The 55,822-nt window shown below is 65.5% G+C and carries 56 protein-coding genes (2 of these 56 cut by a window edge); 36 read left to right on the forward strand and 20 right to left on the reverse strand.

Annotated features, from left to right (window positions below; all coding sequences use genetic code 11):
* From EYB42_RS08480 to EYB42_RS08490, 3 genes are all read left to right on the forward strand, one after another.
* A protein-coding gene (locus EYB42_RS08480) for a purine-nucleoside phosphorylase (RefSeq protein ID WP_135449609.1) crosses the window boundary here: on the forward strand, positions 1-802 show its 3' portion. 2 nt of this gene lie to the left of the window's left edge; the window shows 802 of its 804 coding nt (coding positions 3-804); the start codon is cut by the window's left edge — 1 of its three bases falls inside, at position 1; it ends in the stop codon at positions 800-802.
* Between the two features lie 84 nt (positions 803-886).
* Complete coding sequence (locus EYB42_RS08485; RefSeq protein ID WP_135449611.1) at positions 887-1,807, forward strand: sulfite exporter TauE/SafE family protein; 921 nt, start codon at positions 887-889, stop codon at positions 1,805-1,807.
* Complete coding sequence (locus EYB42_RS08490) at positions 1,804-2,568, forward strand: TIGR02186 family protein (protein ID WP_135449613.1); 765 nt, start codon at positions 1,804-1,806, stop codon at positions 2,566-2,568. Before EYB42_RS08485 ends, EYB42_RS08490 begins: the two co-directional genes overlap by 4 nt.
* A 71-nt stretch (positions 2,569-2,639) precedes the next feature.
* Here EYB42_RS08490 and EYB42_RS08495 read toward each other — a convergent pair whose 3' ends face one another.
* Entirely contained in the window at positions 2,640-2,918 is a 279-nt protein-coding gene (locus EYB42_RS08495) for an accessory factor UbiK family protein (protein WP_135449615.1), read from the reverse strand.
* A gap of 137 nt (positions 2,919-3,055) precedes the next feature.
* On the opposite strand from EYB42_RS08495, the gene lgt reads away from it, so the two are divergent.
* From lgt to EYB42_RS08515, 4 genes are all read left to right on the forward strand, one after another.
* Positions 3,056-3,925 (forward strand): prolipoprotein diacylglyceryl transferase, encoded by an 870-nt coding sequence (gene lgt, locus EYB42_RS08500; RefSeq protein WP_135449616.1) that lies wholly within the window; start codon positions 3,056-3,058, stop codon positions 3,923-3,925.
* Positions 3,922-4,983 carry a class I SAM-dependent methyltransferase gene (locus EYB42_RS08505; RefSeq protein ID WP_135449618.1) on the forward strand — a complete coding sequence of 354 codons (1,062 nt, stop codon included), beginning with the start codon at positions 3,922-3,924 and terminating at the stop codon, positions 4,981-4,983. The genes lgt and EYB42_RS08505 overlap by 4 nt, the downstream gene beginning before the upstream one ends.
* 8 nt (positions 4,984-4,991) lie before the next feature.
* Complete coding sequence (gene pgeF, locus EYB42_RS08510; protein ID WP_135449720.1) at positions 4,992-5,741, forward strand: peptidoglycan editing factor PgeF; 750 nt, start codon at positions 4,992-4,994, stop codon at positions 5,739-5,741.
* Between the two features lie 112 nt (positions 5,742-5,853).
* On the forward strand, positions 5,854-6,048 hold the full coding sequence (locus EYB42_RS08515) for a hypothetical protein (protein ID WP_135449620.1): 195 nt from the start codon (positions 5,854-5,856) through the stop codon (positions 6,046-6,048).
* Between the two features lie 10 nt (positions 6,049-6,058).
* On the opposite strand, the gene EYB42_RS08520 is transcribed toward EYB42_RS08515, so the two are convergent.
* A complete protein-coding gene (locus tag EYB42_RS08520; RefSeq protein ID WP_135449622.1) occupies positions 6,059-6,559 on the reverse strand; it encodes an Lrp/AsnC family transcriptional regulator in 501 nt (166 codons plus the stop codon).
* A gap of 177 nt (positions 6,560-6,736) precedes the next feature.
* On the opposite strand from EYB42_RS08520, the gene trxB reads away from it, so the two are divergent.
* Positions 6,737-7,675 (forward strand): thioredoxin-disulfide reductase, encoded by a 939-nt coding sequence (gene trxB, locus EYB42_RS08525; protein WP_135449624.1) that lies wholly within the window; start codon positions 6,737-6,739, stop codon positions 7,673-7,675.
* 89 nt (positions 7,676-7,764) lie between these two features.
* Here trxB and EYB42_RS08530 read toward each other — a convergent pair whose 3' ends face one another.
* Both EYB42_RS08530 and EYB42_RS08535 read right to left on the reverse strand, forming a co-directional pair.
* Positions 7,765-8,817 (reverse strand): ABC transporter ATP-binding protein, encoded by a 1,053-nt coding sequence (locus tag EYB42_RS08530; protein ID WP_135449626.1) that lies wholly within the window; start codon positions 8,815-8,817, stop codon positions 7,765-7,767.
* A gap of 13 nt (positions 8,818-8,830) precedes the next feature.
* Complete coding sequence (locus EYB42_RS08535) at positions 8,831-9,616, reverse strand: IclR family transcriptional regulator (RefSeq protein WP_135449628.1); 786 nt, start codon at positions 9,614-9,616, stop codon at positions 8,831-8,833.
* 104 nt (positions 9,617-9,720) lie between these two features.
* On the opposite strand from EYB42_RS08535, the gene EYB42_RS08540 reads away from it, so the two are divergent.
* From EYB42_RS08540 to EYB42_RS08580, 9 genes are all read left to right on the forward strand, one after another.
* Positions 9,721-10,974, forward strand: a complete 1,254-nt coding sequence (locus EYB42_RS08540; protein WP_135449630.1) for an ABC transporter substrate-binding protein — start codon at positions 9,721-9,723, stop codon at positions 10,972-10,974.
* A 62-nt stretch (positions 10,975-11,036) separates the two neighbouring features.
* On the forward strand, positions 11,037-11,972 hold the full coding sequence (locus tag EYB42_RS08545) for a carbohydrate ABC transporter permease (protein ID WP_135449632.1): 936 nt from the start codon (positions 11,037-11,039) through the stop codon (positions 11,970-11,972).
* Between the two features lie 12 nt (positions 11,973-11,984).
* On the forward strand, positions 11,985-12,830 hold the full coding sequence (locus tag EYB42_RS08550) for a carbohydrate ABC transporter permease (RefSeq protein WP_135449634.1): 846 nt from the start codon (positions 11,985-11,987) through the stop codon (positions 12,828-12,830).
* On the forward strand, positions 12,827-14,893 hold the full coding sequence (locus EYB42_RS08555) for an alpha-galactosidase (protein ID WP_135449636.1): 2,067 nt from the start codon (positions 12,827-12,829) through the stop codon (positions 14,891-14,893). Before EYB42_RS08550 ends, EYB42_RS08555 begins: the two co-directional genes overlap by 4 nt.
* Positions 14,890-15,654 (forward strand): SDR family NAD(P)-dependent oxidoreductase, encoded by a 765-nt coding sequence (locus EYB42_RS08560; protein WP_135449638.1) that lies wholly within the window; start codon positions 14,890-14,892, stop codon positions 15,652-15,654. The genes EYB42_RS08555 and EYB42_RS08560 overlap by 4 nt, the downstream gene beginning before the upstream one ends.
* On the forward strand, positions 15,651-16,559 hold the full coding sequence (locus EYB42_RS08565; RefSeq protein ID WP_135449640.1) for a 2-dehydro-3-deoxygalactonokinase: 909 nt from the start codon (positions 15,651-15,653) through the stop codon (positions 16,557-16,559). Before EYB42_RS08560 ends, EYB42_RS08565 begins: the two co-directional genes overlap by 4 nt.
* On the forward strand, positions 16,556-17,161 hold the full coding sequence (locus EYB42_RS08570) for a 2-dehydro-3-deoxy-6-phosphogalactonate aldolase (RefSeq protein WP_135449642.1): 606 nt from the start codon (positions 16,556-16,558) through the stop codon (positions 17,159-17,161). Before EYB42_RS08565 ends, EYB42_RS08570 begins: the two co-directional genes overlap by 4 nt.
* Positions 17,158-17,994 carry an SMP-30/gluconolactonase/LRE family protein gene (locus tag EYB42_RS08575; RefSeq protein ID WP_135449644.1) on the forward strand — a complete coding sequence of 279 codons (837 nt, stop codon included), beginning with the start codon at positions 17,158-17,160 and terminating at the stop codon, positions 17,992-17,994. The genes EYB42_RS08570 and EYB42_RS08575 overlap by 4 nt, the downstream gene beginning before the upstream one ends.
* Entirely contained in the window at positions 17,991-19,892 is a 1,902-nt protein-coding gene (locus tag EYB42_RS08580) for a beta-galactosidase (RefSeq protein ID WP_135449646.1), read from the forward strand. The genes EYB42_RS08575 and EYB42_RS08580 overlap by 4 nt, the downstream gene beginning before the upstream one ends.
* Before the next feature lie 103 nt (positions 19,893-19,995).
* Here the strand turns inward: EYB42_RS08580 and EYB42_RS08585 are convergent, their stop codons facing one another.
* Positions 19,996-21,606 carry an alpha-amylase family glycosyl hydrolase gene (locus EYB42_RS08585; RefSeq protein ID WP_135449648.1) on the reverse strand — a complete coding sequence of 537 codons (1,611 nt, stop codon included), beginning with the start codon at positions 21,604-21,606 and terminating at the stop codon, positions 19,996-19,998.
* 250 nt (positions 21,607-21,856) lie between these two features.
* Here EYB42_RS08585 and EYB42_RS08590 point away from each other — a divergent pair, with 250 nt between their 5' ends.
* On the forward strand, positions 21,857-23,092 hold the full coding sequence (locus tag EYB42_RS08590; protein ID WP_135449650.1) for an MFS transporter: 1,236 nt from the start codon (positions 21,857-21,859) through the stop codon (positions 23,090-23,092).
* Between the two features lie 241 nt (positions 23,093-23,333).
* Here the strand turns inward: EYB42_RS08590 and EYB42_RS17710 are convergent, their stop codons facing one another.
* From EYB42_RS17710 to EYB42_RS08615, 6 genes are all read right to left on the reverse strand, one after another.
* Positions 23,334-23,465, reverse strand: coding sequence for a hypothetical protein (locus EYB42_RS17710; protein WP_276605854.1), 132 nt, complete (start codon positions 23,463-23,465; stop codon positions 23,334-23,336).
* Positions 23,466-23,550: 85 nt separating this feature from the next.
* A complete protein-coding gene (locus EYB42_RS08595) occupies positions 23,551-24,573 on the reverse strand; it encodes an aspartate-semialdehyde dehydrogenase (RefSeq protein WP_135449652.1) in 1,023 nt (340 codons plus the stop codon).
* A 99-nt stretch (positions 24,574-24,672) separates the two neighbouring features.
* Entirely contained in the window at positions 24,673-25,863 is a 1,191-nt protein-coding gene (locus EYB42_RS08600) for an MFS transporter (RefSeq protein WP_135449654.1), read from the reverse strand.
* Between the two features lie 80 nt (positions 25,864-25,943).
* On the reverse strand, positions 25,944-26,621 hold the full coding sequence (locus EYB42_RS08605; RefSeq protein WP_240784042.1) for a fumarylacetoacetate hydrolase family protein: 678 nt from the start codon (positions 26,619-26,621) through the stop codon (positions 25,944-25,946).
* A 1-nt stretch (position 26,622) separates the two neighbouring features.
* Positions 26,623-28,581 carry a serine hydrolase gene (locus EYB42_RS17600; protein WP_240784043.1) on the reverse strand — a complete coding sequence of 653 codons (1,959 nt, stop codon included), beginning with the start codon at positions 28,579-28,581 and terminating at the stop codon, positions 26,623-26,625.
* A gap of 192 nt (positions 28,582-28,773) precedes the next feature.
* Entirely contained in the window at positions 28,774-29,481 is a 708-nt protein-coding gene (locus tag EYB42_RS08615) for an HAD family hydrolase (RefSeq protein ID WP_135449655.1), read from the reverse strand.
* A gap of 111 nt (positions 29,482-29,592) precedes the next feature.
* Here EYB42_RS08615 and clpS point away from each other — a divergent pair, with 111 nt between their 5' ends.
* From clpS to EYB42_RS08630, 3 genes are read left to right on the forward strand one after another with little or no spacing between them, the layout of a single operon-like run.
* Entirely contained in the window at positions 29,593-29,928 is a 336-nt protein-coding gene (clpS, locus tag EYB42_RS08620) for an ATP-dependent Clp protease adapter ClpS (RefSeq protein ID WP_167850969.1), read from the forward strand.
* Between the two features lie 45 nt (positions 29,929-29,973).
* A complete protein-coding gene (locus EYB42_RS08625; RefSeq protein WP_135449659.1) occupies positions 29,974-30,954 on the forward strand; it encodes a class I SAM-dependent methyltransferase in 981 nt (326 codons plus the stop codon).
* 9 nt (positions 30,955-30,963) lie between these two features.
* On the forward strand, positions 30,964-31,776 hold the full coding sequence (locus EYB42_RS08630; protein ID WP_135449661.1) for an SDR family NAD(P)-dependent oxidoreductase: 813 nt from the start codon (positions 30,964-30,966) through the stop codon (positions 31,774-31,776).
* Between the two features lie 266 nt (positions 31,777-32,042).
* Here EYB42_RS08630 and EYB42_RS08635 read toward each other — a convergent pair whose 3' ends face one another.
* Positions 32,043-32,435 (reverse strand): hypothetical protein, encoded by a 393-nt coding sequence (locus EYB42_RS08635; protein ID WP_135449663.1) that lies wholly within the window; start codon positions 32,433-32,435, stop codon positions 32,043-32,045.
* 76 nt (positions 32,436-32,511) lie between these two features.
* Here EYB42_RS08635 and hemF point away from each other — a divergent pair, with 76 nt between their 5' ends.
* Both hemF and EYB42_RS08645 read left to right on the forward strand, forming a co-directional pair.
* Positions 32,512-33,378 carry an oxygen-dependent coproporphyrinogen oxidase gene (gene hemF / locus EYB42_RS08640; RefSeq protein WP_135449665.1) on the forward strand — a complete coding sequence of 289 codons (867 nt, stop codon included), beginning with the start codon at positions 32,512-32,514 and terminating at the stop codon, positions 33,376-33,378.
* A gap of 2 nt (positions 33,379-33,380) precedes the next feature.
* Positions 33,381-33,740, forward strand: coding sequence for a hypothetical protein (locus tag EYB42_RS08645; protein WP_135449667.1), 360 nt, complete (start codon positions 33,381-33,383; stop codon positions 33,738-33,740).
* Positions 33,741-33,762: 22 nt separating this feature from the next.
* Here the strand turns inward: EYB42_RS08645 and EYB42_RS08650 are convergent, their stop codons facing one another.
* Positions 33,763-34,320: an NADPH-dependent FMN reductase gene (locus EYB42_RS08650; RefSeq protein WP_135449668.1), complete on the reverse strand. Its 558-nt coding sequence runs from the start codon at positions 34,318-34,320 to the stop codon at positions 33,763-33,765.
* Between the two features lie 509 nt (positions 34,321-34,829).
* On the opposite strand from EYB42_RS08650, the gene smc reads away from it, so the two are divergent.
* From smc to EYB42_RS08680, 6 genes are all read left to right on the forward strand, one after another.
* Positions 34,830-38,285 (forward strand): chromosome segregation protein SMC, encoded by a 3,456-nt coding sequence (gene smc / locus EYB42_RS08655; RefSeq protein WP_135449670.1) that lies wholly within the window; start codon positions 34,830-34,832, stop codon positions 38,283-38,285.
* Between the two features lie 243 nt (positions 38,286-38,528).
* A complete protein-coding gene (locus EYB42_RS08660; protein ID WP_135449672.1) occupies positions 38,529-39,779 on the forward strand; it encodes a sarcosine oxidase subunit beta family protein in 1,251 nt (416 codons plus the stop codon).
* 12 nt (positions 39,780-39,791) lie between these two features.
* On the forward strand, positions 39,792-40,076 hold the full coding sequence (locus EYB42_RS08665; protein WP_135449674.1) for a sarcosine oxidase subunit delta: 285 nt from the start codon (positions 39,792-39,794) through the stop codon (positions 40,074-40,076).
* Positions 40,073-43,012, forward strand: a complete 2,940-nt coding sequence (locus EYB42_RS08670; protein ID WP_135449676.1) for a sarcosine oxidase subunit alpha family protein — start codon at positions 40,073-40,075, stop codon at positions 43,010-43,012. The genes EYB42_RS08665 and EYB42_RS08670 overlap by 4 nt, the downstream gene beginning before the upstream one ends.
* Positions 43,005-43,559 carry a sarcosine oxidase subunit gamma gene (locus EYB42_RS08675; protein WP_135449678.1) on the forward strand — a complete coding sequence of 185 codons (555 nt, stop codon included), beginning with the start codon at positions 43,005-43,007 and terminating at the stop codon, positions 43,557-43,559. The genes EYB42_RS08670 and EYB42_RS08675 overlap by 8 nt, the downstream gene beginning before the upstream one ends.
* A 71-nt stretch (positions 43,560-43,630) precedes the next feature.
* Positions 43,631-44,290, forward strand: coding sequence for a helix-turn-helix domain-containing protein (locus EYB42_RS08680; protein ID WP_135449680.1), 660 nt, complete (start codon positions 43,631-43,633; stop codon positions 44,288-44,290).
* A 131-nt stretch (positions 44,291-44,421) separates the two neighbouring features.
* Here EYB42_RS08680 and EYB42_RS08685 read toward each other — a convergent pair whose 3' ends face one another.
* From EYB42_RS08685 to EYB42_RS08710, 6 genes are read right to left on the reverse strand one after another with little or no spacing between them, the layout of a single operon-like run.
* On the reverse strand, positions 44,422-44,697 hold the full coding sequence (locus EYB42_RS08685; RefSeq protein ID WP_135449682.1) for a hypothetical protein: 276 nt from the start codon (positions 44,695-44,697) through the stop codon (positions 44,422-44,424).
* Positions 44,694-45,368: a hypothetical protein gene (locus EYB42_RS08690; protein ID WP_135449684.1), complete on the reverse strand. Its 675-nt coding sequence runs from the start codon at positions 45,366-45,368 to the stop codon at positions 44,694-44,696. The genes EYB42_RS08685 and EYB42_RS08690 overlap by 4 nt, the downstream gene beginning before the upstream one ends.
* Before the next feature lie 37 nt (positions 45,369-45,405).
* Positions 45,406-46,842 (reverse strand): APC family permease, encoded by a 1,437-nt coding sequence (locus tag EYB42_RS08695; protein WP_240784044.1) that lies wholly within the window; start codon positions 46,840-46,842, stop codon positions 45,406-45,408.
* Positions 46,835-47,020, reverse strand: coding sequence for a hypothetical protein (locus tag EYB42_RS08700; protein ID WP_135449686.1), 186 nt, complete (start codon positions 47,018-47,020; stop codon positions 46,835-46,837). The genes EYB42_RS08695 and EYB42_RS08700 overlap by 8 nt, the downstream gene beginning before the upstream one ends.
* Before the next feature lie 6 nt (positions 47,021-47,026).
* Entirely contained in the window at positions 47,027-47,404 is a 378-nt protein-coding gene (locus EYB42_RS08705; RefSeq protein WP_135449687.1) for a hypothetical protein, read from the reverse strand.
* Between the two features lie 2 nt (positions 47,405-47,406).
* Positions 47,407-47,694, reverse strand: a complete 288-nt coding sequence (locus tag EYB42_RS08710; protein WP_240784045.1) for a hypothetical protein — start codon at positions 47,692-47,694, stop codon at positions 47,407-47,409.
* Positions 47,695-47,933: 239 nt separating this feature from the next.
* On the opposite strand from EYB42_RS08710, the gene EYB42_RS08715 reads away from it, so the two are divergent.
* Genes EYB42_RS08715 through glnT form a run of 4 tightly spaced genes read left to right on the forward strand, consistent with a single transcriptional unit; the run spans position 47,934 to position 52,219 of the window.
* Positions 47,934-48,830, forward strand: a complete 897-nt coding sequence (locus tag EYB42_RS08715) for a class II glutamine amidotransferase (protein ID WP_135449689.1) — start codon at positions 47,934-47,936, stop codon at positions 48,828-48,830.
* Positions 48,831-48,834: 4 nt separating this feature from the next.
* On the forward strand, positions 48,835-49,524 hold the full coding sequence (locus EYB42_RS08720; RefSeq protein WP_135449691.1) for a GltB/FmdC/FwdC-like GXGXG domain-containing protein: 690 nt from the start codon (positions 48,835-48,837) through the stop codon (positions 49,522-49,524).
* A gap of 9 nt (positions 49,525-49,533) precedes the next feature.
* Positions 49,534-50,862, forward strand: a complete 1,329-nt coding sequence (locus EYB42_RS08725; RefSeq protein ID WP_135449692.1) for an FMN-binding glutamate synthase family protein — start codon at positions 49,534-49,536, stop codon at positions 50,860-50,862.
* A 49-nt stretch (positions 50,863-50,911) separates the two neighbouring features.
* Entirely contained in the window at positions 50,912-52,219 is a 1,308-nt protein-coding gene (glnT, locus tag EYB42_RS08730) for a type III glutamate--ammonia ligase (protein WP_135449694.1), read from the forward strand.
* Between the two features lie 50 nt (positions 52,220-52,269).
* On the opposite strand, the gene EYB42_RS08735 is transcribed toward glnT, so the two are convergent.
* On the reverse strand, positions 52,270-52,632 hold the full coding sequence (locus tag EYB42_RS08735; protein WP_135449696.1) for a cupin domain-containing protein: 363 nt from the start codon (positions 52,630-52,632) through the stop codon (positions 52,270-52,272).
* Between the two features lie 113 nt (positions 52,633-52,745).
* Here EYB42_RS08735 and EYB42_RS08740 point away from each other — a divergent pair, with 113 nt between their 5' ends.
* The 3 genes from EYB42_RS08740 to EYB42_RS08750 form a co-directional block, all read left to right on the forward strand.
* Complete coding sequence (locus tag EYB42_RS08740) at positions 52,746-53,159, forward strand: universal stress protein (RefSeq protein ID WP_135449698.1); 414 nt, start codon at positions 52,746-52,748, stop codon at positions 53,157-53,159.
* Between the two features lie 183 nt (positions 53,160-53,342).
* Positions 53,343-54,686 carry an NAD(P)-binding domain-containing protein gene (locus tag EYB42_RS08745; RefSeq protein ID WP_135449700.1) on the forward strand — a complete coding sequence of 448 codons (1,344 nt, stop codon included), beginning with the start codon at positions 53,343-53,345 and terminating at the stop codon, positions 54,684-54,686.
* 258 nt (positions 54,687-54,944) lie between these two features.
* Positions 54,945-55,822, forward strand: partial view of an ammonium transporter gene (locus EYB42_RS08750; RefSeq protein WP_135449702.1) — the 5' portion only. 379 nt of this gene lie beyond the right edge of the window; the window shows 878 of its 1,257 coding nt (coding positions 1-878); the start codon lies at positions 54,945-54,947; its stop codon lies off the right edge, out of view.

The following is a 55,822-nucleotide window of genomic DNA, read 5'->3' on the forward strand; positions in this document are numbered from 1 at the left end:
GACCGATGCAGAAACGCTCGCCAGCATGATCCGTGCCCGTGCCGGATCCGATCCTGTGCGACTGGGCCTGATCCTGGGCTCCGGGCTGGGCCACATCGCGCGTCAGGTGCGGGGCGTGGCGATCCCCTATGCCGATCTGCCTGGCTTTCCGCATGTCGGCGTCTCGGGCCACAACCCGAACCTGCATGTCGGTGATCTGGAAGGGGTTCGGGTGGCGGTCTTCGGGGCACGAGAGCACTATTATGAAAATGGCAATCCCCGGGCGATGCTGCTGCCGTTGCAGGTGCTCAGGGCACTGGGGGGCGGGGAGCTGATCCTGACCAACGCGGCCGGGTCGCTGCGCCCGGACATCGCCCCGGGGGACCTGATGCTGCTTTCTGACCACATAAACTACAACGGTCTGAACCCCCTGATCGGTGAAAAGACCGATGCGCGGTTCGTGCCGATGACGGATGCACATGACCCTGGCTTGCGGGCGGCCCTGAAGGCCGCAGCGGCGCAGCAGGGCCTGGTGCTGTCCGAGGGCGTCTATTGCTGGTATTCCGGCCCTTCCTTCGAGACACCGGCCGAGATCCGCATGCTGAAGCTTCTGGGTGGCGATGCTGTGGGCATGTCCACCGTGCCCGAGGTGATCCTGGCGCGTTTTCTTGGTCTGAGGGTCGCGGCGATATCCACCATCACGAACATGGCCGCGGGGCTGTCCGACGAACAGATCAGCCACGAACACACCAAGGCCATGGCCCCGCTTGGTGCGGCAAAACTGGAACGGATCCTGCGGGAATTCCTGCGCGGCCTCCGATGAGGCCAAAGCTGATTTGACTTCGCCGGCAAAGGCGCGCAAGCCTTTGATGATTCCGTCGCTTTCTGCCCCCAAGGGGCCGCCCCGATGCAGCTCTACCTTCCGATTGCCGAGGTTTCGGTCAACGCCTTCCTGATCCTGGGGCTGGGCGGGGTCGTGGGGTTCCTGTCGGGCATGTTCGGGGTGGGCGGCGGCTTTCTGATCACGCCACTGCTGTTCTTCATAGGTGTACCGCCGGCCGTGGCTGTGGCTACCGGGGCCAATCAGGTCGTCGCCTCATCGGTCTCGGGCGTGATGGCGCAGCTGAAGCGAAAGGGTGTCGATTTCACCATGGGCTGGGTTCTGCTGGCCGGGGGGATCGCGGGGTCTGCCCTGGGCGTCTGGGTCTTCCGGCTGATGACGCGGGCCGGGCAGGTCGATCTTTTCGTGCAGCTGTCCTACGTCGTGTTCCTGGGGCTGATCGGCGCCATGATGTTCCAGGAAAGCCTGCGCAGCCTGCTGCGCGCCCGCAAGCCCGGTGCCCCCGTGCGCCGCGCCCATGTCCATTCCTGGGTGCATGGCCTGCCCTTCAAGATGAAGTTCCGCGCCTCGGGCCTGTATATCAGCGTGATTCCCCCCCTGCTGGTCGGCGCGCTGGTCGGTTTTCTTGCCGCGATTATGGGGGTCGGCGGCGGATTCATCATGGTGCCGGCGATGATCTATCTGCTGGGCATGCCCACAAAGGTCGTGATCGGCACCTCGCTGTTCCAGATCATCTTCGTCACCGCCTTCACCACGGTCATGCATGCAGTGACCAGCCAGACGGTAGACATGATGCTGGCGCTTCTGCTGATCCTTGGCGGCGTGGTCGGTGCGCAGATCGGCAGTCGTGTCGGCATGCGGCTGAAGGCGGAGCAGCTGCGCATACTGTTGTCGCTGCTTGTGCTGGCGGTTTCCGTCCGCATTGCGGCCGACCTGCTGCTGGAGCCTTCCGAACTCTACTCTGTCACTGCGGGTTTGCTGCCATGATCCGCGCCCTGGCCCTGCTGCTGCTGCTTGCCCTGCCGGCTGCGGCGCAGCAAGAGCAGATCGTCGCCGGGATGAGCCAGAACCGCGTCTCGATCACCGCCGATTTCGACGGGTCGGAAATCCTGATCTACGGTGCGGTCAAGCGCGACGCACCGCGCCCGGAGGGTGTTGGCCCCCTTGAGGTCATCGTGACGGTCGAAGGACCGTCCACCCCGGTCACCGTGCGGCGCAAGGACCGGGTGGCAGGGATCTGGGTCAACAACGCCGCCGTCCGGGTGGACCGCGCGCCCAGCTTCTACGCGGTGGCGACCACCGGACCGCTGAATCACATCCTGTCCGACACCGACAACCTGCGCTACGCCATCACCATCGAACGTGCGATCCGTGCCGTGGGTATTACTGCCGAGGCCGACCGCGCGGGCGAGTTTCTGCTGGCCCTTCAGCGCGTTCGTACGAACGAAGGCCGTTACCGGCTTTTGCAGGGCAGGGTGGAGTTGACGGAAGAGACGCTGTTCCGCACCGATGTCGTCCTGCCTTCGAACCTGACCGAAGGGGAATACAAGGTTCGCCTTTTCCTGCTGCGCGACAGGCGGGTAATCGCCACCCAGGAACGGGTCATCGGAGTCAGGAAAGAGGGGCTGGAACGCTGGATCTACAACCTCGCGCAGGACCAGCCGCTGATCTATGGCCTTCTGTCGCTGGTCCTGGCACTGGTGGCGGGTTGGGGCGCCTCGGCCGCCTTCCGGCTGGTCCGGGCCTGACAGGCTGCCTCTCGTGCGACTGCGTCCCGGCCCAAGGGGTACAGGAAGTGCTGCGAAGTATGGCCCCTGGGTCAGCCCTTCTTCTTGGCCGGTGCCGCCTCCAGTGCGGCGATGCGATCTTCCAGTGCAGCGATTCGCGCCTCGAGTGCCGCGTTTTCCTCGCGCGCCTTCTGGGCCATCGCGCGGGCAGCGTCGAACTCTTCCCGCGTCACGAAATCGCGGTCGGCCAGCCAACGGTCGATGAAGCTGCGCATCGCCGTCTCTGCCTCGGCCTTCGCCCCCTGAGCCACGCCCATCGCGTTCGTCATAAGCTGGCTCATGTCGTCCAGGAACTTGTTGCGGCTCTGCATGGGTGTCTCCATAGGGCTTTGGCCCATATATGGCCCAGCGGTGCGGGGACACAAGCATGTCAGATGGCGACGGATCGCCGCCGGTTGACTCCGCCCCCCCGCCCCGCGACAAGCGGCTGAAGCCACCGGATGCACAGATGATCCCCGTTCCCGACCTTTCGCCCACCCTGTTCGAGATCGAGGTCTTCGGTTTCACCTTCGCGCTGCGCTGGTATGCGCTGGCCTATATTGCGGGCATCCTGTTCGGCTGGTGGATCATCCTGCGCGCGGTGCGAACGCCGCGGCTGTGGGCCGGTGACCCGCCGCTGACGCCGGAGCAGGTGGAACGCTTCCTGACCTGGGCGGTCGTGGGGATCATCCTGGGCGGGCGGATCGGCTATGTCGTCTTCTACGACCCCGCCACCTACATCGCCGAGCCCTGGAAGATCCCCCAGGTCTGGGAAGGCGGGATGGCCTTTCATGGCGGCTTTGCCGGGGTGGTGATCGCCGGCCTGTGGTTCTGCCGGCGGGAACGGATTCCGATGCTGTCGATGGGCGATCTGCTGGCATTGGCGGTGCCGGTGGGGCTGGGCCTTGGCCGGCTGGCGAACTTCGTCAATGCCGAGCTCTGGGGCAGGCCTACCACGTTGCCCTGGGGTGTGATCTTCCCTGGAGAGGCCGCGCAGACCTGCGAAGGCGTCATCGGCGTTTGCGCCCGGCATCCCAGCCAGCTGTATCAGGCGGCGCTGGAGGGGCTTCTTCTTGCCGTGGTCCTGACCTGGCTTTCCTTCCGCCGCGGCTGGCTGAAACGGCCGGGCGCGATCATGGGGCTGTTCCTGACCGGTTACGGCCTGGCCCGTTTCCTGGTCGAATTCGTCCGTCAGCCCGACGCGCAATTCGTTTCGCCTGGCAACCCGATCGGGTGGGCGGTGCAGGTGGGCAACTACGGGCTGACCATGGGCCAGTTGCTGTCGCTGCCGATGATCGCGGCGGGCCTGTGGTTCCTGGCCCGCGCCAGGCGCGCATGACGCCTCTTGCTCGCCTGCTGGTCGAACGTATCCGCGAGACCGGGCCGATCAGCGTTGCCGACTACATGGCTGAATGCCTGCTACACCCGGTGCACGGCTATTACATCACCCGCGAACCCTTCGGTGCGGCAGGTGACTTCGTCACGGCCCCCATGATCAGCCAGATGTTCGGTGAACTTTTCGGATTGGCGCTGGCCCAGGCCTGGCTGGACCAGGGCGCTCCTGCGCCCTTCACGCTGGCGGAACTCGGGCCGGGGCGGGGGGATCTGATGGCCGATGCGCTGCGTGCAACGCGCGGGGTGCCCGGCTTTCACGCCGCTGTCCGGGTGGTACTGGTCGAAGCTTCGCCGCGGCTGCGCCAGGTGCAGGCGAAGACGCTGGCGGCGTCGGGCCTGACACCGGCCTGGCTGGATCGGGTAGAGGATCTGCCAGACCGCCCGACCTTCCTGATTGCCAATGAATTCCTGGATGCGCTGCCGATCCGGCAATTCGTGCTGTCGCCGGAAGGCTGGCGCGAAAGGCTTGTGGGTGTGGTAAGGGGCGACCTGGCCTTCGGCCTGTCTGCGCCCCTGCCGCAGCCGCCCGATGCCCCCGCCTTCCGCAATGCGCAACCCGGTGATCTGGTCGAACTTTGCGCCCCGGCCCAGGCTGCCGTCGCTGCCGCACTGCGTCCGATCCTGGCCTGCGGGGGGCTTGCGCTGTTCATCGACTATGGCGGCTGGCGGTCGCAGTGTGACACCTTGCAGGCGCTGAGGGCGCATCGTTTCGACCCCCCGCTCGCCCACCCGGGCGAGGCCGACCTGACCGCGCATGTCGATTTCGAACCGCTTGCCGCGCTGGCCCCGGCCCACGCCTATGCCACACAGGGCGAGGTGCTTCTGCGCCTTGGGATCGAGGCCCGTGCAGCGCAACTGGCACGATCAATGACCGGCGCGCAGTTGGAGAACCACAAAGCCGCGCTTGCCCGCTTGACCGACCGCGACAAAATGGGTTCGCTCTTCAAGGTGCTGGCGCTGACCCGCGCCGGTGCGCCTCTGCCGCCCGGATTTGCCCCCTGATGCACACGATGCTGGAGATCATCACCGCAGACGCGATCCGCACGCGCCACGGGTTCTTTACCCGCAAGGGCGGGGCGTCCTCCGGCATTTTCGCGGGTCTGAACTGCGGGACGGGTTCATCGGATCAGGCCGAGATCGTGGCGATCAACCGCGCCCGCGTGGCAGAGGCGATGGGCGTCGCGCCAGATGCGCTGGTCACACTGCATCAGGTCCATTCTGCCAGGGTGATTCCCGTTACCGGCCCCTTGCTTGCCCGGCCCGAGGCCGATGCGCTGGTGACCGCAACGCCGGGCGTTCTGCTGGCGGTGCTGACGGCGGATTGTCAGCCGGTCCTGTTCCACGATTCTGCTGCGGGCGTCATCGGTGCGGCCCATGCCGGTTGGCGCGGCGCGGTGGATGGGGTGCTAGAGGCGACCGTCGAGGCGATGGAAGCCCTCGGCGCATCCCGGGCCAACATCGTTGCCGTGATCGGCCCCACGATCAGTCAGTCCGCCTACGAGGTGGGGCCGGAGTTCTTCGACCGCTTCCGGGATGAAGATCCTGAAAGCACAAGATTCTTTGCCAATGGTCCGGGTGACCGGCTGCTGTTCGACCTGCCGGGTTACGGGCTGCACCGTCTGCGTTCCGCCGGCGTCGGCCATGCGGAATGGACCCGTCACTGCACCTACCGGGACGCCGCACGGTTCTATTCCTACCGTCGGACGACCCATGCGGGCGAGGCGGATTACGGGCGCCTGATCTCGGCAATAAGGCTATAATGTAGCAAAAATCGGCGCGAAAATGCACCGTTTGCGGCGCAAGTTTTCCCCATCTCTGCCGCAATTGCCATTCACCCAATAGTTGAAAGGTGTGCAGCAGGCGGGGACTGCCATGATGATCGAAGTCAGGACAAAGCGTCGCTGGATCGTGTCGGTGCTGGAAGCAGTAGCCGAATCCCAGGATGGCCGGGCTGCCGTTCGCATCAACGCAAAGCGGCCGCGCAACCGCACGTTCCCGGCAGGCCAGAAGGGTTTCGCGATGCGGCTCAAGGCCGCGACCCGCCCCCTGGTCGATGCGGCACGCTGACACGAAGCGATCAGGCGTTCCGCGCCAGCCGTGCCTCCAGCACATCGAAGGGCAGGCCAGGCTCGTCCTTCGCGCAGCGGATCACGAGACTGGTCTTTACGTTCGCCACATGGTCGGCTTTCAGCAGTTCCTCGGTCAGGAATGTCTGAAAGGTTGACAGGTCGGGCGCCACGCATTTCAGGATGAAGTCGATCTCGCCGTTCAGCATGTGGCATTCGCGGACGAGCGGCCAGGCCCGACAGCGGGCCTCGAAGGCCGACAGGTCAGCCTCGGCCTGCGAATTCAGCCGCACCATCGCAAAGACCTGCACTTCGAAGCCCAGTTCGCGGGCGTCGATGTCGGCGTGATAGCCGCGGATATAGCCCGCCTCTTCCAGGGCGCGCACACGGCGCAGGCACGGGGGCGCGGATATGCCGACACGGCTGGCAAGTTCCACATTCGTCATGCGGCCATCGGCCTGAAGTTCTGCCAGAATCTGGCGGTCGATGGGGTCGAGCTTGTGTCCGGCCATGATGCCTCCGTTCGCCGACCTACTTACGCAAGGCGCAAGGAATGCGCAATAATATTTCAATCCCAAGCAAGAAAACGCATCGCCTGGCGGCCCTCGGGCCCGGGATGGCCAGCGACGGGGGCTTTCCGCGTTCGCGGCCTGTGGCTATATCGGGGAGCGAAGAGTCAGGGGACGATCATGGGCGAGACGCGGCACACGAAGGTTCTGATCATCGGCTCGGGGCCCGCAGGCTATACCGCCGCCATCTATTCGGCACGGGCCATGCTTGACCCGATCCTGATCCAGGGGCTGCAACCCGGCGGGCAGCTGACCATCACCACCGAGGTCGAGAACTGGCCCGGCGATACCCACGTCATGGGCCCCGACCTGATGGTGCGGATGGAAGAACACGCCCGCGCGATGGAGGCCGAGATCATCAGCGACTACATCACCGCGCTCGACCTTTCGAAGCGCCCCTTCACTGCAACGGCCGACAGTGGCACCACCTACACCGCCGATGCGGTGATCCTGGCCACGGGGGCGCAGGCCAAATGGCTGGGGCTGCCCAGCGAAGAGAAGTTCAAGGGGTTCGGGGTCAGCGCCTGTGCCACCTGCGACGGATTCTTCTATCGCGGGAAAGAGGTCGTGGTGATCGGTGGCGGCAACACGGCGGTTGAAGAGGCGCTGTTCCTGACCAACTTTGCCACCAAGGTCACCCTGATTCATCGCCGTGATTCGCTGCGCGCCGAAAAGATCATGCAGGACCGGCTGTTCAAGAACCCGAAGATCAGGGTCGTCTGGGACAGCGAGGTGACCGAGATCCTGGGCACCGAGGCACCGCTTGGTGTCACCGGGGTCAGGATACGCAACGTCAAGACTGGCGAAGAAGGCGAAATTTCCTGCGACGGCTTCTTCGTCGCGATCGGTCATGCCCCGGCGTCGGAACTGGTGAAGGATCAGCTGCCCCTGCATTCCGGCGGTTATGTGGTGGTCGAGCCGGGTTCGACCCGTACGGCAATTCCGGGCGTCTTCGCGGCGGGCGACCTGACCGACCACGTCTACCGTCAGGCAGTGACCAGCGCCGGCATGGGTTGCATGGCGGCACTGGATGCCGAAAAGTTCCTTGCCGGCCACTGAGCGCTGCGGCGCAGGAATGCGCTGTCCGCGCGACATCGTGTTCTTGCCGCAGGCCGGCAGGGAGTGACGGCGTCATCCGGCTGCAAAGTCTAGCGCAGCCGCCGGCCGTCCCTGTCGAACAGCATCGCATCCGCCGCCTCAAAGCCGAGACCCACCCGGGTTCCCGGCGCCAGATCCACCTGGTCGTGCCGTTCCACGATCAGCTTTTCCCCCGTGGGTGCCGTCAGGTGAACATAACTGACACCCCCCAGCGCCTCGGTCAGGTCCACGCGATGGGTGTCGCCTTGGCCGATCCTCAGATGCTGCGGGCGCAGGCCGACCGTCACCTCCGTGCCGGCACCCGGCAAGGCAGCCGAGGTTGCCACCGTCGCGGCCAGCCCCTTCGCCGCGACTGCCCCGGCCTCGACCACGCCAGCGATGAAGTTCATCGAAGGGCTGCCAATGAAACCTGCGACAAACCGGTTGTCAGGGTCGTTGTAAAGGTCGAGTGGTTTTCCCACCTGTTCGATCCGGCCTGCTCGCAGCACAACGATCTTGTCGGCAAGGGTCATCGCCTCGACCTGGTCATGGGTGACATAGATCATCGTCGCGCCGATCTCGCGGTGCAGGCGCGCGATCTCGACCCGCATCTCTACCCGCAACTCGGCGTCGAGGTTCGACAAGGGCTCGTCGAACAGGAACACTTCTGGTCCCCGCACGATGGCCCGGCCGATGGCGACGCGCTGGCGCTGGCCGCCGGACAGGGCCTTGGGCTTGCGGGCAAGCAGCGGTTCCAGCTTCAGGATGCGCGCGGCTTCGGCGACCTTCTTTTCGATGTCGGCCTTCGGGTGGCCGGTCATCTTCAGACCGAAGCCCATGTTTTCCGCCACTGTGATGTGCGGGTAAAGCGCATATGTCTGGAACACCATCGACACCCCCCGTTCGCTGGGGTCGGCATGCGTCACATCGCGGTTGCCGATCTGGATCGTGCCTTCGCTGGTGTCCTCCAGCCCGGCAACCATGCGCAGCAGGGTGGATTTCCCGCAACCCGACGGACCGACGAAGACACAGAATTCGCCGTCCTCCACCGTCAGGTCCACCCCGTGGATCACCTGCACATCGCCGACTCGCTTGGTCACATTCCGCAGCGTGACGCCTGTCATTCCGTTTCCTCCCTCAAGCCTGTTCGGGAAAGCGCCAGCTTTCCGCTTCGGCGGCGATCCTCGCCGCGATGTCCCTGATCGTCGGGGCCAGCGCGCCCAGCGACTCCAGGCTGTGGCGTGCCGTGGTCGAAGTCACCGACAAGGCCCCCATCACGCGCCCGGCGCGGCTGAGAATCGGCACCGCGCAGCAGATGATTCCCACCTCGTGCTCTTCACGGTCGAAGGCGTGGCCGCGGGCGCGTATCTCCTGCAGCTCGGCCTTCAGCTGTTCGGGCGAAACCAGCGTGTTCGCGGTGTGACGGTAGAAGGACTGCCGCGCCAGGGCCGCTTCCAGCGCTTCGGGCGAAAGCCAGGCCAGCATGGCCTTGCCGACGCCGGTACAATAGGCTGGACCCACCTTTCCCGCCTGCGCGAACATTTCCACCGGCTTTGCCGCGTTGCGCTTGTCAACGTAAAGCACCTGGCCCTGGTCAAGTTGGGCCAGGTGGATCGTCTCACCGGTTTTCGCGGCCAGTTCATCCAGATAGGGCCGCGCGATCGGCGCAAGCGATGACTGTGCCCAGGCAGCGTGGGCCAGACGCACCAGACGGACCCCCAGCGCATAGGTGCCCTGGTCGGGATCAAGCGTGAGCATCCCCTGATGGGTCAGCGTCTGCAGAAGACGGTAGAGCGTGGCCTTCGGATAGGCCGATTGCGCAAGAAGATCGGAAAAGCGCACCGGGCGACCATGGCGCGCCACCATGTCGAGCACATCCAGCGCCTTGCCCACCGTTCCGTCGGCGTGCCCGTCGGCCACCATACGCCCCCCTCTCAACGCCGTTGTTGACAGGCATAACGATAGCCGACATAGTTTTCAATATTCAAGACTAAGTTTCAAATAGTGAAACCAGACGGGAGGAAACCATGGTTCACAAGATCTCGGGGGCGCTGACGCTCGGGGCGGCGCTGATGCTGTCCGCTTCGGCTTTCGCGCAGGACAAGCGCGTCGTCACCTGGAACGCCGACTACGACCCGATTCCGCTAGCCGCCGCCGAAGCCCTGATCGCCGATTTCGAGGCCGCGAACCCCGACATCGACATCCAGATGACCAACTTCGACCATGAGGCCTACAAGAACGCGATCCGCAACTTCCTGACCGCGAACCCGCCGGACCTGGCCAACTGGTATGCGGCCAACCGGATGCGGCCTTTTGTCGAGGCTGGCCTTTTCGCCGACATCTCGGATGTCTGGGCAGAAAACGGGCTGACCGAGGCGCTGGCCTCGTCGGTGCCGTCTTCCACGATCGACGGCAAGCAGTACGCGATCCCCTACACCTATTATCAGTGGGGCATCTACTACAACCGCGATGCCTACAAGGCCGCCGGTGTCGAACCGCCCGGCCCCGAAGGTGTGAGCTGGGAACAATTCCTGGCGAACTGCGAGGCATTCAAGGCCGCGGGGATCGACTGCCTGACCACCTCGTCGCTGGAGCAATGGCCGGTCGCGGGCATCTTCGACTATCTCAGCCTGCGAACCAACGGCTACCAGTTCCACAGCGATCTGGCGGCGGGCAAAATCTCCTGGACCTCGCCCGAGGTTCGGGCCGTCTTTGACGAGTTTGCCAAGCTTCAGCCCTTCGTCAGCGCGGGTCACGCTGCCATCAAGTGGCAGGATGCTGCAGCGCTGCTGGTGCAGGGCAAGGCCGCGAATTTCGTCATGGGGAACTTCGCCGTCGGCGTCTTCAAGGAAGGCGGCATGACGAACGACAACCTGGGCTTCATGGTCTTCCCGGAAATCACCCCCGGCATTCCGCGGGCCGAGGAAGCGCCGACCGACACGATCCACCTGACTTCGGGTGCCAAGAACCCCGAAGATGCCAAGAAGTTCCTGGCCTTCATGGCCAGCGCCGAGGCACAGTCCAAGTGGAACGCGGCCGTGGGGCAGCTGCCGACCAACAAGAACGCCACGGTCGATCCGGCCGATCCGTTCCTGTCGGCTGGCTTCGCAGCGCTGTCGACCGCGACCGGCGGCATCGCGCAGTTCTGGGACCGTGACGCGGATGCCGAATATGCCAAGGCCGGCATGGAAGGCTTCCAGCAGTTCCTGGTGCAGCCCGACCAGCTTGAGGCGATCCTCGAGCGGCTGGAACAGACGCGCCTGCGCCTGTATCCGCAGTGATCTGACCTGGGCGGGCGCCCTCTGGTGAAGGGGGCGCCCGTATTCCGTCCAAAGGGGGGGGCATGGCACAGGCATCGCACACCGCAACGATACGCAGGACCGGGGGGCGTCTCAGCCAGCGCAAGATCGCGCCCTGGCTGTTCCTGGCGCCAGGCCTTTTCATGTTCACGGTCTATGTGCTGTGGCCCATCGTCGAAAGCGTCACCCTGTCGTTCTACGACTGGAACGGGCTTTACAACGCGGATGGCGCGTTCACCGGCCGTTTCGTCGGCATGGGTAACTATGCCGAGCTGATGCGCGACCCGGCCTTCGAGACCAGCCTGTGGAACAACCTGAAATGGCTGGTCCTGTACATGCTGGCCCTGCCGATCGGGTTGATGATCGCCATCTTCCTGAACCAGTCGGTGCGTGGCATCCGTCTGTACAAGTCGCTGTTCTTCTTTCCCTTTGTCATCAGCCAGGTCGTCGTCGGGCTGATGTTCGCCTGGTTCTACGCCCCCAATTTCGGCCTGTTCTTCCTGTTGACCGAATGGATCACCGGCAAGGGTACTGCGATCCTTGCCGATCCCGACCTTGTCACCTACGGCATCATAGCCGCAGGTCTGTGGCCGCAGATCGCCTATGTGATGATCCTGTATCTCACCGGCCTGAACAACGTCGCCCCCGACCAGATCGAGGCCGCGCGGCTTGACGGGGCCAAGGGCTGGCGGATGCTGTGGTATGTCGTGCTGCCGCAACTGCGCCCCGCCACCTTCATCGCCGTCATCGTAACCGTCATCGGCGCCTTGCGGTCGTTCGACCTGGTGTCGATCATGACCAAGGGCGGACCCTTCGGCGAAAGCCGTGTCCTGTCCTACTACATGTTCGAAATGGCGCTGGGCGAATACGGTTTCCGCATGGGCTATGGCGCAGCCATCGCCGTGGTCCTTTTCCTGATCATGATGGTCTTCATTTCGGGCTTCATCTGGAAGATGTGGCGCGACGAGACCGAACGATAGAAAGGCGCGCCCATGTTTCCCCGTCCCATCCAGCAGGCCAGCACCGGCGCACAGTGGCTTTACACCATCGCCCTTCCCATCGCGCTGCTGATCTGGCTGTTCCCGCTGCTGGGCGTTGCGCTGACGTCGCTGCGCCCGGCGTCCGACCTTGCGCAGGGCAACTACTTCGGCATGCCGTCCGGCATCGCGTGGGAGAACTACGTCTTCATCTTCACCCAGACGCCGATGGCGAAATACATGATCAACTCGCTCTGGGTCACCATACCAACCGTGATCGGCGCGGTCAGCCTGTCGCTGATGACCGGCTTTGCGCTGGCGGTTTACGGCTTCCGGGCGAACATGCTGGTCTTCTTCATGTTCGTGGCCGGGAATTTCGTGCCCTTCCAGATTCTGATGGTTCCGGTGCGCGACATGACGCTGCAACTGGGCATGTACAACACCTGGTATGGCCTGGCCCTTTTCCACATCGCCTTCCAGACCGGCTTCTGCACGCTGTTCATGCGCAACTTCATCAAGGCTCTTCCGTACGAGCTGATCGAGGCCGCAAGGGTCGAGGGCGTCAGTGAATGGCGCATCTTCTGGTTCATCGTCCTGCCCCTGATGCGTCCGGCCATCGCGGCGCTGTCGGTCCTGGTCTTCACCTTCATCTGGAACGACTTCTTCTGGGCCACGGTGCTGACACAGGGCGTTGACAGCCAGCCGATCACCGCCGGCCTGTCCAGCCTCAACGGACAGTGGATCGCACAGTGGCATCTGGTCAGTGCAGGCTCGATCATTGCGGCGCTGCCGCCGGTCGCGATGTTCTTCCTGATGCAGAAACACTTCATCGCCGGCCTGACCCTGGGGGCCGTGAAGTGAAGACCTTCCGCATCGATGCCGGCCCGCAGACCATCGCCCTTGCCACCGAAGGCGGCATTCCCCACGTGATCTGGTGGGGGCAAGCGTTGCCCGAAAGCGAAGACCTTCAGCAGCTGGCCCTTGCCGGGCGGCATGACCTGACCGGCGGGATGCTGGACGTGCTGCCGGCCCTGTCGCTGTCGCCCGAACCAGGGCGTGCCTTTCAGGGCCAGCCGGGGCATCTTCTGGCCGAGGCCGACGGCACGCCGCTTGCCCCGGCATTCACCTTCGACCGGGCCGAAGCGGGGCAGGGAACACTGACCCTGATCTCGCGCTCTGCCGGGCTGGTGCTGACCCACCGCCTTGTCGCCCGGCCGACCGGCACCATCACCCTGCAGACCGTGCTGGAAGCCGACCGTCCGATCCGTGTCCTGTGGCTTGCCGCCCCGGTCCTGCCCGCGCCGCAGCATGGACAGATCATCGATGTCTCGGGCAAATGGATCGGCGAGATGCAGCTGAACCGCGTGGACTGGATCCCCGGCATCCGCCTGCGCGAGGCGCGTACCGGTCGGTCGGGCCACGAACACCCGCCCTACCTCGTTCTTTCAGGCGAAGGATGCACCAACACGCAAGGGCAGGCGCTGGCGCTGCACTATGCCTGGTCCGGCGGGCACCGGATGGTGGCCGAGGAACTGCCTGACGGCCGCCGCCAGATCCAGTTCGGCCACGCCCTGGGCGCCGAAACCGAACCCGGCACCCGGTTCGAGACAGCCGAGCTGATTGCCGCTTGCTCCACTTCGGGGCTGAACGGCATTGCCGCCATCTTCCAGCGCGACCTGCGTGACCGCGTGGTGCACTGGCCCGCCCCGGCCCGCCCCCGGCCCGTTCACTATAACTGCTGGGAGGCGGTCTATTTCGATCACCGGCTTGACGCCTTGGCCGAGATCGCCACCCGCGCCGCGGCGCTGGGTGCCGAACGCTTCGTGCTGGATGATGGCTGGTTCGGCCGGCGCGACGATGACACCTCGTCGCTGGGCGACTGGACAGTTGACCGCAAGAAGTGGCCTGACGGGCTGAACCCGCTTATCTCTCACGTCCATTCGCTGGGCATGGCCTTCGGTCTGTGGTTCGAGCCCGAGATGGTGAACCCTGACAGCGACCTGTTCCGCGCCCATCCAGACTGGATGCTGGGGCCGCGCGAACAGACCACGGGGCGCCACCAGATGGTGCTGAACCTCTCGCGGCCCGAAGTGCGCGAAAACCTTTTTCATCAGATCTCGGCGATCCTGACCGAATACCCGATCGACTATGTCAAATGGGACCACAACCGCCTGCTGCCGGTGGTCGATGCCAGCCAGTCGCGCGGGATCTACGAGCTTCTCGCTCGCCTGCGCGCCGCCCATCCGGGGGTCGAGATCGAGACCTGCGCCAGTGGCGGCGGCCGCATCGACGCCGGAATCCTTGCCCATACACACCGGGTCTGGCTGTCCGACAGCAACGATGCGCTGGAACGCCTTCGTATCCAGCATGATGCAGCGCTGTTTTTGCCGGCCTGTATCACCGGCAGTCATGTCGGACCGCGTCACTGCCATACCTCCGGCCGGGTGCTGCCGATGGCCTTCCGCGCGTGGGTTGCCGCCCAGCGGCACATGGGATTCGAGATGGACCTGCGCGAGCTGACCGACGAAGAGGCGCTGACCCTTGCCCGCGTCACCCGCTGGTGGAAGGCGAACCGCGGCTGGATGATGGCGGGCACCATCCTGCGGCTGGACAGTGACGACCCCGCAGTGACGGCCGAGCTTCAGCTTGCCGCGGATGGCGGTCGTTTCGTCGTCTTCGCCGGCCAGGCCGAGGCCAGCCGCCAGATCCTGCCGCGTCCGATGCGGCTGACGGGCCTCGACCCCGAGGCGCGCTATGAAATCAGGCTGATCAATGCCGAGGACGCGCCCAGACAGTCGCGTGGGCCGAACGCGCTGAAAGCCGGCCCCTTGACGCTGAGCGGCCGGGCCCTGATGACCCATGGCATCCAATTGCCGGTCGCCTGGCCGGCGACGATGTGGGTGGTCGAAGGAACAAGGTCATGACCGATCCGATCTTCCCTGACCTGAAGGGTCAGTCTGTATTCATCACCGGGGGCGGTGCGGGCATCGGCGCGGCGCTGACCGAAGCCTTCCTGCGCCAGGGGGCAAAGGTCGCTTTCTGCCAGCGGTCCGACGCAACGGCCTTCTGCGACCGGATGGAGGCCGCAACCGGCAACCGCCCGCTGTTCCTGCCCTGCGACATCGCGCTGACCGACCAGTTGCAGCTGACGCTGGAAACCGCCGCCAGGGCGCACGGGGCCATCACCGTGCTGGTGAACAATGCCGCGAACGACACGCGGCACGACACGCTGAAGACCGACCAGGCCTTCTGGGACTGGTCGATGGCGGTGAACCTGCGGTCCTATTTCTTCGCCTGCCAGCAGGTCATCCCCGGCATGAAGGCCGCGGGCGGGGGGTCGATCGTCAACTTCTCCTCGATCAGCTTCATGATGGCCGATACGGGCTATGCCGCCTACATCACCGCCAATGCCGGGATCGTGGGCCTGACCCGGACGCTGGCGCGCGAGTTCGGGCCGGACCGTATCCGCGTCAACGCCATCGCCCCTGGCTGGGTGCTGACCGAACGGCAGAAGGAGCTTTGGGTCACGCCCGAGTCGCTGTCGGCCCATCTGGCCCGCCAGTGCCTGCCCGATCCGATCCAGCCCGAGGACATGGCGGGGACGGTGCTGTTTCTGGCATCGAACGCCTCGCGCATGATGACCTCGCAGACCCTCATCCTGGATGGAGGCTATATCTCCTCATGACCGCCCTCTCTCCTGCCTGGATCGCCGTGGACTGGGGCACCTCGAATCTGCGCGCCTTCGCGATGGCGGCGGATGGGCGGGTGCTGGCCGAGACCAGTTCGAACGAGGGCATGGGCAAGCTGACCCGCGAGGGGTTCGAGCCCGCGCTTCTGCGGCTGATCGGGGCCTGGCTGGACGACCGGCCCCCGGTGGTGGCCTGCGGCATGGTCGGCAGCCGGCAGGGCTGGTGCGAGGCGCCCTATCGCGCGGTGCCCTGCACGCCGCTGGACCGGGCAGCGCTGGTCAGGGCGCCGACTGCCGATCCACGCCTGACGGTCTGGATCGCGCCGGGGCTGAAACAGGCGCAACCCGCCGACGTGATGCGGGGCGAGGAGACGCAGATCGCCGGCGCGCTGCGACTGATGCCCGGCTATGACGGGGTGCTCTGCCTGCCCGGCACCCATTCGAAATGGGTTCATGTCAGCGCGGGCGAGGTGGTCAGCTTCCAGACCTTCATGACCGGAGAACTGTTCGCACTTCTGTCAGGCGCCTCGGTCCTGCGCCACGGGATGCAGACCGAAGGCTGGGACGATGCGGCCTTCGACGGCGCGGTGTCCGATGCGATTTCGCGCCCCGAACGGATTGCCGCACGGTTGTTCACAATCCGGGCCGAGGGGCTGATCGCCGGGCTTGCGCCCGATGCCGCGCGGGCCCGGCTGTCGGGTCTGCTGATCGGGGCCGAGCTTGCCGCCGCCCGGCCCTACTGGCTGGGCCAGCGCGTGACGCTGGTCGGGGCCGAGCGCATTTCCGCGGCCTATGCCCGCGCGATGGCCGCGCAGGGCGTCGAGGCGAAGCGGCTGTCCGCGACCGACTGCACGCTGGCGGGGCTGTCGCTGCTTGCCCCCGAAAAGGTATCCGACCGATGACCCACCGCAACCTGATCGCCATCCTTCGCGGGATCACCCCGGCCGAGGCCGCCGCGGCCGCGCATGCCCTGGTGGCAGCCGGGATCACCCGGATCGAGGTGCCGCTGAATTCGCCCGACCCCTTCGCCTCGATCGCCGCGATGGCGGCGGCGGTGCCGGGTGCCGAGATCGGCGCGGGCACGGTGCTGACGGTCGAGGAAGTCGCCAAGGTCAGGGCGGCGGGCGGGACGCTGGTCGTCTCGCCGAACTGCGACCCCGAGGTGATCGCCACCACCCGCGCCGCCGGCATGGCGAGCTGGCCGGGGGTGATGACGCCGACCGAGTGTTTCGCCGCGATCAGGGCGGGAGCGACGGGGCTGAAGCTGTTCCCCGGCAGCCTGATCGGGCCCGAGGGGCTGAAGGCCCTGCGCGCGGTGCTGCCGAAGGGACTGCCGGTCTATGCTGTGGGCGGGGCGGGACCGGCGAATTTCGCCGACTGGGCGAAGGCCGGGGCGGACGGTTTCGGCATCGGCACCGCGCTTTACACGCCGGGGCTGGCGCTGGACGAAGTCGCCGCGCGGGCCGCGCGGATCGTTGCCGCCTATGACGAGGTCTTCCGATGATCTTCGATGCCCGCCCCTGCGAACTGGGCGAAGGCGCCTTCTGGCACCCGGTTCATGAACGTCTGTTCTGGTTCGACATCCTGAACCGGACCCTGCACAGTCAGGAGAAGTCCTGGACCTTTCCGCACATGGTCTCGGCCGCGGGCTGGCTGGATGCGGAGCATCTTCTAATCGCCTCGGAGGTCGGACTGCACCGCCTTGATCTTGCCAGCGGCGGCCACGAGGTGTTGGCCCATGTGGGCAGCCCGGGCACGCGGTCGAACGATGGCCGCGCAGACCGGCAGGGTGGCTTCTGGTTCGGGCTGATGGGCAAGCGGGCCGAGCCGGGCGCGGGCTCGATCTGGCGCTGGCATCGGGGCGAACTGCGACGGCTGTTTGACGGCATCACCATCCCGAACGCGATCTGCTTCACCTCGGACGGACGGGCGGCGCATTTCGCAGATACTGCGACGGGTCGTGTGATGAAGGTCGCCCTGGATGCCGGGGGCTGGCCGGTCGGAGAGCCCGAGGTCTGGCTGGATCTGACCTCCGAGGGGCTGAACCCGGACGGGGCCGTCATCGATAGCGAAGGGCTGTTCTGGAATGCGCAATGGGGCGCGGGCCGCGTTGCCGCCTATGCGCCCGACGGTAGCTTCCTGCGCGCGGTGGAAACACCCGGCGCGCCGCAATCCTCGTGCCCGGCCTTCGGCGGAACGGATATGAGAACCCTTTTCGTCACGACCGCGCTTGAACACATGGACGAGTCCGCCCGCAAGGCGCATCCCGCCTCGGGCCAGGTCTTTGCCTTCCCCGGCATTGCCCGGGGCCTTCCCGAACCTCAGGTCCTGTCATGAAACGCACGCTTGGCGTATGCTATTATCCCGAACACTGGCCCGAAGAAAAATGGGCCGAGGATGCCGACCGCATGGCGGCGCTGGGCCTGACCTGGGTCAGGATCGGCGAATTCGCCTGGTCACGGATGGAGCCCGAGCCGGGCCGCTATGACTGGGGCTGGCTCGACCGTGCGATCGCGACGCTGGGCGCGCGCGGGCTGAAGGTGGTGCTGGGCACGCCCACCGCGACCCCGCCGCGCTGGATGCTGGACCGCCATCCGGACATGCTGGCCGTGGACAGGGAGGGCCGGCCGCGCGGCTTCGGCTCGCGCCGGCATTACTGCTTCTCGCATCAGGGCTATCGCGCGGAATGCGCGAGGATCGTCTCTGCCCTGGCCGAGCGTTACGGGAAGAACCCGCATGTCGCTGCCTGGCAGACCGACAACGAATATGCCTGCCACGCCACGACGCTGAGTTATTCCGAGGCCGCGAAAACCGCCTTCCAGGACTGGCTGGCGCAGAAATACCAGTCCCCGGCCGCGCTCAACCGCGCCTGGGGCAACGTGTTCTGGTCGATGGAATACCGCGACTTCCGCGAGGTCGGCCTGCCAAACCTGACCGTGACCGAGCCGAACCCGAGCCATGTCATGGATTTCCGCCGCTTCTCCAGCGATCAGGTGGCCAGCTTCAACCGGCTTCAGGTGGAGATCATCCGCAAGCACTCCACCGCCCCCGTCGCGCACAATTTCATGGGCGCGATCACCGAGTTCGACCACTGGAAGGTCGGGGCCGACCTCGATATCGCCAGTTGGGACAGCTATCCGCTGGGCTTCCTGTCCGACCGCATCCCGGCGGATGCCGAACACAGGCGCCGCTTCGTCCGGCAGGGCGACCCGGATTTCCAGGCCTTCCACCACGACCTATACCGAGCGGTCGGGCGGGGCCGCTGGTGGATCATGGAGCAGCAGCCGGGGCCGGTGAACTGGGCGCCCTTCAACCCCGATCCGCTACCGGGCATGGCGCGGCTATGGGCCTGGGAGGCCTTTGCCCATGGCGCGGAAGCGGTGTGCTATTTCCGCTGGCGCCAGGCACCTTTCGCGCAGGAGCAGATGCACGCGGGTCTTCTGCGCCCCGACAGCGCCCCGGCACCGGCCTTCGGCGAGGCGGGGCAGGTGGCAAGGGAATTGGCGGCGATGCCCGAGGCCGGGACGGGAAGCGCCGACGTGGCGCTGGTCTTCGACTATGCCTCGGACTGGGCGTGGGAGATCCAGCCGCAGGGCCGCAGTTTCAGCTATTTCTGGCTGGTTTTTCATTTATACAAGGGCCTGCGCAAGCTGGGGCTGAACATCGACATCATCCCGCCGGATACGGCCGACCTGTCTGCCTATCGGCTGGTGCTGGCGCCGGGTCTGTTCACTCTGTCCGATCCGCTGAAGGCCGCTCTGGCCGCGTTCGACGGCACGGCGATCCTGGGGCCACGCGCCAATTCGCGCACGCCCGACTTTGCGATCCCGGTGCCGCTGCCCCCCGCCTTGCCGGGGCTGGATGCAGTGGTCGCCCGGGTGGAAAGCCTGCCGCCGGATGTGCCGGTGGCCTTGGCGCAGGGCGGGGCGCTGGTCAGCTGGCGCGAGAAGCTGGAAGGTTCGGCCGGGGTCGTCGAGGCGGCCGAGGACGGCTGGCCGGCCATGGTGGCGGCGGGCCGACTACACTATCTGGCTGGCTGGCCGGACGAGGCGGCGCTGACCCGCATCCTGCTGCGCGCCTGCGCGGCCGAAGGAATCGAGACCGAAATCCTGCCCGAAGGACTGCGCCGCCGCGAAACGGCGACGCACCGCTTCCTGTTCAACTACAATTGCGTGCCGGCGGAATGGGGCGGGGTCACCATCCCAGCGGCCGGGGTGCACTGGCAGCCGCTGTGAGGCCGATGGCAGAGATACCCGCGCCTGCCAGCCGACCGCGCGCCACCGGCTCTGTTTGCGCGGCAGGGTAAAGCTGAGAGTCCGGGTGGGGCCCGGCGCGGGCTCAGTCGGTAACGGTCACCTCACCCGTCACCGGCAGGAATACCGCTGCGTTCGGGCCAAGCCGCAGCCTCTCTCCTTCGGCCACGGCATGGACCGACGGGCCGACCGCGGTGCCGACGCCCGACACGGTGACCACACGGGCCACGGTGGACAGGTTGAACAGGCAAAGCAGCGCCCCTTCGCCTTCGCCCCGGACGAAGCCCAGCAGCGGCTCGTCCAGGTCAAGGAACCGGGAACGCCCGGACCGCAGGGCCTGCGATGTCTTGCGGAACGCCAGCAGCGCCCGGTAGTGTTCGAGCACCGATCCCTGGGCGCCCGTCTGCCCTTCGACGTGCCGGGCGGCCTGTTCGGGTTTGACCGGCAGCCACGGCTTGACCCTGGAAAACCCGCCATGCGGCGAGGCGTCCCAGATCATCGGCGTGCGGGTATTGTCGCGGCCCACCGGTTCCGGCCAGAAGGCAATGCCTTGCGGGTCGGTCAGTTCCTCGAAGTCGAGAGCGGTATCCGTCTGGCCAAGCTCTTCCCCCTGCCACAGGCAGATCGACCCTTCGAACGACAGCAGAAGCGCGGCAGCCTGTTTCGCAAGCACCTCTGGGCTTTCGCCATACGGCAGCCAGCGGCTGACGTGACGCACCACGTCATGATTGGAAAAGGCCCACATCGGCCAGCCATCCGGCGCGCCACGGAAGAAGCCTTCGATCCGGTCGCGGAAGAAGCCGGGGGAATAGTCGTACCCCATCAATTCGAAGGAATAGCACTGATGCAGCCGCCCCGGCGCAGTGTATTCCCCCATCATGCGGATTGCATGGTGGCTTTCGCCCATCTCGCCCACGCTGGCCGCGCCGTATTCGTCCAGCAGGCAGCGGATGCGTTCCATCCACGCAAGGTTTTCGGGCTGGTTCTTGGAAAAGAGGTGATACTGCATGCCGTAGGGGTTGGCTTCGGGCTCGGTCTTGACACGGTAGTCGGCTGGATTGTCGCGCAGCATGGGGTCGTGGAAGAAGTAGTTCACGGTGTCGAAGCGGAAGCCGTCGACCCCGCGATCCAGCCAGAAACGCATGTTGCCAAGCGCCCAGTCCTGCACCTCCGGGTTGTGATAGTTCAGGTCGGGCTGGCTGGCGAGGAAGTTGTGCAGGTAATACTGCTTGCGCCGTGCATCCCAGGTCCATGCCGGGCCCCCAAACACCGAAAGCCAGTTGTTCGGCGGCGTGCCATCATACCAAGGGTCGGCCCAGACATACCAGTCGGACTTCGGGTTGACCCGGCTCGACCGGCTTTCTGCGAAGGCAGGGTGCTGGTCGGAGGTATGGCTCAGCACCTGGTCGATGATGACCTTGAGGCCCAGCGCATGCGCCCGTCCCACCAGCGCATCGAAATCGGCCAGGGTTCCGAAGACCGGGTCGACGTCACAATAGTCGCTGACGTCATAGCCCATGTCCTTCATCGGGCTTTTGAAGAAGGGCGACAGCCATAGAGCATCCACCCCGAGCTGCGCCAGATGATCCAGCCGCCGCGTGATGCCGGGCAGGTCACCCACCCCGTCGTCGTTCGAATCCTGGAACGACCGGGGATAGACCTGATAGGTCACCGCGCCACGCCACCAATCCTTCATCCAAGCCTCCCGTTTCGCCTGACGCCGTGCAGGACAGATCGTCCGGGCCAGCCTACGACGATGTCGCAACCGCGCCCATAGGTCTTTGTCCCGCAACGGCAAAGTCCGGGGCAGTCAGACCGCGACCTTGCGACAGTTGCACAAAGGGTTGTGCAGAAATCCGGCAAAACCCGGCTGTAACCATAACAAGATCGCGGTTGACCCCGTCAGAAAGCCGCCGCACCCTCCGCGCCCGAGCCCGGAGGCCTCCATGGCAAAGTCGCCCCTCATCACCCCCGTCCTGATTGCCGGTTGCGTGATCCTGATGATCTCTTTCGCGATCCGCGCCAGCTTCGGTGTTTTCCAGATCCCCATCGCTTCGGAGTTCGGCTGGCTGCGCGCCGATTTCTCGCTGGCCATCGCGATCCAGAACCTGGCGTGGGGCATCGGCCAGCCGCTGTTCGGGGCCCTGGCTGAACGCTTCGGTGATCGCAAGGCGATTGTCTGGGGGGCCATCCTCTATGCCGCGGGGCTGGTGCTTTCGGCCTATGCGGTGACACCCGGCCAGCATCAGTTTCTGGCGATCCTGGTGGGTTTCGGCATCGCCGGCACCGGCTTTGGGGTGATCCTCGCCATCGTCGGTCGGGCGGCCAGCCCCGAAAACCGCTCGATGGCGCTGGGCATCGCCACCGCCGCCGGGTCGGCGGGGCAGGTCTTCGGGGCGCCCACGGCCGAGTGGCTCCTGCAATCCTACAGCTGGCAGACGGTGTTCATCATCTTCGCAGCCGTGATTCTTGCCACGCTGCTGGCCTTGCCCTTCCTGCGCAGCCCGCAACTTGCCAGCCGGCAGGAGCTGGAGGAAAGCATGGGCACGGTCCTGATCCGCGCCTTCCGCGACCCGTCCTACACGCTGATCTTCCTGGGCTTCTTCTCCTGCGGCTATCAGCTGGCCTTCATCACCGCACATTTCCCGGCCTTCGTGACGGAACTCTGTTCACCCATCGATGCAGGGTCGATGCTGGCGGGGATCGGCATCACCACCACCTCGGCCCTGGGGGCGGTGTCGATCGCGGTGATCGGGCTGTTCAATATCGTGGGCACCCTGACGGCGGGCTATCTGGGCAAGAGGCACACCAGAAAATATCTGCTGTTCTGGATCTATGCCGGACGCACCGTTGCCGCAGCGGTCTTCATCCTGCTGCCGATCACCCCGGCCAGCGTGCTGATCTTCTCGGCAGTCATGGGGGCGCTGTGGCTGGCCACCGTGCCGCTGACCTCTGGTCTTGTCGCCCATATCTACGGCATCCGTTACATGGGCACGCTTTACGGCGTGGTGTTCCTTTCGCACCAGATCGGCGGGTTCCTGGGGGTGTGGCTGGGTGGCAAGATGTATGACCTGAGCGGGGATTACACCCTGGTCTGGTGGATCGGGGTCGGGGTGGGCGCCTTCAGCGCGCTTGTGCACCTGCCGATCCGCGAACGCCCGATGCTGGCGCAGCCGGCCTGAGCGCCTGCGCCGCCAGCCCCGGGCCCGGATGGCCGGGAAAGCAGGCACCGAACCGGCGGGCAAGGCCCAGACAGGCCAGTCCCACATGAGCAGACTTGGCAAACGGATTTCCGGTTGAAATCCCGGTCAGGGTCAGCGCTCTGACTGAAGGCAGGAAGCTCTGGCCCCGATCGCGCAGCGCGGATTGCATCTGTGCCCAGCTTTCGGACATTGCCAGCGCCTGCGCGATGAAAAGACGAAGTCAAACGAGAAGCCGCTCGTCGATGACTGTGTCACTCCACGCCTTGCGGCTCTCGGTGTGTTTCACGGCCAGAAGCATCAGATCCCGCAGCACCGCACCCGCAGTCTCGTCACGCGCGCGGCACAGCGCCACGAACTGCCGCCACAAAACTTCGGCGCAATGGAAAAAGGGTCTCGGCCATGAACCGAGACCCTCGCAAGGAAGGATCAAGAAACCCTTAGCCCTTCTTCAAGACCTTCTGGCCCAGAAGCTCGGCGATCTGCACGGCGTTCAGCGCAGCACCCTTGCGCAGGTTGTCGCTGACGCACCACAGGTTCAGCCCGTTCTCGACGGTCGAATCCTGCCGGACGCGGCTGACATAGGTCGCATATTCCCCCACGCATTCGATTGGGGTGATGTAGCCGCCGGGTTCCCGCTTGTCGATCAGCATCACGCCGGGTGCCTCGCGCAGGATGTCCTGGGCCTCCTGCCAGTCGAGGAACTCCTCGGTCTCGATGTTGATCGCCTCGGAATGGCCGACGAAGACCGGCACCCGGACGCAGGTTGCCGTGACCTTGATCGAGGGGTCGAGGATCTTCTTCGTCTCGGCCACCATCTTCCATTCTTCCTTGGTCTCGCCGCTGTCCATGAACACGTCGATGTGCGGGATCACGTTGAAGGCGATCTGCTTGGTGAACTTCTTCGGCGGCACCTCGGCGACCGGGTTGTAGACCGCCTTGGTCTGTTCCCAAAGTTCGTCCATACCTTCCTTGCCGGCACCCGAGACCGACTGGTAGGTGGCCACCACCACCCGCTTGATCTTCGCCCGGTCGTGCAGCGGCTTCAGCGCCACCACCATCTGCGCGGTCGAGCAGTTGGGGTTGGCGATGATGTTCCTGTTCTTGTAGCCGTGGATCGCATCGGCGTTCACTTCCGGCACGATCAGCGGGATCTCGGGGTCGTAGCGGTAAAGCGACGAGTTGTCGATCACCACGCAGCCCGCAGCGGCGGCCTTGGGCGCATAGATCTTGGTCGCCTCGGACCCCACGGCGAACAGGGCAATGTCCCAGCCGGTGAAGTCGAAGGTGTCCAAGTCCTTGGTCTTGAGTGTCTTGTCGCCGAAGCTGACCTCGGTGCCCAGAGATTTGCGCGACGCCAGCGCGGCGATCTCATCGACCGGGAACTCGCGCTCGGCGAGGATGTTCAGCATTTCGCGGCCCACGTTGCCCGTGGCACCCGCGACGACGACCTTGTAGCCCATCGGGGTTCTCCTTGTCCGCCCCCGCCCTTCGGGGACGGGCGGCCCATAGCGCAAGGCGCGACCGCAGAAAAGCGGATTCGACAGGTTCCGCCGCCGGTATCAATCAGTGCGGTCGCGGGAGAACAGGTAGATCAGCAGACCCGCCGCTACGAACAGCGTATAGAACCCGAAAAGGCCGATGTACGGTGTAAGCGGCGCAGCCGGAGTGACCCCGTCTACAGGCAGGGCCAGTGAGGCATGAATACGCCCGGTCACAACCTGCAAGACCCCGGCCGAGCCGATGCCGCAGAGGTTGATCAGCGCCACGCCCCTTCCCGTCAGCTGCGGCGGCAGGAAAGCGCGGCCATGGCCGATCACGATGGGAAAGGTCGCTCCGAAGAAGCCGACGCCCACGAACATCGCCGTAGCCAGCACCGGCCCGGTCGCAGGCGTCAGCCAAAGTGCCGCAAGACAGGCCAGGGTCAGCGCGTTGCCCGTGAAGATCACCCATTTCCGCGTGCCGAGCCAGCGGTCCAGCGGCCCATAGGCAAAGCTGCCCGCCACCATTGCCAGCCCCATCCACAGGCTTGCAACGCCGATCTCGGGGCGGGAATAGCCGTGGACATCGGCGAAATAGGGGCCCAGCCACAGCCCGCGTAGCCCCGCCGCAGGGGCATAGCAGACCACCATGATTGCGAAAATCGGCCAGAGTGCGGGCATCTTCAGCAGCGTCAGGTAAGACCCGCCCGCGCCGCGTTCCGCCCGCGCAGGATCGCGCACCAGTGCGGCCACGACCAGGCCGGTCAGCCCGGTTACCGCGGCCAGCGCCCAGACCGTGCCGCGCCAGCCGAAGGCTTCGACCGCCAGGGTCAGCGGCAACGAGGCGCCGATGTTGCCCAGGCTGCCTATCCCGATCGTCGCGCCCGCCAGCGTTCCGAATACGGCCGGCGAGAACTGCCGGGCAAAGATGAAGTAACTTGCCATCAGGACAGGAGAGCAGCCGACCCCGATCAGTGCCATCGCCACAGTCAGTGTCGCCGGTGAGCCGGCCGCGGCGAACAGCCCGGCCCCCACCGCCCCGACAATCAGCGCGGCGGCAGCCGTCAGCCGGGGACCAATCCGGTCCAGCGCCTCGCCCACCGGAATCTGCATCAGCGCGAAGGCCAGGAACCAGGCGCCCGAGGCAAAGGCCAGGTCTGCCTTGGTCGCGCCAAGGTCGGCCTCAAGCACCGGGGCCAGCACCGCCAGGAAGGCCCGGTAGAACTGGCTGAGGACATAGGCGAAGACAAGGGCGGCAAGGCCGGCGCGCATGACGTGCTCCCGGGAAGGTGGCAGCGGTTTTCGCAAGGGTTCCTGGCAGCTGCAAGTGCTGTTCAGCCGTGGTGCTGCCTTCAGGCGATGGTCACGGTGGCCGATTGCAGCCCGTCGATTTCCACCTTGCAGGTATCGCCGCGGTTGAGCGGACCGACGCCCGCTGGCGTTCCGGTGAAGATCAGGTCGCCGGGGCTGAGGCTGACCAGGCGCGACAGGGCCGCGATGATCGCGGCGGGTGTCCAGATCATGTCCGACAACCGCGCCTCCTGCCGGGTGGTGCCGTTCACGCTGCAGCGAAGCGAACCATCGGGCAGGGCACCGGGCCGGATCGGGCCGACGACGGCCGACTTGTCGAAACCCTTGGCCATGTCCCAGGGGCGGCGGTTCGCCTTGGCCTCGGCCTGAAGGTCGCGGCGCGTCAGGTCGTTGCCGGCGGCATGGCCCCAGATCAGGTTCGGCGCGTCCTCTTCCGGGACCATTGCCCCGGCCTTGCCGATGGCAAGTACAAGTTCGCCCTCGTGGTGCAGGTTTGTCGTTGCCATGGGGTAGGGGATGCGGCTGCCCGATTCGACCACCGCATCCCCCGGCTTTGTGAAGAAGAAGGGGGATTCGCGTTCCGGCTCGCCCCCCATCTCGCGGCTGTGTTCGGCATAGTTGCGGCCGACGCAGAAGATGCGGCGGACAGGAAAGCGTTCCTGCCGCCCGGTCACCGGCAGCGTGACGGTGGGCAGGGCGGGAAAGACCAGTGCGACCAATTCAGCCTCCCACGGTTTCGCAGGGCACGGCCCGGGCCCGCAGGCGGCGGCAAGCCAGCTGCGCCTGATCCTCGGTCAGCCCCAGAAAGGTTGCCCGCCACTTGCCTCCCGACTGGGTGGTCTTGCGCAGGCCTTCGTTCAGCGTGGCGCTTTCGGCCAGTGCGGTCTTCAGCAGCGCCTTCTCGGCATCATAGCGCGAGGCGAATTCACCGACGTTCACCCCGAAATGCCGCCCGCCCGAGGTGGACATGACGACCACGACCTCTTCCGCAGGCTCGGAGGCCTGTTCTTCGGCCATTTCGACCGTGTCGAAGATCGGGGCCTTGCGGGCTGGTGCCGGCGTCATGGCATCACCCGGCGGAAGGTGGCTTGCAGCGGCAACGGTTTCGACCGCAGTCACCTCGCTCAGGACGGGATCTTCCAGCGAAAGGCCCGGATCGGTCACCACCAGTTCGGGCTCCGCTGTTGCAAGCAGGATGTCCTCGACCGGTGGCGCGGTTTCGGGCAGCGCAAGGTCGGGCTGCGCCGCTTCGGCAACGAGTGCCTCGGTAGCCCGTGCGGGCAGCTCGTCAATAGCAGCAATCTGTGCCTCGGCCTCGATCAGGGCAGGCTCTGCCGCGGCCATATCCGCGGCGGTCTCGGGGCGCGGCATCGGACGGATTGCGGCAAGCCCCGGATCGGCAGGAGCAGCGTCCGCGACAAGCAGCGCGGCCTGGGCGTCGAGCGTGCCGGGCTCGGGCGCGGCCTCGGCAAGCCGGGTCTCGGGCAGCGCCGGCGGTTCCGGATCAGCAAGTGGCCCGGTTGCGGCAAGGGCGGTCGGGGCCGGTGTTTCGGCGGGCGGCGCACCCATAGCCATGGTTTCGGCCTGGAATTCCAGCGTGCCTTCCGGCGCGGGTGTGGAGGTCGCTTCGGCCAGTGCACCTTCGATCCCGGCTGCCATCGCGATCGTCACCTCTTCCGGCACGGTCGGCTTTTCGGGCCGCGCCTTGGGCCGCAGCGACCGTCGGACCTCACCCGAGATCCTCACCGTCTTGCCTGCGCCGCCTGCGGCGTCGATCTCGTCGATCTCGTCCGCGGCCGAGGCGATCAGCGCGTCGGGCGGCAGGGGGGCCGGGGCGACGGGGGGCTGTTCGCGGACCCGGTTCTTCGCCGCGCCAAAGCCGATGTCCATCAGTTCGGCCATCTTCGCGTTGCGCTGCGCCGTCGAGGTGCCGCCGAAGATGGTGGCGATGATATGCTTGTTGCCCCTGCGGGCCGAGGCCGTCAGGTTGAAACCGGCAGGGCCGGTGTAGCCGGTCTTGATCCCGTCCGCGCCTTCGTAGCTGTCAAGGAACCGCGTATTGGTGTTTCTGACCGTGGCGATGCCCGCATCGGCCGTGCGGCGCGAGAAGATGTTGTAATACTGGGGGAAATCATAGAACAGATGCCGCCCCAGCACGTTCATGTCATAGGCCGTGGACAGGTGCCCCTCGGCCGTCAGGCCGTGGGCATTGCGGAAGGTGGTGTCGTTCATCCCCAGCTGCCGCGCCGTGCGGGTCATCCGCTTGGCGAAGGTGACATGGTCGCCGCTGACCGCGTCGCCCAGCGCCGCCGCCGCATCGTTGGCCGACTTGATCGCCGCCGCGCGGATCAGATAGCGCACCGCGATCTTCTGTCCGGGCTTCAGGCCAAGGCGCGAAGGGGGCTGCGCGGCGGCATATTTCGACACGGTCACCATGGTGTCCAACGACAGTCGGCCCGCTTCCAGTTCCTGAAAGACGATGTACAGGGTCATCATCTTGGTCAGCGAAGCCGGATGCAGCCTTGTGCGCGCGTTCTTCTCGTAAAGGATCTCCCCGGTCCGTGCGTCCATGACGATGGCCGCGAAGGGGGCTGCCTGAACCGGTGATGTCACCACGAAGGCAACCACCACAAAAGCCAGAAAGATCGTGTGAAATACCCGCCCCAGAAGCGATGCCACGTCGCCCACCCTTTGCCTGCTGGCCCGGTTTTCCGGTGCCGTTTTCTGCCTCAACCGAAAGGCTAACACAGCAAACTGCATCCGAAAACCCAAAAATACCAATGGGTTTCAGGCATCAGTTCATCCAGTTGCAGGGATGCTGCACTTTCCGGGGCGCAGACCCATATCTTGCGCCCCAAAGGCAACGCAAGGCTAGGGGTTGCGCGCGGGTTTCAGGCTTTCGACAAGGTCGGGCAGGGCGCCCAGGTGGGGCAGTTCGTGAAACCGGCGATGGCCTGCCGGGGGCTCGGCGGCCTCCAGCGCCCAGGTCAGGCCGTGCGGCACATGCACGCCCCAGGCGCCTGCCTCAAGTGCAGGGATCACATCTGATTTCAGCGAGTTGCCCACCATCATCGCCTGGTCCGCCCCCGTCCCGTGCCGGGCGAAGATCGCGCGATAGGCGGCCTCGGTCTTGTGGCTGACAATCTCTACCGCATCGAACAGATCGCCCAGCCCCGACTGCGCAAGCTTGCGTTCCTGGTCCAGAAGGTCGCCCTTGGTGATCAGCACCACGCGATAGTCCGCAGCCAGGGCAGTTACCGTGGCGCGCGCATGTGGCAGAAGCCGGATCGGATGCTCCAGCATCTCGCGTCCCGCGGCGATGAGTTCGCCGATCACCTTTGCCGGGACGCGGCCCTCGGTCACTTCGATCGCGGTCTCGATCATTGACAGGGTGAACCCCTTAACCCCGAAGCCGTAATGGCCCAGGTTCCGCCGTTCCGCCGCCTCCAGCCGCTCTGCCAGGTGCTCTGGCGCGGCATGGTCGGCCAGAAGCGACATGAACCTCTCCTGTGTCAGGCGGAAGAACTCCTCGTTCTGCCACAGCGTGTCGTCGGCATCGAACCCGATCGTGGTCAGCATCGGCCCCCCGTTCACCGGCCCGAAAGCGGCCCCTTTTCGCCCGGGCAAAAAAGGCTATATTTCGCACACCAGTTGCAACCCCCGAATCCGAAGGAGCGACCACAGGTGTCGATGCGCCCCCTTATCCTGTCCGGCAATACGGATGGCAACGGGCCGGACACATCGCTTCTGACCAAGCCCAAGACGAAAACCCAGCGTCCTCCGCTTTACAAGGTGCTGTTGCTGAACGACGACTACACGCCCATGGAATTCGTCGTCCATGTGCTGGAGCGGTTCTTCGGCCTGAACCATGCCCAGGCCTTCGACATCATGCTGACGGTGCACAAGAAGGGCCTCGCCGTCGTCGGCGTGTTCAGCTTCGAGGTGGCGGAAACCAAGGTCGCGCAGGTGATGGACTTTTCGCGCCGCCACCAGCACCCCCTGCAATGCACGATGGAAAAGGAATGATCCATCGCCCCGGCATAAGGGGTCAGGGGGCCTAGGCCCCCGCTCATGCGATCCGCCCGTCTGGACATGGCGCTGGAAACCGGCGCGCTTGCCCTTCCGCCCGAGGGACGGATCGCCGTCTATCGCCCGCGGATCGGCGATGACCTGTCGGCCCTGCCGCAGGATCGTGTGGTGGTGTTGACCGGCTTCAAGCCAGACCACGACCATTTTTCCGCCCGCTACAGCACGACGCCCGCCCCGCCCTATGCCGCCGCCATCGTCTGCCTGCCCCGCTCGCGCCAGGCGGCCCGCGCGCTGATCGCCCGAGCCGCCGCCGAGGTTGCGCCGGGGGGCTGGGTGGCGGTGGACGGGCAGAAGACCGACGGAATCGACGCTGCACTCAGAGAGCTGCGTGCCCGGGTGGACCTGTCCGAAAGCCTGTCGAAGGCGCATGGCAAGCTGGCCAGTTTCCGGGTGGGGCCGGATCTGTCGGACTGGCTGCCGCGGCCCGCGACCGTTCAGGGTTTTCAGATCCTTCCCGGTATCTTCTCGGCCGACGCACCCGACCGGGGCTCGATCCTTCTTGCCGGCGCCTTGCCGGCGAAATTGTCCGGCAAGGTCGCCGACCTTGGCGCCGGCTGGGGCTATCTTGCCGCAGAGATCCTGAAGCACCCTGGCGTCAAAAGTCTTGACCTGGTCGAGGCCGAGGCCGACGCGCTGGCCTGCGCAAGGGCCAACATCACAGATCCCCGCGCCCGGTTCCACTGGGCCGATGCAACCGGCTGGCGGCCCGATACGCTGCTGGACGTTGTGGTGATGAACCCGCCCTTCCACACCGGGCGCGAGGCTGATCCCAAGCTGGGCGGGGCCTTCATCCGCGCAGCTCGCCGGATGCTGACCCCCGGCGGCAGCCTGTGGCTGGTGGCGAACCGTCACCTGCCGTATGACGCATCCCTGTCCGAATGCTTCCTTACCCACGAAGAGGTAGCCGGCGACAGCACCTTTCGCGTGATCAATGCCACCAGGCCCAGACGGGCCAATCCCTAGAGGCACTGCATGACCTTTTCCGTTTCCGGCAAGACCGCCATCGTCACCGGCGCCGCAGCGGGCTTGGGCCTCGCCATCGCCCGGCATCTGGTGGACAAGGGCGCGAATGTCATGTTCGCAGACATCGATGAAGCCAGGCTGGAAGCCGAGGTGGGCGAGGAAGCCCGCGCGGAAGGCCCGATCCGCATGTTTGTGGGCGATCTGTGCGAAAAGCTGACCATCGCCAACCTTCTGTCGGCCACGCTGGATGCCTTCGATCGGGTTGACATCCTGGTGAATGCCAACCGGCGGATGGCGGTGTCGAACCCGCTCAACCCCGAGGAGGACGCGGTCGAGGATCTGCTGCGCCAGAATGTGATGACGGCGCTGCGAATGTCGCAGCTTACCGCCAGGCGGATGATCCAGCATGCCGAACGCAATGGCGTGGAAGAGGGTGCGATGCTGGGTTCGATCATCAACATCTCGTCGATCACCGCACAGGCGACCCGCCCCGAACTGCTGGCCTATTCCATGGCTGCGGCAGCCATGGACCAGATGACCCGCTCGCTGGCCGTGGCGCTGGCGTCGAAGGGAATCCGGGTGAACGCCGTCGCCTTCGGCAGCGTGATGAGCGCAAGCCTTCAGGCGGCGCTGAAGGAACATCCCGGTTGGCGCGACCAGATCGCCGGTACCACGCCGCTGCGCCGCATCGCCGCAGCATCCGAGGTGGCCGAGGCGGTGCAGTTCCTTGCCTCTGATGCGGCAGGGTTCGTAACCGGGCAGGTGCTGACGGTGGATGGCGGTCGCAGCCTGCTGGACGCCGTGGTCCCGCCTGCGCATTGAGGCCCGGCCAACGCCTTCCCGGCCGACTGCGTCGCCTTCGTCGGAGCAATCGAGGCGAGGAGTGACGCAGGCATCGACGCGCACTTCCTGCGCGTTGGGCGGCCAGCTGCGCACAGAGCGGGGAGGCGCAATGACGCCACCCGCCTCACGCAGACAGCCAGCCGTTTACCCTGGTTGACGCCGCCTGCGCATCCACCGCACCTTTCGGCAGGATGGCCGTCACCCTGGCCTGACCGGACCGCGGGCAGACGCCCGCGCGAGGGATGTCACTCTGGATATTGCGCCTTGCACTGGGCGATCACCGCTTCGGCCGCAAGGGCCAGCTCCTTCCGTTTGGACTTCAGGCTTTCCAGCTTTGCAGCCTCGGCATTCAGGTCGATCGCCTTCGGGCGCTCGACTGTCCGCGGGCGTTCCTTCAGGCAGGGGCGAGGCTTCAGCAGGGTCTGACCATCAACTGTCACGGACGTCAGGCAGGTATCCCAGGCTACATCGTATTCCGTAATTGTTTCAATAGCATAGCCGCGCTTAAGGTTGCCTTCGGTCTCGGCGATCAGCCGGTCCACCGTTCGCAGATCGCGCGTGCCGCGATTGATGCACTGTTCCTGCGGGGTGCCGCAGGCGAACAGAAGCAGCGGCAGGGCAAGGGCAATGCGTTTCATGCAGGCCTCCGCTCCGGGTGGAAAGCGTCGCGCCGGGGTGCTAGGCATGGCGCTGTCAACAGGTGGAGACACAAGGATGACTGATCCCTTCGACAGCCGCAAGGCCCGCGCCGCCGAGTGGTTCCGCACCTTGCGCGACCTGATCGTTGCCGCATTCGAGGGGCTGGAGGATCGGGTTCCCGGCGAAGGCGCTGCGGGCCGGTTCGAGGTCACCCCCACCACCCGGGCAGACAATGGCGGCGGCGGGATCATGAGCGTCATGCGCGGTGGCCGGGTCTTTGAAAAGGTCGGGGTCAACTGGTCTGAAGTGCATGGAATCCTGGGAGAAAAGGCCCAGCGCGCCATGGCTGCGCGCGGTGTGCCCGGCATGGACCGCGACCCGCGATTCTGGGCCTCGGGCATCAGCCTGGTGGCGCACATGCAGAACCCGCATGCCCCGGCCGTGCACATGAATACCCGCATGTTCTGGACCCCTGGCGCCGCATGGTTTGGCGGTGGGTCCGACCTGAACCCGGCCATCGAATATGCCGAGGACACCGCGCATTTCCACGCCACGATGCAGGCCGCATGCGACGCGCATTCGCCGGATTACTATGCGAAGTTCAAGGCCTGGGCCGACGAGTATTTCTTCGTCCCTCACCGTGGCCGGGCCCGGGGCGTCGGCGGGATCTTCTACGATGATCTGGACACCGGCGACTGGGAGGCCGATTTCGCCTTTACCCGTGCCGTGGGCGAGGCTTTCCTTCCCGCCTTCCTGCCCCTGGCCGAGAAACGCGCCACGATGCCTTTCACCGAGGCCGACCGGGAAACCCAGTTGCGCCACCGCGGGCTCTATGCCGAATACAACCTGGTCTATGACCGCGGCACGAAATTCGGGCTGGAGACGGGTCATGACGCCAACGCCGTACTGATGAGCCTGCCACCTGTGGCCAAGTGGTATTGAGCATGGCAGACATCACCATCCGTGCGCTTTACGGTTCGGTTGTCGAGGACGAAGGCCAGCTTTTCGTCGGCTTCGCGGCGGGCGAGGACGAGGCCGAGGGCTATGTGATGTTCCGTCAGCCCCTTGAAGGCGGCCCGGTCTGGTTCGAGGTCGATGACGAGACCTTCGGTGCGGAAGAGGCCGTAGCGCAGGTCGTACGGGGGCCGCAGGGCCTGGAGATCACGCTGAGGCCCGATCAGGCAGCAACCTTTGGCTGGGCAGAACGCATCGCCGTCCGGATCGGCCCGGATTGCGAAGACGCCGAACCCGCCCTTGCCGCGCTGCGCGACATGCTCGGGTCGCGGTGGCGGGATCAGGTCTGAGGCAGGGTCTGCCTTCCGGAAATCAGGTGATTTCCCCCGGTTTGCCGATGGCAGCCTCGGCGCGCAGGGCCTGCATCAGCTCGTCCAGCGCCTTGCGGTAGCGCGCGTCGATCAGGCGGCCCTGCGGGTCGAATGCGCTGCTGGAGTCGGCCACCAGAACCTCTGGACCGGTCAGCAGGCGGGGGCGGAACGGGGTCAGCATCAGACGCAGGGCAAACTGGCTGCGGTCACCTCCGCCCCGCCCGTCGGCGGCCGAGACGATCGCCACCGGCTTGTTGCGGAACGGTGCGCCCCTGGTCCGACTGACCCAGTCCAGAGCGTTCTTAAGCACTCCGGGCGGCGCCTTGTTGTATTCCGGCGTGGCAATCACGATTGCATCCGCCTCGGCGATCTGGTCGGCAAGTGCCTGGACCGCGGGCGGGATCCCGCTGGCGTTCTCGAGATCGCCGTCATAAAGCGGCAGACGCAGGTTTGCCTCGGTATGCCGGGCCTCGCCGAAGGCACGGCGGGCCTCGGCAAGCAGCAGTCGGTTGGTCGAGGCGGCGCGCAGCGCACCGGGGATGCCGAGAAGGGTAAGCATGCAGAACTTTCCGCTGTCGAAACGCAGTTAGGGCCATTGGTCGTGCCGGGCAAGTCCGGGTCGAACAGGGGCGCTGCGCAGGGTCACGGCCGGAAAGCCCGCCGCACGAAGGGTGCCGGAAAGGCGGCAGCGACCGCCGTCCCGACCATGCCCCCGCCACCGAATGGGCCGGCGCCGCGCGCCATCGGAAAGGCACGGGCGGTGCCAACGCGACCGGTGGCGAATTTCGGTGCGCGCGTCGTTCGAAGTGCAGGAACGGCCGCGAAGCCCCGGTCCATGGCTGGCACCGGAACCTTGCCTGTCCGTTACCGCCCCGGAAATGGCCTGCAACATGCCGGTAGCGGCAAATCCCCATCGGTCGCAACGCGATTTGCGCAGAAAGCACACGCGCGAGGAATGCGCGCAACATCTTGGGGATAACGGGCAAGGTCCGGCCAGATCGTGGGGGCTTGGGTTGACTCTGGCCAGGTGCGGCCGGAACATCTGGCAAAGCGACTCGTGAGGTTTCCTTGCGCCTGACCCGGCTGCGGCTGAACGGCTTCAAAAGTTTCGTCGACCCCACGGATCTGGTGATCCACGAGGGGCTGACGGGAATTGTTGGCCCAAACGGCTGTGGCAAGTCAAACCTGCTGGAGGCCCTGCGCTGGGTCATGGGCGAGAACCGCCCCAGCGCCATGCGCGGCGGCGGCATGGAGGACGTGATCTTCAACGGCGCCGCCACCCGTGGCGCGCGGCATTTCGCCGAAGTGGCGCTGGTGATTGACAACTCCGACCGTCTCGCGCCGGCCGGTTTCAATGATGCCGACCAGATCGAGATCGTGCGGCGAATCACCCGGGATGCGGGCTCGGCCTATCGTGCGAACTCGAAGGAGGTCCGCGCGCGCGACGTGCAGATGCTGTTCGCCGATGCCTCGACCGGGGCGCACAGCCCGGCGCTGGTGCGCCAGGGGCAGATTTCCGAACTGATCAACGCCAAGCCCAAGGCCCGCCGCCGCGTGCTTGAAGAGGCCGCCGGGATCAGTGGGCTTTACGCGCGCCGGCACGAGGCGGAACTGAAACTTGCCGGCACCGAGGCGAACCTGACCCGCGTGGACGATGTGCTGGAACAGCTGGCGCAGCAGCTGTCGGTGCTGACCCGGCAGGCCAAGCAGGCCGCGCGCTACCGCGAGATTTCCGAAGAATTGCGCAAGTCCGAAGGCATGCTGCTCTGGCGCCGCTGGCGCGAGGCCGACGAGGCGCGCGCCCAGGCCGAGGCCGTGCTGCGCGAACGCCTGATCGCCCAGCACCAGGCCGAGGCGGCGGCGCGTGCAGCGGCCAAGGCGCGCGAGGCGGCCGAGGACGCCCTGCCGCCCCGGCGCGAGGAAGAGGCGATCGCCAGCGCCATCCTGCAGCGCCTCGTCCTGCAACGCGACGCACTGGGCGACCAGGAGGCCCGCGCCCTGGCGCAGATCGACACGCTGAAGGGCCGGATCGAGCAGCTGACCCGCGACATGGAGCGCGAGGCGGGCCTGAACCGCGACGCGGGCGAGGTGATCGAGCGGCTGGAATGGGAGATCGAGCAGCTGGCCCGCGCCCATGACGGGCACGACGAAAGGCTTGCCGAAGCTGTGGAGGCCGCGCGCGAGGCGGGCGCCGTGCTGGCCGAGCGCGAGGCGGCGCTGGCCGAGCTGACCGAGGATGCAGCTCGGCTGGCGGCGCGGCACCAGTCCACCCAGCGGATGCTGGCCGACACGCGGTCGGTGCTCGACCGCGCCGAGGAGCAGGCCGCCGCAGCCCGCGAGGCGGTGGCCGCCGCGACCGGGGCGCTGGAAGCGGCGGGCGAGGCCTTCGCGGCCGCCGAAGAGGCGCAGGAAGCCGCCGTGGCCGAGACAGAGGCGACCGAGGCCGCGCTGGAAGAAGCCGAGGCCGCCCGGGCCGAGACCCAGGGCCGCGAGGCCGAAGCCCGCGCCGCCCGCTCGGCCGCGGAAGGCGAGGCTTCGGCGCTGCGGGCCGAAGTCGCGGCGCTGGCGCGGCTGGTAGAGCGGGAATCGCAGGCAGGCCATCAGCTTCTCGACCGGCTTGAGGTGGAGCCGGGCTATGAAAAGGCGCTGGGCGCGGCCCTGGCAGACGACCTTCGCGCCCCCGAAGTCGGCGGCGATGCACGGTCGGGATGGGCCGTGCTTCCCCCCTACGACGATGCGCAACCCCTGCCCGCCGGGGCCGAGCCGCTTGGCGCCCGGGTGAAGGCCCCGGCGGTGCTGGCGCGGCGCTTGTCACAGATCGGTCTGGTCAGCCGTGAACAAGGCTTCCAGCTTCAGGCGGACCTGCGGCCGGGGCAGCGGCTGGTCAGTCTCGAAGGCGATCTCTGGCGCTGGGACGGCTTCCGCGCCGGGGCCGAGGACGCCCCCTCGGCGGCGGCGCTGCGCCTGCAGCAGCTCAACCGCCTCGTGCAGCTGAAGCGCGATCTGGAAGAGGTCGCCGCCCGCGCCGATGGCGCCCGGCAGGCCCATGAGGCCCTGCAGGCGCGGCTTCAGGATCTCGCCACCGCCGACCAGCGCGCCCGCGAAGCCCGGCGCGCGGCGGATGCGCGCCTGGCCGAGGCGAACCGGGCGCTTGCCCGGGCCGAAGCCGACCGCTCGATTGCCGGGGGCAAGCTGGAAGCGGCGAAGCTGGCCGTCAGCCGCTTCGAGGACGAGGCGATGGCCGCCCGTGCCCGGCTGAAGGAGGCCGAGGCGGCCATGGCCGATCTGGGCGATCTGGACGCCGCGCGGGGGGCGGTCGAGGCCGCGAAGATCACCGTCGAGGCCGCGCGCATCACCATGATGACCCGCCGCTCGGCCCAGGACGAGCTGCGCCGCGAGGGCGAGGCGCGGGTGCGGCGCCGGCAGGAGGCGGTGAAGGAACTCTCGGGCTGGAAGCACCGGCTGGAGACCGCAGCGAAGCGCACCGAGGAACTGACCGAACGCCGTGCCGAGACCGAGGCGGAACTGGCCGAGGCGATGCTGGCACCGGAGGAAATCGCCGCCCGGCGCGACGAGCTGGTCGAGGCCATCGCCGAGGCCGAAGAGCGCCGTCGCCGCGCCGCCGATGCCCTGGCGGAGGCCGAGGGAAGCTTGCGTGAGGCCGCCATGGCCGAACGCGAGGCCGAACGCCTGGCCGGCGAGGCCCGCGAGGCCCGCGCCCGTGCCGAGGCCCGGCTGGATGCCGCGCGCGAGGGCGTGGCGCTGGCCGCCGAGCGCATCGCCGAGGAAGACGACCGGACGCCGGACGAACTGCTCGCTTCCCTGCGCACCGACCCCGACAAGATGCCCGACGCCGAGACGCTGGATCACGAGGTGATCCGCCTGAAACGCCAGCGCGAGGCCCTGGGTGCGGTGAACCTGCGCGCGGAAGAGGACGCCAGGGCGGTCGAGGCCGAATACGACACGCTGGCCGCCGAAAAGGCTGATCTCGAAGAGGCGGTGAAGAAGCTGCGCGCCGGGATCGCGGGGCTGAACAAGGAGGGGCGCGAGCGGCTGCTGACGGCCTTCGAGCAGGTGAATGCCAATTTCTCGACGCTTTTCACCCATCTCTTCGGCGGGGGCGAGGCGCGGCTGGTGCTGGTCGAGTCCGACGATCCGCTGGAGGCGGGGCTCGAGATCCTCTGCCAGCCGCCCGGCAAGAAGCTGGCGACGCTTTCGCTGCTGTCGGGGGGCGAACAGACGCTGACCGCGCTGGCGCTGATCTTCGGGGTGTTCCTCGTCAATCCCGCGCCGATCTGCGTGCTGGACGAGGTGGATGCGCCACTGGACGACGCCAACGTGACACGCTTCTGCGACCTGCTGGACGAGATGACCCGCCGGACCGAGACGCGCTTCCTCATCATCACCCACCATGCCGTGACCATGGCCCGGATGGACCGGCTGTTCGGGGTGACGATGCAGGAACAGGGGGTGAGCCAGCTGGTCTCGGTGGACCTCAAGAAGGCCGAGGCACTGGTTGCTTGAGTCGCGCTTGACCGTTCTGCCGGTCATCGGAAACGGGCAGAACAGGTGATGGGGCGACGCCCCCTGTTGCGCTGCCCGGTTCTGACTCCCCTTCACGATCCTGCGTCTTGGCGGGTGCAATGCCGATCGGGGCTGCGGCAGATGCAGCCGATGGATGATGGCAGAATCGGACGATCCTTTGGCGAAAACGAATGAGTTTTCCCGACTTGCTGCCCCTAGAACAGGGCAAACAGGAGGTCGGGCGTGCGCTATTCCGGATTTCGGGTCATTGCCGAGGCACTTACGGGGCACAAGGGCTGGAAGCCGGTCTGGAGAGATCCGGCACCGCAGGCCGAATATGACTACATCATCGTCGGCGGTGGCGGGCACGGGCTGGCCACCGCCTACTACCTTGCCAAGGAATTCGGCCAGTCGCGCATCGCGGTGCTGGAGAAGGGGTATCTTGGCGGCGGCAACGTCGGCCGCAACACGACGATCATCCGGTCGAACTATCTGCTCGACGGCAACGAGCCCTTCTACGAGTTCAGCCTGAAACTGTGGGAGGGGCTGGAGCAGGATTTCAACTACAACGCCATGGTCAGCCAGCGCGGGATAATCAACCTGATCCACACCGACGCCCAGCGCGATGCGTTCACCCGGCGTGGCAATGCGATGCGGCTGCATGGCGCGGATGCCGAGCTGCTCAGCCGCGAACAGGTGCGCAAGATGTATCCCTGGCTGAACTTCGACAACGCCCGCTTCCCGATCAAGGGCGCGCTGATGCAGCGCCGGGGCGGAACGGTGCGGCACGACGCTGTGGCGTGGGGCTATGCGCGCGGTGCCGACATGCGCGGCGTGGATCTGATCCAGAATTGCGAAGTCACCGGCATGCGGATCGAGAATGGCCGCATCAAGGGGGTAGAGACGACGCGCGGCTACATCGGCGCGAAAAAGGTAGGTGTGGCGGTGGCCGGGTCGTCCTCGAAGGTCATGGCACATGCCGGGATGCGCCTGCCGATCGAGTCCCACGTCCTGCAAGCCTTTGTTTCCGAAGGTTTGAAGCCCCTGATCGACGGCGTGATGACCTTCGGCGCGGGGCATTTCTACGTCAGCCAGTCCGACAAGGGCGGCCTTGTCTTCGGCGGCGACATCGACGGCTACAACTCTTATGCTCAGCGCGGCAATCTGCCGGTGATCGAGGACGTGGCCGAAGGCGGCATGGCGCTGATGCCGGCCATCGGGCGGGTGCGGCTTTTGCGCACCTGGGGGGGGATCATGGACATGTCGATGGACGGCTCTCCCTTCATCGACAAGACCCACATCGAGGGCCTCTATTTCAACGGTGGCTGGTGCTACGGCGGGTTCAAGGCGACACCCGCCAGCGGCTGGTGCTTCGCACACCTCATGGCAAAGGACGAGCCGCACAAGACCGCGACCGCCTATCGGCTCGACCGTTTCCTGAAGGGCCGGATGATCGACGAAAAGGGCCAGGGTGCCCAGCCGAACCTGCACTGAAGGCATGAACGAATGATCATTCACCATCCGATTCTCGGACCGCGCGACGCGCAGGAATTCGTCTATCTTGGCGACGCATCCCTGATCGACCGCCCCGACGGCATGACGGCAGGCATCGAGGAATTCCACGAATACCTGTACCAGCGCACCAACCCGGCGGGCGAACACCGGGAGCTCTGGTATCACGAACAAGGCGACCGGTCGTGGCTGGTGGTCACGCGCAACACGGTGACGCACGAGATCACGAAGGTCGAACTCGCCCGGGACGTGGCGCGCAGCAGGGGACGGTCGAAATGAGCCAGTCGCATCGCATTCCCGGCGGCCAGATCGACCGGACGAAGACGTTCCGGTTCACCTTTGATGGCTTGCCGTACACGGGCCATCCCGGCGACACCCTGGCTTCGGCGCTGCTGGCCAACGGTGTGCGGCTGATGGGGCGCAGCTTCAAGTATCACCGCCCGCGCGGCCCGATCTCGGCCGGGTCGGAGGAACCCAATGCCCTTGTGGAACTGCGCAGCGGTGGCCGGCAGGAACCGAATACGAGGGCCACGGTGGCAGAGCTGTTCGATGGCCTGACCGCCAACAGCCAGAACCGCTGGCCGTCGCTGCGCTTTGACGCCATGGCGATCAACGACCGGCTGAACGCTTTTTTCGCCGCGGGGTTCTATTACAAGACGTTCATGTGGCCGAAATCCTTCTGGGAAAAGCTGTATGAGCCGATCATCCGCCGCGCGGCCGGCCTTGGCTCGGTCACGCGGGAAGAAGACCCGGATGCCTACGACAAGGGCTTCCTGCACTGTGAGCTGCTGGTGATCGGTGCGGGGCCGGCCGGGCTGATGGCGGCGCTGACAGCGGGGCGCGTCGGCCGCCGGGTGATCCTGGCGGACGAGGATTTCCGCATGGGCGGGCGGCTGAACGCCGAGACTGTCGCGGTGGGCGGCGTGCCGGGCGCTGACTGGGCGGCGGCCGTGGTGACCGAGCTGTCAGCGATGCCGAATGTTCGTCTGCTTTCCCGCACGACGGTCATCGGCGCCTTTGATCACGGCATCTACGGCGCGGTCGAGCGGGTGTCGGATCACCTGCCTGTCCCGCCTGCGGGTAAACCGCGACAGATCCTCTGGCGCATCTACACGCGGCGGGCGATCCTTTCCGGTGGGGCCACCGAACGCCCCATTGCCTTTGAAAACAACGACCGCCCCGGCATCATGCTGGCAGGTGCGCTGCGGGCCTATGCCAACCGCTGGGCGGTGAAGGTGGGCGAGAGGGTTGCCGTATTCACCAACAACGACGACGGCCTGCGTACCGCGACGGACCTGCAAGCCCGCGGCGTCGATGTCGTCGCGGTGATCGACAGCCGCGAGGGGGGCGAGATGCTGTCGGGCGTCCGCCACTTGCGCGGGGCGCAGGTGATCGACACCGCTGGCCGGCTGGGGCTGAAGGCGATTACGGTCCGCCAGGCGAATGGCGCGACCGAGACAATCGCGGTCGATGCCTTGGGCGTGTCGGGGGGCTGGAACCCGAACGTGAACATCCATTCGCATCATCGTTCGCGCCCGGTTTGGGATGCCGGGATCGCCGCCTTCATTCCAGGCCCCGAAGGCCCCCCCGGCCTTCTGGTCGCGGGTGCAGCGGCAGGGCTTCTGTCCACCCATGCCGCGCTGCGCAGCGGTCGGGATGCGGCGCTGGCTGCGCTGGAGCTTACCTCCGGTCCTGACCTGCCTGAGGCCGAGGATGCCCCGGTGCGGATCACCCCGCTCTGGCACGTCTCCCACGGCAAGGGCCGGGCCTGGATCGACCAGCAGAACGACGTGACGGTGAAGGATGTCAAGCTGGCGAAGCAGGAAAATTTCACCAGCGTCGAACATCTGAAGCGTTACACCACGCTGGGCATGGCGACCGACCAGGGCAAGACTGGCAATGTCATCGGTCTGGCGATCATGGCAGAGCTGACCGGCCGTTCGATCCCCGAAACCGGAACCACGATCTACCGCCCGCCCTATACGCCGGTCGCAATGGGCGCGCTGGCCGGGCGGTCGCGCGGCAAGGAATTCAAACCCTACCGCCTGACCCCCAGCCATCACTGGGCCAGGGAACAGGGCGCGGTCTTCGTCGAGGTCGGCAACTGGCTGCGCACCCAGTGGGTGCCGAAACCGGGCGAGACGGAATGGCGCCAGTCTGTGGACCGCGAGGTTCTCGCCACGCGCCGCTCGGTCGGCATCTGCGATGTGACCACGCTGGGCAAGATCGACATCCAGGGCACCGACGCGGGGGCCTTCCTCGACCGGGTCTATGCCAACACCTTCTCTACCCTGCCCGTCGGCAAATGCCGCTATGGCCTGATGCTGCGCGAGGACGGGATCGTCTTCGACGACGGCACCACCGCGCGGATGGGCGAGCATGAATATGTGATGACCACCACCACGGCCAATGCCGTGACGGTGTTCCGGCACCTGGAATTCTGCCGCCAATGCCTCTGGCCCGAGATGGACGTGCAGCTCATCTCGACCACCGAGGCCTGGGCGCAGTTCTCGGTCGCGGGTCCCAATGCGCGGAAACTCCTGGAGAAAGTCGTCGATCAGGACATCAGCGATGCCGCCTTCCCCTACATGGGCGCGGGCAACATCACCGTCTGCGGCGGCCTGCGCGCACGGCTGTTCCGCATCAGCTTCTCGGGGGAACTGGCCTACGAGATCGCGGTGCCCACCCGCTATGGCGACGCACTTCTGCGCGAGATGCTGGCGCGCGGGGCAGAATTCGATCCGGTCGTCTACGGCACCGAGGCGCTGGGCGTGATGCGCGTCGAGAAGGGCCATGTCGCGGGGGGCGAGTTGAACGGCCAGTCAACCGCGCTGAACATGGGTCTGGGCAAGATGGTGTCGAGGAAGAAGGACTCCATCGGCATGGTCCTGTCGCAGCGCGAGGGGCTGACCGACCCGGACGGCTACCGCCTGGTGGGCGTCAAGCCGGTGGATCCGAACGGCAAGCTGACCGCAGGCAGCCATTTCCTGGAAAAGGGCGCCGCGGCGGTTGCGGCGAACGACGGGGGATGGCTGACCTCCAAGGTCTATTCGCCGCATCTCGGCCACGATATTGCGCTGGGCTATCTGAAGGCAGGCGACCGCAAGATCGGCCAGCGGATGCGCGCGGTGAACCTGCTGACCGGGCAGGATACCGAGGTCGAGATCGTGAGCCCGCATTTCTTCGATCCTGAGGGAGAACGCCTCCGTGGCTAGTTTGCAGGCAATGACGGCGCTGGGCGCGCGTGAGGCGGCGATGGTGACAGTGGGTTCTGTCACGATCGCCGAACGGGTGGATGTGGCGCTGGCCTCGGTCGCGGCGCGGCGGGGGCATGATCTGCAGCCGGCTGCGAATGCGGCCGGAGTGCCCCTGCCGGGGCCCGCGCGGTACCAGAGTGGCACACCCTACAGCGGCTTCTGGGTCGCGCCCGACATGTGGTTCGTCGAGGCTCCCTTCGCTACGCATGAACTGATCGCAGACCATCTGAAAGCTGCCTTCGGTGCGGCGGCCAGCATCACCGAACAGACGGATGCCTGGGTGGTGTTCGATCTGGCCGCCCCTGACCTGGCGCCCTTGATGGAACGACTGTGCAATGTCGATTTTGCCGGGGTGAGCGATGGCCACGCCACCCGGACAGTGATCGAGCATCTGGGCTGCTACCTGGTCAGGCAATCGCGCGGCAATCTTCGCCTTTACGGGCCGCGATCGTCGGCGCAAAGCCTTCTGCATGCCCTGGAGGCTGCGGCACTATCGGCTTGCTGAGGGTTGCGCTTGATGTGAGGCGTGTTTCCCGGTAGTGAAAAAGCTGTATCAGTAACTTCCGGGAAGTGCCCATGTCAGACGGCAACGCCGGCCCCCCGCTTCCGCGCGGCAAGCCCGCCTTCGATCAGGATCCGCACCGTGTGCGTGAGATCAGCGAGCGCAATCTCGAGGCCGCGATCGGCCGCGAGGTGCGCAACTTCCGCCGTCAGCAGGGGATGACGGTGGCGGATCTGGCAGCCGTTACGGGCCTGTCGATCGGGATGCTGTCGAAGATCGAGAACGGCAATACCTCGCCGTCACTGACCACGCTGCAGGTTTTGAGCCATGCCTTCTCGGTGCCGCTGACTGCCTTCTTCCGCAGTTACGAGGAACGCCGTGACGCCCAGCATGTGAAGGCCGGAGAGCATCTGGAAATCGAGCGTCGCGGCACAAGGGCGGGTCATCAGTATCATCTTCTGGGGCACATCGGGTCGAACTCGTCCGGCGTGGTGGTCGAGCCCTACATCATCACGCTAAGCACGCAAAGCGACGTCTTCCCGACCTTCCAGCATGAGGGGCTGGAACTGCTCTACATGCTGGAAGGTGAAGTCGATTACCGCCACGGTGACCGGGTCTATCCGCTGAAGCCGGGGGACAGCCTGTTCTTCGACGCCGATGCGCCGCACGGCCCGGAGGTTCTGGTGAAACTGCCGGCGCGCTATCTGTCGGTGATCGCCTATCCGCAGGGGTAAGCCTGGTCGGAAGACAGTCCACTGGACTGTCTTCCCTGCAAGCGCCGTGGCAAGCTTGTCGGGGAGGGGGCGGCTTTGGGTGCGAGCACGTCTTGTCCCCGCAGAGCTTCAAGCCGCGACGGTAGCCGAGGTCATCCAGGATCGTTGCGGTGCTGCCAGACCGCATGGCGGATGCGGGCAACCTTGTAGGCATCCAGCACCGCCATCGCCCAGACGAACAGCGCGCCTGACACCTTGCCGACAAAGGATACATCCGGCGCTGCGGTCTTGAGCGTGAAGCCACCCAGAAGCACGGCGAAGCAGACGAAGATCAGCCCCCGCACCGGCTGGCGGTTCAGAACCTGGCCCATGCCGGGCAACAGCAGGGCAACGGCAAGAACGATGTAGGGGTGCAGCGGCGGTTTCATCGGGGCTCTCTCAATGCCAGCACATCTTCCCGGATCGCGGCCAGTCTGTCGAGCACCGGCGCCAGCCGGGCGGCGGGCAGGGGTGTGTGGCCCATCTCGGCCTCACGAAAGATGAGATAGCGGCCGCGGTCGGCCTCTTCCGCAAGGATCACGATACGCAGGCCGTTCGGAGAGATCAGCAGTTCCTTGACGCGCCGATCGTCAAACAGGTCGGCATGGCGACGGATCAGGCTTTCGGGCGGCACCTGGGCTGCGTCGTCGGTGCGGATCGCCACCTCTTTCGCCAGACCTGGCGGTGTCGGCAACGTCTGGGGCAGCGAGGCGAACCGGGTGAAGGGTTCGTTCCCGGACGGGCGGGCCATCAGATCGATCGTTGCGTTCAACGGCAAAGCCTCGGGCAGGGTGACCATGACCCACAGCGCGGGCAGCTTGCGGAACGTCAGGGTGTCGGGCAGCGCCTGAAGGTCGAAGGTCAGGCCGTCACGGCGGCCGATCAGGCGGGCAAAGCCGGTAGGTTGCAGCTGCACTTGCCCGCCTTGGAACAGGGTTTTCACCGCGTCGAAATAGGCAGCGCGGGCCGAAGCGCGGGCCCGGGTTTCGCGTATCAGACGAAGGGCGAGCCACAGGCCGAGGATAGCAAGGGCAATGCCGGAAGGGATAAGCGGCGACATCGGAATTGGCCCGCCCCGTGGGGGCGGGCCGCGTCTCTCAGTAACCGCGGGGTTTTGGCCAGGGCATGGTGAATTGCGCCCCCCGGTTCACGAAGCGGTAACGCCAGAAGTGGAACCAGAGCGAAACCACGATGTAAAAGCCGATCATGGCCACCAGCTGCGTCCCGTAACCCAGGAACACCGCGAAGAAGGTCACGCCGCACAGAGTCAGCAGCGTGATGGCGGGGATCGGGTGGAACGGGTGTTCATAGCCGCGCTTGATCGTGTCGAGCGGCCACTTGCGGCGGAACAGGATGATGTTCAGCGGCATGAAGGTATACCCCAGCAGCCCCGACAGGATCGAGAAGGTGATGACCTGATCAAGCGGCGCGCCAAGTGCGAAGATCAGCGCAATCGGCACCAGGAACACGATCGCCCGATAGGGGGTACGATAGCGTGGATGCACCGCGCCGAACCAGCCTGGCAGATACTTGTCACGGCCCATGGCGAACCAGGCGCGGCTGGCGTCGTTGATGCAGCCGTTGGCGCTGGCCAGCGTGGCGAAGAGCGTTCCGAAGCCCAGAAGCCAAACGAGCGCATTGGACCCGGACAGTCGCGCTGCGTCGAACAGAGGCGCCACCGCCCCGTCCACACCGTCGCCCAGATATTCCCATGGCAGGATGCCCGAGCAGACATACCAGGTCAGCGTGGCCGCGATCAGCAGCGTCATGATCCCCGCCAGCGTCCCGAACGGCAGCGCGCGGGCAGGCGAGCGGACTTCCTCGGCCGCCTGGGTGGTGCCTTCGATTCCAAGGTAATACCACAGCCCGAAATGCATCGCGGCAAGCACGCCAATCCAGCCATAGGGCAGTTCGTGGCCCTCGAACAGGGCTGCATGTTCCATGATCCCGCCGCCGAGGACGCCCGAGGTGGACAGGAACAATATTATGATGGCCGAGAAGGCGACGGCAGTAATGACCAGGTTGAAGGTCAGCGTCGCAAGAACCCCGCGATAGTTCAGCCAGGCCAGGAACATGATGACCAGGATGATGAAGGGCCGCTGGTCCAGTTCCGCCGCGTACCCGGTCATCGAGGCCACGACCGAGATCAGGTAGCCTGCGGTGATGGCGTTCGCGGCCTCAAGCATAGTGTAGGCGAAGACGAGGTAGAGGCCGACGTTGAAGGCCATCAACGGCCCGATGATGTGCTTTGCCTGGGTGTATTGGCCGCCTGCCGAAGCGACGGTCGAGGTCACTTCCGAGTCGATCATCGCGACGCAGGAATAGAGGATCCCGGCGAACCAGCAGGCGATCAGCGCCGCGTAGGCACCGCCCTTTCCGACCGAAAAGTTCCAGCCCATGTATTCGCCGACCAGAACGATGCCGACCCCCAGCGCCCAGACATGGGCAGGGCCGAGGACGCGCAGAAGGCCGACCTTGGTGCCGTGCGGGCCCATGCCGTCCATCTTCTGTGAGGTGATGTCGAAATCAGCCATGGCGCGCCTCCCGTGCCTTGTGTTCCTCGGCGATGGCTTCGATCTCGCCCTCGCGGGACGACGTCAGCACATCTTCGGAGTAGGTGCTGTCGGTTCTCAGCCAGTCCACGACCATGTGCAGCGCCAGAAGCGCGGCGAGGCCCCAGGCCCCGTATTCAAGGTAGTTCCACAGGTCCATTGCGGCTCACTCCCCGAACTTTTCGGAAATGACCTCGCGGTATTCCACTTCGGAAAACCGCAGGATCAGGGCGTAGTAAAGGACGATGACCACGATCATCGTCACCAGCGCGCCGATCGAGAAGCTGTAGTCGAACCGGGCCAGGATCAGGTCATGGGCGCTTTCGGGCGTGTGGCCCAGCGCCTCGTATTTTGCGGCCTGGGCGGCATTCTGGCCAAGGGATTCCCAGGTCGGGTTCTCGACCGGAGCCGTGACGGACTTGGTCGCACCCGCAAGGTTGAGCCAGAGCGGCACGAACAGCGCGCCGACCGTCAGGACGACCAGAACGACGACATCGAACAGCTGGCTGGCCTTGCCCTGTCTGGGGGGGTGGTAATGCGCCATGGTCAATTCCTCCGCCCGCGGGCTTCGTCCAGGAACTTGATGTCGATGCCGTACATGAAGTCGCGGTCCTCGCGGTAATGCCGCAGCATCGCCAGGATCGCGGCCGTGTTCAGCACCAGGACAATGACGCCACCGATCAGCAGCAGGGTTCGGGCCTGCCCGTTCGGTGCCAGGGTCCATGTCGCAAAGGCTACGAAGATCACTGCGAACCACAGGCCGATCACGAACGCCCATGCCACGAGCATGTCGCGTTTGTGCATCGCCTCAATCCGCTGATTAAGGTCAACCACGATGTCCTCCCTTTGGGCTGTTGTGCTTGCCGCCCCCCGACGCAGCCCCGACGTCGTTTCCCTGCGCGGCAAAAATGTTTGCCGTAGGGAAAGGCAGCTGCGGCATTCTGTCAAGGAAAACTGAAGCTGCCTAATCCTTGTGCAGCACTTTTCCCGACAGGTGAAAAAAGTTTCTTACCAGTTGATACGCCGAAATCACGGTGCTAGCGTCATGCCAACATCGCAGAGGAGACGAATCCATGTGCGGCATCGTTGGACTGTTCCTGAAGGACCCGAAGCTTGAGCCGAAGCTCGGGGAAATGCTGACGGACATGCTGATCACCATGACCGACCGGGGCCCTGACAGTGCCGGAATCGCGATCTATTCCGGGGCGAAAGACGGGCTGGGCAAGATCACCATCCAGTCGGCCCACCCCGAGAAGGACTTCAAGGATCTGGATGGCGATCTGCACGACGCAATCGGCCAGCCGGTCGTCATGCTGGTGAAATCCACACATGCGGTTCTGGAAGTGCCGCTCGCGCAGATTGATGCGGCGCGCTCGGCTCTGGCGCATCTGCGCCCCGACGTGAAGGTGATGAGCGTCGGCGACTGCATCGAGATCTTCAAGGAGGTCGGCCTGCCGAAGGATGTGGCTGCCCGCTTCGAGTTGTCGAAGATGAAAGGCACCCACGGGATCGGACATACCCGCATGGCAACCGAATCGGCGGTCACGACGATGGGGGCGCATCCGTTCTCGACCGGGCCGGACCAGTGCCTGGTGCACAACGGCAGCCTGTCAAACCACAACGGCCTGCGGCGCGAACTGATGCGCAAGGGCATGACCTTCGAGACCCAGAACGACACCGAGGTCGCCGCCGCCTATGTCAGCCAGAAGCTGAAGGAGGGCGAGGATCTGGGCAAGGCTCTGGAATCGGGGCTGGAGGATCTGGACGGCTTCTACACCTTCGTCGTGGGCACCAAGAACGGCTTCGGTGTGGTGCGTGACCCGATCGCCTGCAAGCCCGCCGTCATGGCCGAGACCGACGACTATGTGGCCTTCGGGTCGGAATACCGGGCGCTGGTCAACCTGCCGGGGATCGAGAATGCCCGCGTCTGGGAACCGGAACCCGCAACCGTCTATTTCTGGGAGCGTTGAGGACATGCAGACCTTCGATCTGGGCAAGGAGGGCCTCAGGGCGCTCAATTCTGCGCTGCACGCGCTGAAGGGCCAGACCAACATGACCGACTGGGAGATCATCAATCCCAGGGGTGCGCATGCGATTGCCGCCGGGGTGGATGCTCCGGTCGACATCACTGTACGCGGATCGACCGGTTACTACTGCGCCGGCATGAACAAGCAGGCGACGATCCGCATCAAGGGTTCGGCCGGCCCCGGCGTGGCCGAAAACATGATGAGCGGCACGGTCATCGTGGACGGCGACGCAAGCCAGTATGCCGGTGCCACCGGGCGCGGCGGGCTTCTGGTCATCAAGGGCAATGCTTCCAGCCGCTGCGGGATTTCGATGAAGGGCATCGACATCGTGGTGCACGGCAACATCGGCCACATGTCTGCCTTCATGGCGCAATCCGGCAATCTGGTTGTCCTGGGCAATGCCGGCGAGGCGCTGGGCGACAGCCTTTACGAGGCACGGATCTTCGTGCGCGGCACGGTGAAGTCGCTGGGCGCCGACTGCATCGAGAAGGAGATGCGCGACGAACACTACGTCATCCTCGAAGAGCTGCTGCGTCGCGGTGAGGCAGACGCAAAGGCGAAACCCGAGGAATTCCGCCGCTACGGCTCGGCCCGGAAGCTTTACAATTTCAACATCGACAATGCATCGTCGTACTGAGGCACAGGAATGACCGAATTCCCGAAAACCCCGCCCCGCTTCTCGGCCACCTTCACCCCGGCGGTGAATGCCGAAATCCGCCGCGCGGCTGCCTCTGGCATCTACGACATCCGCGGCGGTGGCACCAAGCGGCACCTTCCGCACTTCGACGACCTGCTGTTTCTCGGCGCGTCGATCAGCCGCTATCCGCTGGAAGGCTACCGCGAGAAATGCGCGACCGATGTCTGGCTGGGTACCCGCTTTGCGAAGAAGCCGATCCATCTGGACATCCCTATCACCATCGCCGGGATGAGCTTCGGCGCGCTGTCCGGCCCGGCGAAAGAGGCGCTGGGCCGTGGGGCGACGGCCGCGGGCACCTCGACCACCACCGGCGACGGCGGCATGACCGAGGAAGAGCGCGGCCATTCCAAGACGCTGGTCTATCAGTATCTGCCCAGCCGGTACGGGATGAACCCCGATGACCTGCGCCGGGCCGATGCGATCGAGGTCGTGGTGGGTCAGGGCGCCAAGCCCGGCGGCGGCGGCATGCTTCTGGGCCAGAAGATCAGCGACCGCGTGGCACAGATGCGCAACCTGCCAAAGGGAATCGACCAGCGCAGCGCCTGCCGCCACCCTGACTGGACCGGGCCGGACGACCTGGAGATCAAGATCCTCGAACTGCGCGAGATCACGGATTGGGAGAAGCCGATCTACGTCAAGGTTGGCGGGGCGCGTCCCTACTACGACACGGCGCTTGCGGTGAAGGCCGGGGCCGATGTGGTCGTGGTGGACGGCATGCAGGGCGGCACGGCGGCGACGCAGGACGTGTTCATCGAACATGTCGGCATGCCGATTCTGGCCTGCATTCCCCAAGCGGTGAAGGCGCTGCAGGATCTGGGCATGCACCGCAAGGTGCAGCTGATCGTCTCCGGCGGGATCCGGTCGGGCGCGGATGTGGCCAAGGCACTTGCGCTGGGGGCCGATGCGGTGGCCATCGGCACGGCGGCGCTGATCGCGCTGGGCGACAACGACCCGAAATGGGAAGAGGAATATCAGAAGCTCGGTACCACGGCGGATGCCTATGACGACTGGCACGAAGGCCGCGACCCGGCGGGCATTACCACCCAGGACCCCGAGCTGTACAAGCGGTTCGACCCGATTCTGGGCGGCCGGCGGCTCAAGAACTACCTGAAGGTGATGACGCTCGAGGCGCAGACCATCGCGCGGGCCTGCGGCAAGAGCCATCTGCACAACCTGGAGCCCGAGGATCTGTGTTCGCTGACCATCGAGGCGGCGGCCATGGCGGGGGTTCCGCTTGCAGGCACCAACTGGATACCGGGACGGAACGGCGGCTGGTAAGCCGCCGTTTCCCCATCATCACAAGAAAAGTCTACAAGGAGCGACAGTGATGGCGAAAGACCTTGCCAAATGGGCCAAGGAAAAGGGCGTCAAGTATTTCATGATTTCCTACACCGACCTGTTCGGTGCGCAGCGGGCCAAACTGGTGCCGACGCAGGCGATCAGCGACATGGCGGTGGACGGCGCAGGCTTTGCAGGCTTTGCGACCTGGCTGGATCTTACCCCGGCCCATCCTGACCTGATGGCGGTGCCTGACCCCGACAGCGTGATCCAGCTGCCCTGGAAGAAGGAAGTCGCCTGGGTCGCCGCGCGGGCGACGATGGAAGAGAAGCTGGTCGATCAGGCCCCGCGTAATGTTCTGGAAAGGCTGATCGCCGAAGCCGCGAAGGAGGGGCTTCGGGTCAAGACGGGCGTGGAGCCCGAATTCTTCATCCTGAACGCCGAGGGCACCGCCGCCTCTGACATCTACGACAATGCGGAAAAGCCCTGCTACGACCAGCAGGCGATCATGCGCCGCTATGACGTGATCAGCGAGATCTGTGACTACATGCTGGAAATGGGCTGGGAGCCCTACCAGAACGACCACGAGGACGCGATCGGCCAGTTCGAGATGAACTGGAAATACGACGACGTGCTGGCCACTGCCGACAAGCACAGCTTCTTCAAGTTCATGGTCAAGTCGATTGCCGAAAAGCACGGCTTCCGCGCGACCTTCATGCCAAAGCCCTTCAAGGGGCTCACCGGCTCGGGCTGCCATGCCCATATCTCGGTCTGGACGCTGGACGGCAAGAAGAACGCCTTTGCCGACAGTTCGAAGGAGCTGGGTCTGTCCGATCAGGGCCGTCACTTCCTGGGCGGGATCATGAAGCACGCCACCGCGCTGGCTGCGATCACCAACCCGACGGTGAACAGCTACAAGCGGATCAACGCTCCCCGGACCACCTCCGGTGCCACCTGGGCACCGAACACGGTGACCTGGACGGGCAACAACCGCACCCATATGGTCCGCGTCCCCGGGCCAGGCCGATTCGAGCTGCGCTTGCCGGACGGGGCGGCCAACCCCTATCTGTTGCAGGCGGTGATCCTGGCGGCCGGCCTTGACGGGGTGCGCACCAAGGCCGATCCGGGCAAGCGGCACGACATCGACATGTATGCCGAGGGCTGGAAGGTGAAGGGCGCGCCGAAACTGCCGTTGAACCTGCTGGATGCACTGCGCGAATACGACAAGGACAAGACCCTGAAGGCCATGATGGGCGAGGAGTTCAGCGCCGCCTACCTGAAGCTGAAGCACAAGGAGTGGAACGACTACTGCAGCCACTTCTCGGCCTGGGAAACCCATACGACGCTGGACGTCTGACCACTTACCTCAAGCCCCTGACTGGACCCGGAGCGATCCGGGGCCCTTGTTCATTCCAGCGGAGTCTCTGCCGCAGAAATGTGGACGGCCAGCAGGCAGCCGGTCGGCGTGTAGGAATTGTGTTCGGTCCCATCGCGGTAGAACACCATGTCGCCCGCACGAAGGATCGTGCCGTCGCTTTCGTGCAGCTCTCCCTCGAGGATCAGGAACTGTTCGTGCCCGTTGTGGCGGTGCCCGCGCGTCGTCATTCCCGGCGGCATGCGATAGACATGGAAGCCCTCGCCCGGCGGGCGGCTGTCATCCAGCTGCAGAACCTCATCGCCCAGCGCAACCCCGTCAGGGTAGACAAAGGGCGTAAACTTGGCCGTTCGGATGTTTGCGATGCGTCGGTCATTCGGGTGGATCGGCTTCATTGGCGGCTCCGCTGTTTGCCTTTGAGTGAAAGAATTTTGACTCAAGTCAAGGCGACCGGCGCAGCTTCATGCCCTTTTTGGGGGCAAGTCAACGGATCAAAGGGGAGGTCGTGATGAGCAAGAAGATACTTTGCCCGGTCGATGGCACCGATCATGCGGAAGTCGGTCTGATGCATGCTGCCGAACTTGCGAAACTGACCGGGGCACATCTGACGATCTGCGCGGTCAACCTGGCGCTCGGCGGCGCTCGTGGCCCGACGATCAACCAGTGGACCGATGAGGAGGCGCAGGCGCTTCTCGACAGGGCAGAGGCTGCGGCAAGGGCCGCGGGTGCCACCGACACCGCAACCGCCGTGCTGATTTCGCGTTCCGCGGCACCGGCGATCATCGCCTATGCCGAAGAAATCGGCGCCGACCAGATCGTGATGGGCACTGGCGACAAGCGCGGCGTCAAGCGGCTGGTGCTGGGTTCGGTTGCGGCCGAGGTCGCGGGGCAGGCCGGCTGCACGGTCACGGTAGCCCGCTGAAGCGGCATCTGCAGGTCTTGCACGCAAAAGTTGCGAATCGGCCCCACGGATGGGGCTTTCCTGGTCAGCGGGTTGTTTACCGGCAGGAAGAAGATTTGACACAGGCGCAACAATGCTTCTAGGCTTCGGCCCAAGACAACGCCGGCGAAGCGTTGCGGAACATGCCAACATCCGGAGGTTTACATGAAGAAAAGAGTAGCCGTCATTGGTGCGGGCCCCTCGGGCCTGGCGCAGTTGCGCGCGTTCCAGTCGGCCAGGCAGAAGGGCGAGGAGATCCCTGAAGTGGTCTGCTTCGAGAAGCAGTCCAACTGGGGCGGGCTGTGGAACTACACCTGGCGGACAGGGCTGGATGAACACGGCGAGCCGGTGCATTGCAGCATGTATCGCTATCTGTGGTCGAACGGCCCGAAGGAGGGTCTGGAATTCGCCGACTATTCCTTCGAGGAGCATTTCGGAAAGCAGATCGCCAGTTATCCGCCGCGGGCCGTGCTGTTCGACTACATCGAGGGCCGGGTGAAGAAGGCCGGTGTGCGCGACTGGATCCGGTTCGAGACCACGGTGCGCATGGTCCGCTACAACCCCGAGAAAGGCAATTTCACCGTCACCGCGCATGATCTGAAGAACGACCGGATGTATGACGAGGAGTTCGACAACGTGGTGGTGGCCACCGGTCATTTCAGCGTGCCGAACGTCCCGGAATACCCCGGCTTCGACAAGTTCAACGGCCGCGTCCTGCATGCCCACGATTTCCGCGACGCGCGCGAGTTCGCGGGCAAGGACATTCTGCTCTTGGGCTCCTCCTATTCGGCCGAGGACATCGGCAGCCAGTGCTGGAAGTATGGTGCCAAGTCGGTGACGGTGGCCTATCGCCACGCGCCCATGGGTTTCAAGTGGCCGGACAACTTCAAGGAAGTGCCCAAGCTGGAGCGGGTGGACGAGAACACCGCCTACTTCGCCGATGGCAGCAGCAAGAAGGTCGATGCGATCATCCTGTGCACCGGCTACAAGCACCATTTCCCCTTCCTGCCCGATGATCTGCGGTTGAAGACGGCGAACCGGCTGGCGACGGCCGACCTCTACAAGGGCGTGGTCTGGGTCCACAATCCGAAGCTGTTCTATCTCGGGATGCAGGACCAGTGGTTCACCTTCAACATGTTCGATGCCCAGGCCTGGTGGGTGCGCGACGCGATCATGGGCAAGATCAAGATCCCCGAGGACAAGGCGGTGCTGCTGGCCGATGTCGAGGACCGCGTGGCGCGCGAGGATGCCTGCAAGGATGCCCATGACGCGATCCACTATCAGGGCGACTACGTGAAGGAGCTGATCGCCGAGACGGACTACCCCAGCTTCGACGTCGACGGCGCCTGCGAGGCCTTCTTCGAATGGAAGGAGCACAAGAAGCAGGACATCATGGGCTTCCGCAACAATGCCTATCGTTCGGTGATCACAGGAACGATGGCGCCGGTCCACCACACGCCGTGGAAGGACGCGCTGGAAGATTCGATGGAAAGCTATCTGCGGAACTGATCCGCAGCCCCTGCGCGCGAAGGCCCCGGCACAGCCGGGGCCATTTCATTTCTGATCAGGCAAAGATCGATGCGAAGATGGGCGGACGGTCTACCAAGAGCCCAATCAATAATCATTTCGTGTCCCGTTGTGCGTAGTTACCGAAATAAAATTACCTTCGGCTGAGATTTGGGGCCCGGGCCTTTCGGGGTCGTGCTTAAGTCTTGTGTCAAGCCTCGGGGAAACATCGGGGCGGCGAGACATCTGGGGAGTGCAAGCATGGAAGAACAGATTGCCGCCCTTGCGGCGGAGTTGACCGCGCTGAGGGACGCGACGGCCGGGCTGAACCGGACGACAGCCGAGACCTTCTATTATCTGACGATCCCGCTGATGGTGCTGATCCATGCCGGGTTTCTGTCATACGAGATGGGTGCCTCGCGGGCAAAGAATGCGCTGGCCTCGGGGATCAAGAACATCCTGGCCTTCGCCTTCATCATTCCGACCTTCTACTATGCGGGCTGGTTCATCTACTGGGCCTTCCCGACCGGACTGTCGATGTCGGAGGGCCCGGCCGGAATTTCGGGCTGGGACTACGCAGTGGGTGCGGCCAGCCCGGTAGGTTCGGTCATGGGGCCGAGCGTCGCGGACAGCGCCACGGGCGTATTCTTCGGCGCCTTCGCCATGTTTGCGGCCACGACGGCCAGCATCATGTCGGGCAGCCTGATCGAGCGGATCCAGATCGTCGGGTTCACGATTCTGGCCATCGTGTTGGGCAGCTTCGTCTGGATTCTGGGCGCGGCCTGGGGCTGGCACGCGGACGGATGGCTGGTAACGACACTTGGCTACCACGACTTCGGCGCCTCGGGCGTGGTGCATGCGATTGCAGGCTTCTTCACGCTGGGCGTTCTGATCAACCTTGGCGCGCGGGTCGGCAAGTTCAACCCGGACGGATCGGCCAACTCAATCCCCGGCCATTCGCTTCCGGCGACGCTGGTTGGCCTCATGCTGATCATCGCAGGGTTCTGGGGTTTCCTCATGGCCTGCGTGATCTTCCCTGGCGAGCCGTGGTCCTGGGGGGCGGGCATCTTCGCCACGATCTATGGCACGCCCGTCACCCTGTCGGCGATGACCTTCAACATCCTTATGGGCTTTGCCGG

It is taken from the genome of Tabrizicola caldifontis (assembly GCF_004762095.1).
GTDB classification, from domain to species: domain Bacteria; phylum Pseudomonadota; class Alphaproteobacteria; order Rhodobacterales; family Rhodobacteraceae; genus Tabrizicola; species Tabrizicola caldifontis.

Excerpts from the sequence above, each read along its gene's own strand:
- EYB42_RS08690 (WP_135449684.1), bottom strand. The coding sequence starts at position 45,368 with ATGTCGCCGCTTATCCCTTCCGGCATTGCCCTTGCTATCCTCGGCCTG.
- EYB42_RS08515 (WP_135449620.1), top strand. The coding sequence starts at position 5,854 with ATGATGATCGAAGTCAGGACAAAGCGTCGCTGGATCGTGTCGGTGCTG.
- EYB42_RS08615 (WP_135449655.1), bottom strand. The coding sequence starts at position 29,481 with ATGCTGACCACGATCGGGTTCGATGCCGACGACACGCTGTGGCAGAAC.
- EYB42_RS08645 (WP_135449667.1), top strand. The coding sequence starts at position 33,381 with ATGGCAGACATCACCATCCGTGCGCTTTACGGTTCGGTTGTCGAGGAC.
- EYB42_RS08535 (WP_135449628.1), bottom strand. The coding sequence starts at position 9,616 with ATGGTGGCCGACGGGCACGCCGACGGAACGGTGGGCAAGGCGCTGGAT.
- EYB42_RS08595 (WP_135449652.1), bottom strand. The coding sequence starts at position 24,573 with ATGGGCTACAAGGTCGTCGTCGCGGGTGCCACGGGCAACGTGGGCCGC.
- EYB42_RS08485 (WP_135449611.1), top strand. The coding sequence starts at position 887 with ATGCAGCTCTACCTTCCGATTGCCGAGGTTTCGGTCAACGCCTTCCTG.
- lgt (WP_135449616.1), top strand. The coding sequence starts at position 3,056 with ATGATCCCCGTTCCCGACCTTTCGCCCACCCTGTTCGAGATCGAGGTC.
- EYB42_RS08725 (WP_135449692.1), top strand. The coding sequence starts at position 49,534 with ATGACCGAATTCCCGAAAACCCCGCCCCGCTTCTCGGCCACCTTCACC.
- EYB42_RS08490 (WP_135449613.1), top strand. The coding sequence starts at position 1,804 with ATGATCCGCGCCCTGGCCCTGCTGCTGCTGCTTGCCCTGCCGGCTGCG.
- EYB42_RS08560 (WP_135449638.1), top strand. The coding sequence starts at position 14,890 with ATGACCGATCCGATCTTCCCTGACCTGAAGGGTCAGTCTGTATTCATC.
- EYB42_RS08585 (WP_135449648.1), bottom strand. The coding sequence starts at position 21,606 with ATGAAGGATTGGTGGCGTGGCGCGGTGACCTATCAGGTCTATCCCCGG.
- EYB42_RS08650 (WP_135449668.1), bottom strand. The coding sequence starts at position 34,320 with ATGCTTACCCTTCTCGGCATCCCCGGTGCGCTGCGCGCCGCCTCGACC.
- EYB42_RS08670 (WP_135449676.1), top strand. The coding sequence starts at position 40,073 with ATGAGCCAGTCGCATCGCATTCCCGGCGGCCAGATCGACCGGACGAAG.
- EYB42_RS08740 (WP_135449698.1), top strand. The coding sequence starts at position 52,746 with ATGAGCAAGAAGATACTTTGCCCGGTCGATGGCACCGATCATGCGGAA.
- EYB42_RS08575 (WP_135449644.1), top strand. The coding sequence starts at position 17,158 with ATGATCTTCGATGCCCGCCCCTGCGAACTGGGCGAAGGCGCCTTCTGG.
- hemF (WP_135449665.1), top strand. The coding sequence starts at position 32,512 with ATGACTGATCCCTTCGACAGCCGCAAGGCCCGCGCCGCCGAGTGGTTC.
- EYB42_RS08580 (WP_135449646.1), top strand. The coding sequence starts at position 17,991 with ATGAAACGCACGCTTGGCGTATGCTATTATCCCGAACACTGGCCCGAA.
- EYB42_RS08700 (WP_135449686.1), bottom strand. The coding sequence starts at position 47,020 with ATGGACCTGTGGAACTACCTTGAATACGGGGCCTGGGGCCTCGCCGCG.
- glnT (WP_135449694.1), top strand. The coding sequence starts at position 50,912 with ATGGCGAAAGACCTTGCCAAATGGGCCAAGGAAAAGGGCGTCAAGTAT.
- EYB42_RS08715 (WP_135449689.1), top strand. The coding sequence starts at position 47,934 with ATGTGCGGCATCGTTGGACTGTTCCTGAAGGACCCGAAGCTTGAGCCG.
- EYB42_RS08680 (WP_135449680.1), top strand. The coding sequence starts at position 43,631 with ATGTCAGACGGCAACGCCGGCCCCCCGCTTCCGCGCGGCAAGCCCGCC.
- EYB42_RS08505 (WP_135449618.1), top strand. The coding sequence starts at position 3,922 with ATGACGCCTCTTGCTCGCCTGCTGGTCGAACGTATCCGCGAGACCGGG.
- EYB42_RS08625 (WP_135449659.1), top strand. The coding sequence starts at position 29,974 with ATGCGATCCGCCCGTCTGGACATGGCGCTGGAAACCGGCGCGCTTGCC.
- EYB42_RS08540 (WP_135449630.1), top strand. The coding sequence starts at position 9,721 with ATGGTTCACAAGATCTCGGGGGCGCTGACGCTCGGGGCGGCGCTGATG.
- EYB42_RS08630 (WP_135449661.1), top strand. The coding sequence starts at position 30,964 with ATGACCTTTTCCGTTTCCGGCAAGACCGCCATCGTCACCGGCGCCGCA.
- EYB42_RS08570 (WP_135449642.1), top strand. The coding sequence starts at position 16,556 with ATGACCCACCGCAACCTGATCGCCATCCTTCGCGGGATCACCCCGGCC.
- trxB (WP_135449624.1), top strand. The coding sequence starts at position 6,737 with ATGGGCGAGACGCGGCACACGAAGGTTCTGATCATCGGCTCGGGGCCC.
- EYB42_RS08590 (WP_135449650.1), top strand. The coding sequence starts at position 21,857 with ATGGCAAAGTCGCCCCTCATCACCCCCGTCCTGATTGCCGGTTGCGTG.
- EYB42_RS08720 (WP_135449691.1), top strand. The coding sequence starts at position 48,835 with ATGCAGACCTTCGATCTGGGCAAGGAGGGCCTCAGGGCGCTCAATTCT.
- EYB42_RS08705 (WP_135449687.1), bottom strand. The coding sequence starts at position 47,404 with ATGGCGCATTACCACCCCCCCAGACAGGGCAAGGCCAGCCAGCTGTTC.
- EYB42_RS08565 (WP_135449640.1), top strand. The coding sequence starts at position 15,651 with ATGACCGCCCTCTCTCCTGCCTGGATCGCCGTGGACTGGGGCACCTCG.
- EYB42_RS08520 (WP_135449622.1), bottom strand. The coding sequence starts at position 6,559 with ATGGCCGGACACAAGCTCGACCCCATCGACCGCCAGATTCTGGCAGAA.
- EYB42_RS08495 (WP_135449615.1), bottom strand. The coding sequence starts at position 2,918 with ATGCAGAGCCGCAACAAGTTCCTGGACGACATGAGCCAGCTTATGACG.
- EYB42_RS08735 (WP_135449696.1), bottom strand. The coding sequence starts at position 52,632 with ATGAAGCCGATCCACCCGAATGACCGACGCATCGCAAACATCCGAACG.
- clpS (WP_167850969.1), top strand. The coding sequence starts at position 29,593 with ATGCGCCCCCTTATCCTGTCCGGCAATACGGATGGCAACGGGCCGGAC.
- EYB42_RS08530 (WP_135449626.1), bottom strand. The coding sequence starts at position 8,817 with ATGACAGGCGTCACGCTGCGGAATGTGACCAAGCGAGTCGGCGATGTG.
- EYB42_RS08635 (WP_135449663.1), bottom strand. The coding sequence starts at position 32,435 with ATGAAACGCATTGCCCTTGCCCTGCCGCTGCTTCTGTTCGCCTGCGGC.
- EYB42_RS08745 (WP_135449700.1), top strand. The coding sequence starts at position 53,343 with ATGAAGAAAAGAGTAGCCGTCATTGGTGCGGGCCCCTCGGGCCTGGCG.
- EYB42_RS08545 (WP_135449632.1), top strand. The coding sequence starts at position 11,037 with ATGGCACAGGCATCGCACACCGCAACGATACGCAGGACCGGGGGGCGT.
- EYB42_RS08550 (WP_135449634.1), top strand. The coding sequence starts at position 11,985 with ATGTTTCCCCGTCCCATCCAGCAGGCCAGCACCGGCGCACAGTGGCTT.
- EYB42_RS08665 (WP_135449674.1), top strand. The coding sequence starts at position 39,792 with ATGATCATTCACCATCCGATTCTCGGACCGCGCGACGCGCAGGAATTC.
- pgeF (WP_135449720.1), top strand. The coding sequence starts at position 4,992 with ATGCTGGAGATCATCACCGCAGACGCGATCCGCACGCGCCACGGGTTC.
- EYB42_RS08685 (WP_135449682.1), bottom strand. The coding sequence starts at position 44,697 with ATGAAACCGCCGCTGCACCCCTACATCGTTCTTGCCGTTGCCCTGCTG.
- EYB42_RS08695 (WP_240784044.1), bottom strand. The coding sequence starts at position 46,842 with ATGGCTGATTTCGACATCACCTCACAGAAGATGGACGGCATGGGCCCG.
- EYB42_RS08600 (WP_135449654.1), bottom strand. The coding sequence starts at position 25,863 with ATGCGCGCCGGCCTTGCCGCCCTTGTCTTCGCCTATGTCCTCAGCCAG.